The organism is Paenibacillus xylanilyticus (assembly GCF_047246825.1).
Classification (GTDB): domain Bacteria; phylum Bacillota; class Bacilli; order Paenibacillales; family Paenibacillaceae; genus Paenibacillus; species Paenibacillus xylanilyticus_B.
Genome location: NZ_JBFOLB010000001.1, coordinates 2,486,221 through 2,543,891 on the forward strand (window position 1 = coordinate 2,486,221; position 57,671 = coordinate 2,543,891).

At 48.7% G+C, this 57,671-nt stretch carries 56 protein-coding genes and 1 riboswitch (2 of these 57 only partly in view); of the genes, 14 read left to right on the plus strand and 42 right to left on the minus strand.

Annotation, left to right across the window (positions count from 1 at the left end; translation table 11 throughout):
• The 5 genes from AB3N00_RS11060 to AB3N00_RS11080 form a co-directional block, all read right to left on the minus strand.
• Positions 1-615 carry the 5' portion of a DUF1963 domain-containing protein gene (locus AB3N00_RS11060; RefSeq protein ID WP_413034571.1) on the minus strand. 327 nt of this gene lie to the left of the window's left edge, so only the first 615 of its 942 coding nucleotides appear in the window; it begins with the start codon at positions 613-615; its stop codon lies beyond the left edge, outside the window.
• A 148-nt stretch (positions 616-763) separates the two neighbouring features.
• A complete protein-coding gene (locus AB3N00_RS11065) occupies positions 764-2,053 on the minus strand; it encodes an ammonium transporter (protein WP_413034572.1) in 1,290 nt (429 codons plus the stop codon).
• Positions 2,050-2,469 carry a hypothetical protein gene (locus AB3N00_RS11070; RefSeq protein WP_413034573.1) on the minus strand — a complete coding sequence of 140 codons (420 nt, stop codon included), beginning with the start codon at positions 2,467-2,469 and terminating at the stop codon, positions 2,050-2,052. Before AB3N00_RS11070 ends, AB3N00_RS11065 begins: the two co-directional genes overlap by 4 nt.
• 494 nt (positions 2,470-2,963) lie before the next feature.
• Positions 2,964-3,470 carry an N-acetyltransferase family protein gene (locus AB3N00_RS11075; RefSeq protein ID WP_413034574.1) on the minus strand — a complete coding sequence of 169 codons (507 nt, stop codon included), beginning with the start codon at positions 3,468-3,470 and terminating at the stop codon, positions 2,964-2,966.
• Between the two features lie 111 nt (positions 3,471-3,581).
• On the minus strand, positions 3,582-3,995 hold the full coding sequence (locus AB3N00_RS11080) for a VOC family protein (protein WP_413034575.1): 414 nt from the start codon (positions 3,993-3,995) through the stop codon (positions 3,582-3,584).
• Positions 3,996-4,287: 292 nt separating this feature from the next.
• Here AB3N00_RS11080 and AB3N00_RS11085 point away from each other — a divergent pair, with 292 nt between their 5' ends.
• Positions 4,288-4,905, plus strand: coding sequence for a stalk domain-containing protein (locus AB3N00_RS11085; RefSeq protein ID WP_413034576.1), 618 nt, complete (start codon positions 4,288-4,290; stop codon positions 4,903-4,905).
• 196 nt (positions 4,906-5,101) lie between these two features.
• On the opposite strand, the gene AB3N00_RS11090 is transcribed toward AB3N00_RS11085, so the two are convergent.
• From AB3N00_RS11090 to AB3N00_RS11110, 5 genes are all read right to left on the minus strand, one after another.
• The gene (locus AB3N00_RS11090; protein WP_413034577.1) at positions 5,102-5,335 is read right to left on the minus strand and encodes an XRE family transcriptional regulator; all 234 of its coding nucleotides are present in this window, start codon (positions 5,333-5,335) and stop codon (positions 5,102-5,104) included.
• Positions 5,336-5,503: 168 nt separating this feature from the next.
• Positions 5,504-6,058 (minus strand): hypothetical protein, encoded by a 555-nt coding sequence (locus AB3N00_RS11095; RefSeq protein ID WP_413034578.1) that lies wholly within the window; start codon positions 6,056-6,058, stop codon positions 5,504-5,506.
• Between the two features lie 340 nt (positions 6,059-6,398).
• Positions 6,399-7,499, minus strand: coding sequence for a phosphotransferase enzyme family protein (locus AB3N00_RS11100; protein WP_413034579.1), 1,101 nt, complete (start codon positions 7,497-7,499; stop codon positions 6,399-6,401).
• A 65-nt stretch (positions 7,500-7,564) separates the two neighbouring features.
• Positions 7,565-8,398, minus strand: coding sequence for a helix-turn-helix domain-containing protein (locus AB3N00_RS11105; protein ID WP_413034580.1), 834 nt, complete (start codon positions 8,396-8,398; stop codon positions 7,565-7,567).
• Between the two features lie 456 nt (positions 8,399-8,854).
• The gene (locus AB3N00_RS11110; RefSeq protein WP_413034581.1) at positions 8,855-9,997 is read right to left on the minus strand and encodes a M23 family metallopeptidase; all 1,143 of its coding nucleotides are present in this window, start codon (positions 9,995-9,997) and stop codon (positions 8,855-8,857) included.
• A 211-nt stretch (positions 9,998-10,208) separates the two neighbouring features.
• On the opposite strand from AB3N00_RS11110, the gene AB3N00_RS11115 reads away from it, so the two are divergent.
• The 4 genes from AB3N00_RS11115 to thrS all read left to right on the plus strand — a co-directional run bounded on the left by AB3N00_RS11115 (position 10,209) and on the right by thrS (position 15,139).
• Positions 10,209-10,970 (plus strand): response regulator transcription factor, encoded by a 762-nt coding sequence (locus AB3N00_RS11115; protein WP_413034582.1) that lies wholly within the window; start codon positions 10,209-10,211, stop codon positions 10,968-10,970.
• Entirely contained in the window at positions 10,967-12,730 is a 1,764-nt protein-coding gene (locus tag AB3N00_RS11120; protein WP_413034583.1) for a sensor histidine kinase, read from the plus strand. The genes AB3N00_RS11115 and AB3N00_RS11120 overlap by 4 nt, the downstream gene beginning before the upstream one ends.
• Positions 12,731-12,857: 127 nt before the next feature.
• A complete protein-coding gene (locus AB3N00_RS11125; RefSeq protein ID WP_413034584.1) occupies positions 12,858-13,034 on the plus strand; it encodes a hypothetical protein in 177 nt (58 codons plus the stop codon).
• A 173-nt stretch (positions 13,035-13,207) separates the two neighbouring features.
• The gene (gene thrS, locus AB3N00_RS11130; RefSeq protein WP_413034585.1) at positions 13,208-15,139 is read left to right on the plus strand and encodes a threonine--tRNA ligase; all 1,932 of its coding nucleotides are present in this window, start codon (positions 13,208-13,210) and stop codon (positions 15,137-15,139) included.
• Between the two features lie 88 nt (positions 15,140-15,227).
• Here thrS and AB3N00_RS11135 read toward each other — a convergent pair whose 3' ends face one another.
• The gene (locus AB3N00_RS11135) at positions 15,228-16,091 is read right to left on the minus strand and encodes an SDR family oxidoreductase (protein WP_413034586.1); all 864 of its coding nucleotides are present in this window, start codon (positions 16,089-16,091) and stop codon (positions 15,228-15,230) included.
• 102 nt (positions 16,092-16,193) lie between these two features.
• On the opposite strand from AB3N00_RS11135, the gene AB3N00_RS11140 reads away from it, so the two are divergent.
• Positions 16,194-16,691 carry a hypothetical protein gene (locus AB3N00_RS11140; protein ID WP_413034587.1) on the plus strand — a complete coding sequence of 166 codons (498 nt, stop codon included), beginning with the start codon at positions 16,194-16,196 and terminating at the stop codon, positions 16,689-16,691.
• 37 nt (positions 16,692-16,728) lie between these two features.
• Positions 16,729-17,475, plus strand: a complete 747-nt coding sequence (locus AB3N00_RS11145) for an MBL fold metallo-hydrolase (protein ID WP_413034588.1) — start codon at positions 16,729-16,731, stop codon at positions 17,473-17,475.
• Positions 17,476-17,642: 167 nt separating this feature from the next.
• On the opposite strand, the gene AB3N00_RS11150 is transcribed toward AB3N00_RS11145, so the two are convergent.
• Positions 17,643-18,848 carry a PQQ-dependent sugar dehydrogenase gene (locus tag AB3N00_RS11150; protein ID WP_413034589.1) on the minus strand — a complete coding sequence of 402 codons (1,206 nt, stop codon included), beginning with the start codon at positions 18,846-18,848 and terminating at the stop codon, positions 17,643-17,645.
• Between the two features lie 311 nt (positions 18,849-19,159).
• On the opposite strand from AB3N00_RS11150, the gene AB3N00_RS11155 reads away from it, so the two are divergent.
• Positions 19,160-20,248, plus strand: coding sequence for a M24 family metallopeptidase (locus tag AB3N00_RS11155; RefSeq protein ID WP_413034590.1), 1,089 nt, complete (start codon positions 19,160-19,162; stop codon positions 20,246-20,248).
• 128 nt (positions 20,249-20,376) lie between these two features.
• Here the strand turns inward: AB3N00_RS11155 and AB3N00_RS11160 are convergent, their stop codons facing one another.
• On the minus strand, positions 20,377-21,060 hold the full coding sequence (locus tag AB3N00_RS11160; protein WP_413034591.1) for a queuosine precursor transporter: 684 nt from the start codon (positions 21,058-21,060) through the stop codon (positions 20,377-20,379).
• A 225-nt stretch (positions 21,061-21,285) separates the two neighbouring features.
• Complete coding sequence (locus AB3N00_RS11165) at positions 21,286-22,683, minus strand: L-cystine transporter (RefSeq protein WP_413034592.1); 1,398 nt, start codon at positions 22,681-22,683, stop codon at positions 21,286-21,288.
• 334 nt (positions 22,684-23,017) lie between these two features.
• On the opposite strand from AB3N00_RS11165, the gene AB3N00_RS11170 reads away from it, so the two are divergent.
• Positions 23,018-24,718, plus strand: a complete 1,701-nt coding sequence (locus tag AB3N00_RS11170) for a methyl-accepting chemotaxis protein (protein ID WP_413034593.1) — start codon at positions 23,018-23,020, stop codon at positions 24,716-24,718.
• 185 nt (positions 24,719-24,903) lie between these two features.
• Here AB3N00_RS11170 and AB3N00_RS11175 read toward each other — a convergent pair whose 3' ends face one another.
• From AB3N00_RS11175 to cobD, 11 genes are all read right to left on the minus strand, one after another.
• Positions 24,904-26,451 carry a cobyric acid synthase gene (locus tag AB3N00_RS11175; protein WP_413035247.1) on the minus strand — a complete coding sequence of 516 codons (1,548 nt, stop codon included), beginning with the start codon at positions 26,449-26,451 and terminating at the stop codon, positions 24,904-24,906.
• A 92-nt stretch (positions 26,452-26,543) separates the two neighbouring features.
• A complete protein-coding gene (gene cobS, locus AB3N00_RS11180) occupies positions 26,544-27,470 on the minus strand; it encodes an adenosylcobinamide-GDP ribazoletransferase (RefSeq protein ID WP_413035248.1) in 927 nt (308 codons plus the stop codon).
• 56 nt (positions 27,471-27,526) lie between these two features.
• Entirely contained in the window at positions 27,527-28,087 is a 561-nt protein-coding gene (gene cobU / locus AB3N00_RS11185) for a bifunctional adenosylcobinamide kinase/adenosylcobinamide-phosphate guanylyltransferase (RefSeq protein ID WP_413034594.1), read from the minus strand.
• Positions 28,084-29,211, minus strand: a complete 1,128-nt coding sequence (gene cobT, locus AB3N00_RS11190) for a nicotinate-nucleotide--dimethylbenzimidazole phosphoribosyltransferase (protein ID WP_413034595.1) — start codon at positions 29,209-29,211, stop codon at positions 28,084-28,086. The genes cobU and cobT overlap by 4 nt, the downstream gene beginning before the upstream one ends.
• A 46-nt stretch (positions 29,212-29,257) precedes the next feature.
• Positions 29,258-30,091: an ABC transporter ATP-binding protein gene (locus AB3N00_RS11195; RefSeq protein WP_413034596.1), complete on the minus strand. Its 834-nt coding sequence runs from the start codon at positions 30,089-30,091 to the stop codon at positions 29,258-29,260.
• Positions 30,088-31,134: a FecCD family ABC transporter permease gene (locus AB3N00_RS11200; protein ID WP_413034597.1), complete on the minus strand. Its 1,047-nt coding sequence runs from the start codon at positions 31,132-31,134 to the stop codon at positions 30,088-30,090. The genes AB3N00_RS11195 and AB3N00_RS11200 overlap by 4 nt, the downstream gene beginning before the upstream one ends.
• Positions 31,131-32,132 carry an ABC transporter substrate-binding protein gene (locus AB3N00_RS11205; RefSeq protein ID WP_413034598.1) on the minus strand — a complete coding sequence of 334 codons (1,002 nt, stop codon included), beginning with the start codon at positions 32,130-32,132 and terminating at the stop codon, positions 31,131-31,133. The genes AB3N00_RS11200 and AB3N00_RS11205 overlap by 4 nt, the downstream gene beginning before the upstream one ends.
• 433 nt (positions 32,133-32,565) lie before the next feature.
• Positions 32,566-32,715: riboswitch (cobalamin riboswitch) on the minus strand.
• Between the two features lie 150 nt (positions 32,716-32,865).
• Positions 32,866-33,513, minus strand: coding sequence for a histidine phosphatase family protein (locus AB3N00_RS11210; RefSeq protein ID WP_413034599.1), 648 nt, complete (start codon positions 33,511-33,513; stop codon positions 32,866-32,868).
• Positions 33,504-34,484: an adenosylcobinamide-phosphate synthase CbiB gene (gene cbiB / locus AB3N00_RS11215; RefSeq protein ID WP_413035249.1), complete on the minus strand. Its 981-nt coding sequence runs from the start codon at positions 34,482-34,484 to the stop codon at positions 33,504-33,506. The genes AB3N00_RS11210 and cbiB overlap by 10 nt, the downstream gene beginning before the upstream one ends.
• Positions 34,485-34,525: 41 nt before the next feature.
• Positions 34,526-35,320, minus strand: coding sequence for an adenosylcobinamide amidohydrolase (locus AB3N00_RS11220; protein ID WP_413034600.1), 795 nt, complete (start codon positions 35,318-35,320; stop codon positions 34,526-34,528).
• Complete coding sequence (gene cobD, locus AB3N00_RS11225; protein ID WP_413034601.1) at positions 35,320-36,447, minus strand: threonine-phosphate decarboxylase CobD; 1,128 nt, start codon at positions 36,445-36,447, stop codon at positions 35,320-35,322. Before cobD ends, AB3N00_RS11220 begins: the two co-directional genes overlap by 1 nt.
• 212 nt (positions 36,448-36,659) lie before the next feature.
• On the opposite strand from cobD, the gene AB3N00_RS11230 reads away from it, so the two are divergent.
• Both AB3N00_RS11230 and AB3N00_RS11235 read left to right on the plus strand, forming a co-directional pair.
• Positions 36,660-37,661: a lipoate--protein ligase gene (locus AB3N00_RS11230; RefSeq protein ID WP_110821339.1), complete on the plus strand. Its 1,002-nt coding sequence runs from the start codon at positions 36,660-36,662 to the stop codon at positions 37,659-37,661.
• Positions 37,662-37,900: 239 nt separating this feature from the next.
• Positions 37,901-38,704: a Cof-type HAD-IIB family hydrolase gene (locus AB3N00_RS11235; RefSeq protein ID WP_413034602.1), complete on the plus strand. Its 804-nt coding sequence runs from the start codon at positions 37,901-37,903 to the stop codon at positions 38,702-38,704.
• Between the two features lie 157 nt (positions 38,705-38,861).
• Here AB3N00_RS11235 and AB3N00_RS11240 read toward each other — a convergent pair whose 3' ends face one another.
• Positions 38,862-39,179 (minus strand): hypothetical protein, encoded by a 318-nt coding sequence (locus tag AB3N00_RS11240; RefSeq protein WP_413034603.1) that lies wholly within the window; start codon positions 39,177-39,179, stop codon positions 38,862-38,864.
• 37 nt (positions 39,180-39,216) lie between these two features.
• Positions 39,217-40,155, minus strand: coding sequence for a DMT family transporter (locus AB3N00_RS11245; RefSeq protein WP_413034604.1), 939 nt, complete (start codon positions 40,153-40,155; stop codon positions 39,217-39,219).
• 120 nt (positions 40,156-40,275) lie between these two features.
• Here AB3N00_RS11245 and AB3N00_RS11250 point away from each other — a divergent pair, with 120 nt between their 5' ends.
• Positions 40,276-41,700 (plus strand): PLP-dependent aminotransferase family protein, encoded by a 1,425-nt coding sequence (locus tag AB3N00_RS11250; protein WP_413034605.1) that lies wholly within the window; start codon positions 40,276-40,278, stop codon positions 41,698-41,700.
• Between the two features lie 131 nt (positions 41,701-41,831).
• Here AB3N00_RS11250 and clpP read toward each other — a convergent pair whose 3' ends face one another.
• From clpP to cysT, 8 genes are all read right to left on the minus strand, one after another.
• Complete coding sequence (gene clpP / locus AB3N00_RS11255; protein WP_413034606.1) at positions 41,832-42,416, minus strand: ATP-dependent Clp endopeptidase proteolytic subunit ClpP; 585 nt, start codon at positions 42,414-42,416, stop codon at positions 41,832-41,834.
• Between the two features lie 17 nt (positions 42,417-42,433).
• Positions 42,434-43,303 carry an RNA polymerase sigma factor gene (locus AB3N00_RS11260; RefSeq protein ID WP_413034607.1) on the minus strand — a complete coding sequence of 290 codons (870 nt, stop codon included), beginning with the start codon at positions 43,301-43,303 and terminating at the stop codon, positions 42,434-42,436.
• 160 nt (positions 43,304-43,463) lie between these two features.
• Positions 43,464-44,246: an MBL fold metallo-hydrolase gene (locus AB3N00_RS11265; RefSeq protein ID WP_413034608.1), complete on the minus strand. Its 783-nt coding sequence runs from the start codon at positions 44,244-44,246 to the stop codon at positions 43,464-43,466.
• 169 nt (positions 44,247-44,415) lie between these two features.
• The gene (locus AB3N00_RS11270) at positions 44,416-44,862 is read right to left on the minus strand and encodes a hypothetical protein (protein ID WP_413034609.1); all 447 of its coding nucleotides are present in this window, start codon (positions 44,860-44,862) and stop codon (positions 44,416-44,418) included.
• A gap of 145 nt (positions 44,863-45,007) precedes the next feature.
• A complete protein-coding gene (locus tag AB3N00_RS11275) occupies positions 45,008-46,069 on the minus strand; it encodes a sulfate ABC transporter substrate-binding protein (protein WP_413035250.1) in 1,062 nt (353 codons plus the stop codon).
• 25 nt (positions 46,070-46,094) lie between these two features.
• The gene (locus AB3N00_RS11280) at positions 46,095-47,159 is read right to left on the minus strand and encodes a sulfate/molybdate ABC transporter ATP-binding protein (protein WP_175398283.1); all 1,065 of its coding nucleotides are present in this window, start codon (positions 47,157-47,159) and stop codon (positions 46,095-46,097) included.
• Between the two features lies 1 nt (position 47,160).
• On the minus strand, positions 47,161-47,958 hold the full coding sequence (locus tag AB3N00_RS11285; protein WP_175398282.1) for a sulfate ABC transporter permease subunit: 798 nt from the start codon (positions 47,956-47,958) through the stop codon (positions 47,161-47,163).
• Complete coding sequence (cysT, locus tag AB3N00_RS11290; protein WP_413034610.1) at positions 47,955-48,770, minus strand: sulfate ABC transporter permease subunit CysT; 816 nt, start codon at positions 48,768-48,770, stop codon at positions 47,955-47,957. Before cysT ends, AB3N00_RS11285 begins: the two co-directional genes overlap by 4 nt.
• Before the next feature lie 403 nt (positions 48,771-49,173).
• On the opposite strand from cysT, the gene AB3N00_RS11295 reads away from it, so the two are divergent.
• A complete protein-coding gene (locus tag AB3N00_RS11295; RefSeq protein ID WP_413034611.1) occupies positions 49,174-49,575 on the plus strand; it encodes a secondary thiamine-phosphate synthase enzyme YjbQ in 402 nt (133 codons plus the stop codon).
• A 159-nt stretch (positions 49,576-49,734) separates the two neighbouring features.
• Here AB3N00_RS11295 and AB3N00_RS11300 read toward each other — a convergent pair whose 3' ends face one another.
• The 5 genes from AB3N00_RS11300 to tkt form a co-directional block, all read right to left on the minus strand.
• The gene (locus tag AB3N00_RS11300; protein ID WP_413034612.1) at positions 49,735-50,337 is read right to left on the minus strand and encodes a TetR/AcrR family transcriptional regulator; all 603 of its coding nucleotides are present in this window, start codon (positions 50,335-50,337) and stop codon (positions 49,735-49,737) included.
• A gap of 5 nt (positions 50,338-50,342) precedes the next feature.
• The gene (locus tag AB3N00_RS11305; protein WP_413035251.1) at positions 50,343-50,975 is read right to left on the minus strand and encodes a YigZ family protein; all 633 of its coding nucleotides are present in this window, start codon (positions 50,973-50,975) and stop codon (positions 50,343-50,345) included.
• 168 nt (positions 50,976-51,143) lie between these two features.
• Positions 51,144-52,499, minus strand: coding sequence for a glucose-6-phosphate isomerase (locus tag AB3N00_RS11310; RefSeq protein WP_175398278.1), 1,356 nt, complete (start codon positions 52,497-52,499; stop codon positions 51,144-51,146).
• A gap of 183 nt (positions 52,500-52,682) precedes the next feature.
• Positions 52,683-53,000: a pyrimidine/purine nucleoside phosphorylase gene (locus AB3N00_RS11315; RefSeq protein ID WP_095289203.1), complete on the minus strand. Its 318-nt coding sequence runs from the start codon at positions 52,998-53,000 to the stop codon at positions 52,683-52,685.
• Between the two features lie 145 nt (positions 53,001-53,145).
• The gene (gene tkt, locus AB3N00_RS11320; RefSeq protein WP_154892557.1) at positions 53,146-55,188 is read right to left on the minus strand and encodes a transketolase; all 2,043 of its coding nucleotides are present in this window, start codon (positions 55,186-55,188) and stop codon (positions 53,146-53,148) included.
• A gap of 423 nt (positions 55,189-55,611) precedes the next feature.
• Here tkt and AB3N00_RS11325 point away from each other — a divergent pair, with 423 nt between their 5' ends.
• Entirely contained in the window at positions 55,612-56,082 is a 471-nt protein-coding gene (locus AB3N00_RS11325) for a hypothetical protein (RefSeq protein ID WP_413034613.1), read from the plus strand.
• A 91-nt stretch (positions 56,083-56,173) separates the two neighbouring features.
• Here AB3N00_RS11325 and purU read toward each other — a convergent pair whose 3' ends face one another.
• Together purU and AB3N00_RS11335 are read right to left on the minus strand one after the other, a co-directional pair.
• Entirely contained in the window at positions 56,174-57,067 is an 894-nt protein-coding gene (gene purU / locus AB3N00_RS11330) for a formyltetrahydrofolate deformylase (protein ID WP_413034614.1), read from the minus strand.
• 23 nt (positions 57,068-57,090) lie between these two features.
• A protein-coding gene (locus AB3N00_RS11335; protein ID WP_413034615.1) for a deoxyribonuclease IV crosses the window boundary here: on the minus strand, positions 57,091-57,671 show its 3' portion. It continues 547 nt past the right edge of the window; 581 of the gene's 1,128 nt are visible here — the last part of the coding sequence; the start codon falls outside the window, past its right edge — the gene reads right to left on this strand; it ends in the stop codon at positions 57,091-57,093.

Below are 57,671 nucleotides of genomic sequence, written 5' to 3' on the forward strand. Positions count from 1 at the left end.
CGGATGATTCCAGTCCGATTCAAACTCAAGATATCGTTCATACAGCCCGCCTTCCGGGTCTGCCGTGTCGTTCTCGCCCGTCTGCTGTACAGATAGTGCATTCAGCGCCTGGGCATCTACGTAAGCGTATGTAGGAAACTCCAGATTAGGCAGTACCGTTACGGCATGTGCAACAAATTCTGTTTCCAGAGCGGTATCACCGTCAGGCTCACGTCTAGTCAGGTTATGAGAATCGGATTCATAGATCACATAGTGTTCAATATTATAAGCTGGCTCATCCACTCCGATGAAAAAGTACAGCATCCCCCGCTCAGGCAAGCTCACGCGTCCATCATTCGGGGTATAAGGAAGCAAGTCCACGAGATTCAGCTGGGCAAGAAAAGTCATCGGCACACCTTCCTGTGTCAGAGGCCATTGGATGTGCTCAGGCAGGTCCGGATTCCCTCCCACACGTGAATTTCCCGTTCGGCGGTATTCATCAAGTGTCGATACATCAAGCCGGATCCCCCAACGGCCTGAGGATACCAATAGATCAGCGGCAGTGCCCAATCCATACTCCTCAAGCGTCTTGCGGGCTTTTCTGGTCAGACGTTCACATTGTTCAGGTTTAATCATTCAGATCCTCTCCTTCAGCCAATACATCTATGGTGAGACATATTCACGTTCACACCTGTATATTCTTCCGCCCTGACATCTTTCCCTGCTTGAGGTTAAAAAAAGAGACCCACAGAAGCACCTGTCGGTCTCTTTACCTATAACTTTCTTAACGAATCCGATCAGACGGATCACGCTGGAATGCCCGAATGTGCTCTTCGCCATCAAGAAACTCATGAGCCTGATGTGCGGCCATCACACCATGGTAGCTAATATCCAGTCCCAGTTCTTCCTCTTCTTCCGTGGAACGAACCGGAACCATTTTGCCAATGAGCTTCAGACCGAGCCATGTCATGACAAAACCCCAGATGACAAGCGCGGCGAGCCCGAGTGCCTGAACACCGAGCAGCCTCCATCCGCCACCCATGAATAATCCACCGTCTGTGGCAAACAGCCCCACGGCAATCGTGCCCCACATCCCGGATGCAGCATGCACCGGGAAAGCCCCGACCGGATCATCAATCTGACGACGGTCAAGCCAGTTCGTTGCTGCCATCATGAGCAGTCCGGAAACCGCCCCGATAAATATCGCAGCAACATCGCCTACAAAAGCACAGCCTGCGGTAATGCCGACCAGACCAGCAAGGGACCCATTAATGACCGATGGCGCATCTGAACGCTTGAAGCGGAACAGCGTGTATAACAGCGTAACCGCTCCACCCGAGGCAGCCGATAACATGGTGACTAATGCAATATGGCCAATTCTTGCATCGGTGGCACTCAGCGTGCTCCCTGCATTAAAACCGAACCAGCCAAACCACAGCAAAAATGCACCTACAGAGGCAAGCGGCAGGTTGCTCGGAAGAGCAATCGCACTTACGCCATGTGGAGTGTATTTGCCTTTGCGCGGACCGATAATGATCGCTGCAGCCAAGGCCGAGAACCCGCCGAGCGCATGAATGACAGCCGATCCGGCAAAATCCTGCATGCCCAGCTCGCTGAGCCAGCCGCCGCCCCATGCCCAGTGACCGCCAATTGGATATATAATCGCAGTCATCAAGATGATGTACAAAAGATAAGCCCGGAAGTTGATCCGTTCAGCCACAGCACCTGACACGATGGAAATAACAGCGATCGTGAACGCAGCCTGGAACAGCCAAAACGTTTCAAGCGATACAGGCACATCGATATGAGACAAATCGCCATTCAGGAAAAATCCCGTAACCCCAGCAAAACCTCCGGCATCAGAACCGTACATCAGGCCGAATCCGACGGCATAAAACAGCAATGTGCCTATCGTAATGTCGGCAAAAACCTTCATAATAATGTTCACACTATTTTTATAGCGTACAAACCCGGCCTCCAGCAGGGCGAATCCACCCTCCATCAATAAAATCATGGCCGCGCTCAGTACAACCCAGACCGTATCGATCCCGGAGCTTAACGTCTCCAAAGTCATGCTTGTACATCCTCCGTTTCACTAAGCTGTCTGATCTCGCGGATCGTATCGGGCGAAAGCTCGATCTCGTCCCTTTCCTTGCTGTCAGGGTGCTCAATTCGTTCAACGATCCGATCCAACTCACGAATGCGGCGGCGGATCTGCTCCATCTTGCGAAAACGTTCCTTCACCTGAACCATATACTCCACCGCCTGGTGATGGGAGGCAGGACGTCCTGCGAACCACTTCCGCACCGTCGACATGGATTGATAGGCCACTTCTTCCGCACGCTTCTTTTGCTCAAATTGTTCAATTTTATGTTTGAGGGTTTCAAACTCATTTTCTTTTTTGACCTTCAGCCGTTCGATAAGGTACAATAAATCGGACGATGATATTTGCAATGCTGTATGGTGATACACCTCGTCGATTACTAACATATCATGTCAGGACTCCTTACATATCAAGTTACTTGTTACCGATTATAATTTGCCGTGGTCTACCCGTCAATCTTTTTTTGGAGATCGCTGCTTTTCTAAACAGGTCGTTCCTAGTGAACGACTTTATTTTTGTTTTAATAAAAGCGTGTAACAACGTTCATCTGCTCTCATTCGAAATTCCAACTCCAATCCTCTATGCTTAAGATCAAGCATCCGCTATTTCGGTACTGGACAAGCATAAGCTACCATCCAGAACCCATGTATAAGGAGAGGATGGCAGCCTGTTAACGCGTAATGACGATATTCGGCTCCAAATCTGGCAGACCGTAATCAAGGAGATCCAGCAGAAGCTTGAGTTTTAAGAACGATTCTCACCCAAAATAAAACATAAAAAACCTCCAATCCACGTCATCGTGAATTGGAGGTTTTCAGTTTGTAGAGTTCATTAGCATTTGAATTCCTGATACATAGCTCATTCCCTAGTTGCAGCAGATTTACGTTATTTTTTTGCCCAGAATCGTCAAATCCCGGTTTACGCCGTCCAATACAGCCACTTCCGGATAGTACCCCCATTGCTCGAAGCCATGCTTCCGCAGCAAACCTAGACTTGGTTCATTGTGTCCAAAGACAAATCCCAGAATCGTCGTAATTCCCAGCGCAGGACAGGCAGCAAAAATCGTGTTCAGCAAGCGTCCCCCAGCCCCGATTCCCCGGCATTGCTGATCAACGTACACACTCACTTCCACTGTACCGTTGTATGCAGGACGCCCGTAAAAAGAGCTCAAGCTGGCCCAGGCCACAACTTGTCCTTCATGCCTCATCACCCAGAGCGGGCGATGGTCCGGCGAATGCTCTTCAAACCACGGAATGCGCTGTTCTACCGTCACTGGCTCCAGATCCGCTGTCACCATCCGACTCTCAATCGTGGAGTTATAAATTTCTACAATCCTTGGCAAGTCCTCCCGAGATGCATATTCAATCTGTACACTATCCAGCTTCATGTCTACTCCCCCAATGTTCCAGATCAAACTCCAGTATGACGAATATTATAACGGAGAAGAGAAGCAGGCGTCATCCCCCAAACATTCCTATGCGAGCAGTCTTCTCTATTGCTAAGGCAGGTATTTCTCTTTGAAAATTGGACTTAGTTGACTCCATACATCAAATTTATTACCATCCAAATCAAAGAAAACAAAATTCCTTCCGGAATGGCCTCTGTTTTCAATTGCACCAACTCTAATCTGTTTCTCACTAAAATCTTTATGTATTGCTTCTAATGCCTGTATTCCATTCACCTCAAAAGTGATGGAAAAACGCTCAACTCCGTATACATCAATGAAATTGGAGCTATGACCTTCTTTAGATTGGACAAGGAAAATACTCTGGTTGGCGAAATTAAGAATGGCTTTGTCTTCATCTTTATAGTTTAACTCTGCCTCCAATTTGTCTACATACCATTGAGAAGAAAGTTCTACATTTGAAACCGGGATATACGTAGTTCCTACCCTTAACAATTTATTATTCATCCTATTCGCCTCCTCAAAAGACCTGAATAAATTCATTTCTAACACGCCGTTTTGTGTCACGCAAAGGAGCCTCCGTTAGAAAATGAATACTATCATTAGAACATACGTTCCAATTGATGTAAATAACATATGTACAAAATTAGAATAATGATACAATTTTCCGCCTTTATTCGACATTAACTAGTCCTGTTCGCGGTTTTTCTCAGTGGTAATTAGGGAAAAAGTCTCTTCTACTCCTATGACTGTTCCTCCAAAATATATGATATTACTACATATAACAAGGAGGATACATATGAAGAAACGATGGAAAGCGAGCTTGATCCTAGCAGCTGGACTGCTTATTCCTACTACTGTTTGGGCAGCGGGAAGTCAGATTACCGCCCAGTTGTCTCCGCAAATTATGATGCTCTTGGAGGGCCGAGTGATCGGGACGCCTTCAGAAGCTCCGATTTCTTATAATGGGAAAACCTATGTACCGCTTCGGCTGGTCGGTGAGTCACTTGGTTATGAAGTTAAGTGGGATGGAGCAAACAATACGATTTCAATTAAAAATCCGGAAGAAGATTACCCTCTTGTTAAGAATGATGCAGTTGAAATTCTGACCACAGAGGCAAACTATGATTATATTACTTCCATGGATAGCAAGTCCTTCCTCGGCGGCATCAATCTGGACTTTACCTATACGCTGACCAAAGACGTATCACGACCACCGGTCATCGTGATGGAAACGCTCACTAAAGACCATACGGTGCTAACAAGTGAAACGAAACTGCTTAATACCAAAGCTGGTACATATAAGGATTTCATTATCGGGGATAAAAACCGTCTTCCATATAGCGTTAAAGTGAAGCGTGAGGACGTTATCAAGCAAATGACCGAAGACTACTATTATCGTATTAAGATCAAATAATAAATTGATCCACAATACTTTGCAATAAATAGCAGCCGGATAACTATTGAACTGCACCCCATGGTTAGTTGTGTCTAACAAATGAGGTGCAGTTCAATACATTGAGCGGCTGCCTTTTTGTAATATTGACCTAGTTTTTCTCGCTAGCTTCATGGATCACATTTATAGCTTTACATGCTACCTGCCACTTATTCGATTAGACTCCCTGTACTTCATTATCGTTCGGAATCAATTCATACAAGTCACGAACATCACAACCAATGGAATCGGCGATGGATATAGCAATTTTGAGTGGCATCACTCTTTTGTTTTCAATAAAGTCGTAAACTCGTTCTGGTTTAAAAAGTAAGTCTTTTGCCAGCCATTCTGCTGACTTTCCGGATTCCATCAATCGTTCATTCAGTAAGCAACGTCCTAGTTCGAATTTCAAGAAATAATGACCTCCCGTGTAACACATATTTAACCTTAAGCGTTGTCCATTGTCAGCATGAATATACTTTATAAGGGAGCAAAAACAGTGATGTTCCCTATACGTATGCCCAATTGGTTGGGCGAGTTCCATGGACGAACTAGCGTTTCGCGTTAACTTGTTTTCTCCTTAACCTGGTGAGTCCGTTAAATCGTTATCCATAAAATCGAAATATCCCGATACTCCAATCGAGACGGTAGTAAAATAGAAATACCGCTTCTCAAGCTCCTGATTTTCTTCGCTCATCTCTAGAAAGAACGGGTCTTTAATGATCTCATCATTCATAATACCCTCTCGCCAGAAGTTCAGCTCAAGTTCTTGAATCGTAAAGGAAAATCCCGTCCTCGGATCATCATCCCCAACCATTGGGTACTCTTGCCTAAGCGAGTGGATTAAATCCTCTACCTTCGTCGTGAAGATGTCTACACCTTGATATAAACAAGGAATATAGAATTGCCCCGAGTAGCGGGGATTAATCAGTTCAATGAACTTCACCCGGTCATTGGAATCGTATTCGAAATGTTCCCACATAAACATCATCTCAATATAGCTCGGATTAACGGATATACTATCATCAGCTCTCCAATTGTTCAGACTTTTAAAAATTTGCTCCACCTCTTCCCTGCTCATCCCCAGCCGAAAAGGACCGATGCCGACAAGCGGGGTTATCATGATTGTATCCATCTGCAAACTCCTTTCAAAGACAATTCACTCGTTTGTATTCAGAATCCAGCCATCATAGGCATATTGCATCAACCTGCCCGTTAGTTGAACAAAAGCAGCCGATCGTGTTGATCAGCTGCTTTTGTTGTTTTATATCGCTATCGTTTCCCGTTAGCAGAATAACTGTTTTTATTTGAGATGCGCTTCAGCTTAAACGAATCTATCGATGAAAAATAAGAAGGAGTTTGCCACGCCGTGACGCTCCTAGGATCCAATTGATTAACGCAAACAATATTCCCTAACCGCTCGATGGCATTCAGATCTGGGTTATAGAGTGGAAGGGAAAACCGCAACAAAAAGACTAAATATTGCGTTTCTCATACTCAAACGGCACTTCACTAGAGTAGATCTCATGAAAAAAACCTAAATACGAGATATCTTCTTCCATACATTTTATAAGATACGACAGTTCCTCGTCACACTCAGGCTCTTCCCCATTGTTGTCCATATTTTCGAATCTGTCTAATATATTTTCCATAAGATTCCCTTGGATAAATAAGGGCAACTTATCCAGCATTGAATCATCGAGATTGGTCTCGGATCTGTACCCTGCAAGGACTGACTCAAAATAATTATCCATGAACTTTCTGCGTTTACCAGCGTCTGGTTCAAATTGGTTCCAGCCTACGCCGTTTCCCCAAATACTGGCCAAGTCAAACATATACCAACCGAAACATGAATTATCGAAATCATATACAGTTATTTGTCCGGTATCAAAATCTATCGAATAATTCCCATCGTTGAAATCAAAATGGATCATACCAAAAAACTCCTGTTCCCTATCCAATCCTTGTAAGGTATCAATGAGTTTTACCATCTTCTCCTTAAGTAAAGACAAGGAACACGGTATCCGTTTATCGATATATTCGGCATTGTATTTGTCAAAAAAGCTATACCGGCGATGGACAGGCATATACCCTTTCGATATTTGGTGCAGTCTCCCCAGGGTTTTGCCGCAATTATAATAATATTCGGTAATTGGAGCTCCTTCTCGGTACCGATAATTATTTTCTACAAGCATTTTCCCCTTAGCCTTTTCAAACAGGCAGACAAAAAAGATTTGGTTATTGTGGGCGATCTCCTCCAGCAAGTTACCCTTTCGGGAGTTGATTATATTTGAGACACTGCCTCCGTGCTCAAACAGATACCGAACAAATTCCACTTCACCTAGGAAATCTTCACGTCTTCTGTCTGGTAAGAAAGCTATTCTGAGTATTTTAGCGCCCTCGCCCTCTTTTTCACAGGTATAAACGACATTTCGCCCTCCATCATGTGCCGGAATCCGCTGGATTTCATAGCCTTCTAATCCGAACACTCCTGATACAACTGTAAGTAAATAGGTATCTCCGATTGCAACGACTTCGTTATAATTTATAACTATCTCTCCTTTTCGTTCAAACATCTATTTGTGATACTGTACAAAAAAGAGCATGCCACAGTATCGGCACGCTCAATGGACTTTTTTGATCATTTTAAGAAGGTTTTCACTCTGATGGGCGCAAACCATTCCATTTGACAATACTGCCCATCATAAGTATCCGTATCAATTTTTTCGAAGAAGAATTCGTTATCCAGAAGTTCGTATCTCCCATTGTGTTCTTTGGCAAGCCTATCGATGGCTGTATACAGCGCCTCTGCGCGTAGTTCGCTAATTTCCTCGTAATGATGGTTTCCAATATAGCGAAAGCCGACACACATTGAAGCAGGGACTGTATCACCTATAAAGTCGTCAGGAATTCCGTTCAGATCCTTTACACGCATGGATGGTAGATAGTGCGTCCAACTAAGCGATGGATCAGGTGTCCTCGTTAGACCGTAATAGATATTGGGTTCTACCGGATTAGGCACTTCATGCCGCTTGTCCCACCAAAACTGTTTGGCCGCTTCGGGTGCTTTGGTCAATGATTCAGCGATCTCAATTTGATACATTCGCCCGATGACATGAAAAGACGGGATCATGACCATATCCGGCCCATATACTAAATTTCCGCAAACATCATTTTTTGGAAACAGATGAATCGGAGCGGTTACTTGAATATTTTTGCCCGATTCCCTGCATTCGCCAGGCGTTATCCCATATTCGCGTTTAAACGCACGTATGTAGGTTTGTTCATGTTCGTAACCGCATTCGATGGCAATGTCAAGGACCCGCTTCTCGGTTTGCATCAATTTTTCCAAGCTGACGGCTAGCTTTCGAGAGCGGATATAGCTTTGTAGCGGCACGCCAAAAGCGAACTTGAATAGTCGACGCAAATGAACAGTGGAGATCGGGAGATCGTTCAGATATTCTGTCTCGCTCATACCTGAAACACTTTCTTCTATTTTGGACAGGAGCTCAGAAAGAATTTTGTATGGTTGTATAGCCTGTGTCACTCTCCTAGTATGTTTTTGTTCCTTAAAATTCATAATGAAATTTGTTCGCTACTATCGAAATCATACCACAGATGGAAATAATATTCATTTCTTGAAAATATGAAAAAGCCCTGAGTCAATTGAGTGGTTAAAATTTCTCATTTGATCTTACTGGCCTCTGGCCCTTTTACACTTATAGTTACCCGCCCTATTTATGGATACGGTTGTCCGTGAGTAAAATTAAACTAATCTGCCCGTTAGCTTAACGCAAAGACAGCCGACGAATTCGCCGACTGTCTAATTGAATTATCATTCTCGTTCTATCAGGACTCAAGATTAACTTATGCTTCCAATTTCAACTCTCGGCAAACCGCATCCATGAATCCAACCAATAATCATACTCGGCTATTCAGGAAGTCCCTGAAAAACATTTCCTCGCGTCAGCACCTGACTCTGATCTGCCCAGCGGATTTGGAGCGAACGGGAAGTGAATAGATCAAGTCCGTCCGAGACTTGAAAGTGCAGATGGGCTTCACTGGAGTTACCGGAATTGCCAAGCTCACCAATCAGCTCTCCCTGCTTGACTTTATCTCCTTTTTTGACTGCTACACTGCCTTCCTTGATATGTGCCGTGATGCTGTATTCCCCACTGCCATGATCAATGACCACAAAATTCCCGGCTGGTTCTTCGGCATTCATCACTCCAGGCGTGTTATCAGGAATGTCGTTTTTGATCTCGACGACCGTCCCATCAGCAGCGGCATAGAGCGGTTCACCAAAAGCATAATAGTTTTCGTTCGCCGTGGCCTCCCCTTGATAACTTGAATCTCCCTGCGTTCGAACGATGTCCAATGCGTAACGCTGTGTTTCATGCGCATAATGATAGTTGGACATCACATCGTTTCCTCCCCAGAACACAAACCATTCTCCCTTCACAGGAAACTGAAATTCGGTTTTGGTAAGCTTCTTGTCCGTCTCCTCATGCGTTTCAAGGGGCTGGATCAATAGGCCGGCAATCTGATGTTCTTCGGTAAAATAAGCTTGAATCCCCTTGGTTCCCGTCTCATCTTTCCAGGAATGCTCAGACAGGTTATTCAGGTTGACTTCCACAACCGGATCCCAAGAATTGACCCCTTCCAGGAAGCTGTCCACAGACGCTTTGAACTGTTCCAGTGTCACCGTGTCCTTGAGCTCCGGACTCATCTGATTGTATATGTCCTCCTTCGAACCATGCATTAAGGTATCAATAAAATTGTCAGGTGTAATCATAGCGCCCTCCTTGGCAGCCGTAGTTTCTTCCTGATTGGTGTCCGCTCCCGCTGGAGCTGCAGCCGTTGTTTGTTCTGCCGATGGTTGCTCCGCCTGGCTGGATGATTCCGAAATCCCGCAGGCAGATAGTATTACACACGATCCAATGGCTGCTACAAGCAGCTGCCAGCCTCTCCTGCTCCTTAATTTTTCATGCACAGCATGTCCTGATTTCATAGTGTACTTCCCCTGCATCAACGTCTTATCCTGCTGGTCACTCTTCTTATTGAATCTGTTCACTACATGCACCCCTTCTGTGGAACATTATCTTTCCAGTTAAGTGTACAGAATCAATCTTATCCTTTGCCTAACCTCACCTTACGTCTACCATAACTCTGAGGAAGTCTGCGCTTCATAATTAAGATTCTGTTAAGATAGCCGATACGCTACACTGCTCTTCTGAATGGTATGATAAACAAGTTAAACCAAAACAGGGAGGACATTTTACGTCATGGATGAAGTTTCAATTCTGCTTGTTGATGATGAACAGGCGATTTTACATATGTTAAAAACGGTACTGCTCAAAGAGCAATTCGTGGACATTGACACGGTCACCACGGGAGAAGATGCGATCAGTGCATGCGAAAACAAAACCTATCATTGCATCGTGCTGGACGTCATGCTTCCTGGCAGAAGCGGGCTGGAAATCTGTCCTTTTCTGCGTCAATTGACGGATGCCCCCATTCTTTTTTTAACCGCCAAAACAACCGATTATGACAAACTGACCGGCTTCGCGGTTGGCGGAGATGACTATGTCGTCAAACCTTTTAATCCATTGGAAGTGGTTGCCCGCATTAAATCACTGCTGAAACGTTATTTGCCTAAACAGACCGCAGCGAACAGATTGCACTCACTCCATGACGCAACTCCGTCATCCGCTGCACCGCAGGAAGGCGTCTATGATTACGGTCGTTTTCAAGTATTGGAGCAAGCCGGTGAACTCCGGGTAGAAGGTCAGGTGGTAAGCTGTCCGGCGCTGGTTTATCAGCTGCTGCTCTTTTTCTGCAAACATCCCAATCGAATCTTCACCAAATCCGAATTGTATGAGCGGGTCTGGGGCTCGGAATCCATTAGCGACGACAACACCGTCATGGTTCATATACACCGGATTCGTGAGCGCATTGAGGCCGATCCCTCGAAACCTGAGCTGCTGGTGAATGTCCGCGGTCTGGGATATAAACTCATTCAGTCCGATATGGAGTCCCGCGGATGAGTATACGGCGCAGATTGATGACACGGTTCATCGGCCTGCTAGCCGGAGCTGTGATCCTGATCTTGGTACTCGGCGGAAGTATCGCCTATTGGGTCATCCAGCAGCTGAATGAGGCCAGCCTTGTTGAAGATTTCGCTTCTGTAGGGCTCGAACAACTGATCAGTACGGCAGAGATTCTGCCGGATGGCACAGTTCGATATGATCCCGAGCTGCTTAAGCGTGTAGAGGAGAACAACGGCTGGCTTCAGGTTCTCGATGAACAAGGCCATGTGGTGGATGCTTTTCATACCCCTTCCGATGTCCCGAACCACTATAAACCCGGAGAACTTATATCCTATTGGGAAGGGAGAAAGCCCTTCCCCTACCAACTCTACATGCTGATCCGGGAAAGAAACGGAATCAACTTTACCCTGTTATATGGGGAGAGCAATCAGGCCGTAACGATTCTGGAGCAAACCTACAGCGGCGGTAGTTATGCAAATGACAAGCTTGTACTTCAATCAGAACAGCAGGAAGTTATTCGCTCGGCGGGCGCGTATCTGCTGATCTTGGATCATCAGGGACGTGTGCTTACTTCGTTCAATGAACCCGCCGTGGGCACGCCGGACAGCTACAGCATTCAAGACCTGATTCTGCGTACACGATACCCTACCAGGTATGGAATGACTACAGTGACCATCTATGATGAACAGGACCAGTCTACCTGGATGCTGAGTGTTCCGCTTGCCCGCAACCCGGCTGTGGTAAATGAGAACCCTTACCGTTTTATATTCGGCCCAGCGCTAATTGCACTTCTGATATCCATCATCACCCTGCTTGTGCTGCTTGCGCTCTGGTATGCCAACCGTTTTGGCTATCCCATGCTGCATATGCTCCAATGGCTGCAGCGGCTCGAACGCGGGCACTACGAGGAACCGACAGGTGCCCGAGGCAAGCCACGCAGCCAGAAGGGAAACGGAAAATGGCGTCAAAAATATCGGGTCTATTCGGAAGTATTGCGATCCATCCAGACGTTATCGAGTACACTCAAACGTGATGAAGAACTCCGCAAGCAGACCGAGTCCTTACGCGAGGAATGGATCGCCGGAATCACACATGACCTCAAGACGCCTCTGTCCTCCATTCAGGGATATGCGCACATGCTTGAAGCAGAGAAATACAGCTGGACATCTGATGAAGTGAGGGAATTCGCAGGCATTATGCTGGACAAGTCCATGTACATGGACCGGCTGGTGAACGATCTGGCCATGACATACCGGCTGCGCAGCGGTGGATACCAGCCGCCCGTGGAACAAACAGACGTAAATACGCTACTGCAGGATCTCGTTCAGCGCGCCGAACGCAACCCTGCTTATGGGGGAGGTCGCATCACGTTTCAACCTGCCCCAGTTCCGGTGAGCGGTCATGTGCATATTCCATCATTTGAACGAATCGTGGATAATCTCACCGCCAATGCCCTGCTGCATAATCCACCGAATACTACCCTCGTCGTAAGTGTACAATCAGGTGAGCAGACAGGTGATTTCTGTGTCCAATTTGCCGATGATGGACGAGGGATGGACCCGGAGACCGTATGGAAGCTGTTCGAACGATACTATCGCGGCACGGATACCGCTACATCCGATGTCGGATCAGGTCTCGGCATGGCGGTAACCAAAGGGCTGATTGAAGCCATGAAGGGCCGGATTGAGGTTCAATCCGCTTTGGGGAAGGGAACCGTCATTCGCCTAATATGGGACCGTCATTCTGACAAAGTCTAAAAAATATCCGCTTGACCTTTTCATTTTCAGTCTATATAATCGACACTCAATAACACCTGTTCCAATATATTGATATGGACCTTGAGTTCATTTTCAATCCAATTTGAATGACATCAACTTTGTATATATGGCGATGACCAGAGACATGATTTCGTTTGCGTGCTGCCCAGAGAGAGAAGGGATTGGTGAAACCTTCTTCAGCGAACGGACCGGAATTACCCCTCTGCAGCCGTGGCCTCGAACCGCAGCCGGTCAGACTTCCCATGGACGTCCAACTTGGTTGTCAGTAGAGCTCACCGTCTGATCCCCGATAACGGATCCCAATGAGGGTTATGATGTTTTCTGTTTTCGGCGGCTGGCCGGCAGGAGATATTCATAACCAAATTAGGGTGGAACCACGAGCTGAGCGCACTCGTCCCTTTTCCGGGACGGGTGTTTTTTTGCGCTTCAAACCTTAAACATTGGAGAGTGGTTCGCATGAGTAATCAACAAGGTAACCCCATTGAAATTCGCCTTCAAGGCGGAGCAGTTCGTTCGTACGAGGCAGGCATTACTATCAGAGAAGTCGCCTCTTCCATCAGCACTAGCTTGGGCAAACAGGCTATCGGAGGCATTGTGGACGGCTTAAACGTGGATCTAGATATGGCACTGGAACGGAACTGTGAACTTGTCATCGTTACACTGGACAGCGAAGAAGGCCTGAAGCGGTATCGCCACAGTACAGCGCATGTGCTTGCACAGGCATTGAAACGTATTTATGGTGCGGAACAAGTCAAACTGGGGATCGGCCCCGTTATCGAAGACGGCTTTTATTACGATGTGGATCTGGAGCATGCCTTGTCCATTAGTGACCTAGCTGCCATCGAGCGGGAAATGAACAAGATTGTGCAGGAAAATGTGAAGATTAGCCGCCGGGTGGTTAGCCGTGAGGAAGCCCTTCGCCTGTTCGAAGAGATTGAGGACCCATATAAACTTGAGCTGATTCGTGATTTGCCGCAGGATGCGGAACTGTCGATCTATGATCAAGGGGAGTTTTTCGATCTGTGCAGGGGTCCCCATCTTCCATCCACTGGACGGATTAAAGCCTTCAAGCTGCTAAATGTTGCAGGGGCCTACTGGCGGGGCAATTCGGATAATAAAATGCTGCAGCGAATCTATGGTACTGCCTTCCCGAGCAAAGCCCAGCTGGACGAACATCTGCATCTGCTCGAGGAAGCGAAGAAACGGGATCACCGCAAACTGGGCAAAGAACTGGATCTGTTCATGTTTTCGGAGGAAGCACCGGGCATGCCCTTCTATCTTCCCAAAGGGATGACTATCCGTACAGAGCTGGAGCAATTCTCACGCGAGCTGCAGCTGCAGGAAGGCTACCAGGAAGTTCGGACTCCCCTAATGATGAACAATCGCCTGTGGGAGCAATCCGGTCATTGGGAGCATTATAAGGACAATATGTATTTCTCAGAGGTAGACGACGCTACATTTGCGCTGAAGCCAATGAACTGCCCAGGTCATATGCTCATTTTCAAAAATACACTTCATTCCTATCGCGAGCTTCCCATTCGCATGATGGAATTCGGTCAAGTCCATCGCCATGAATTTTCGGGCGCCCTGAATGGCATGATGCGGGTACGGACATTTTGTCAGGACGATGCTCACCTCTATGTCATGCCAGAACAGATTGAGGATGAGATCAACCAGGCAATATCCCTGATTGGGCGCATGTACGATATCTTTGGATTCGAATACACAATTGAGCTGTCCACTCGTCCCGAAGACTCCATGGGATCAGAGGAACTGTGGGATCAGGCAGAACGTGCACTGCAAAATGTACTGGATCGGCGCGGTGTGAAATACCGCATCAATGAAGGAGACGGTGCCTTTTATGGACCGAAAATTGACTTCCATATTCTCGATGCGCTGAAACGCAGCTGGCAGTGCGGAACAATTCAGCTTGATTTTCAAATGCCGGAGAAATTCGATCTCACTTATGTTGGCGAGGACAGCCTGAAACACCGTCCCGTCGTGATCCATCGCGCCATCTATGGCTCAATCGATCGCTTCATTGGCATACTGACTGAACACTATGCGGGTGCATTTCCGCTCTGGCTTGCCCCGGTGCAGGTGAGGCTGCTCCCTGTTTCCGATCACTATATTGATTATGCCCTGCAGGTGCAGAGTCAGCTGCGAGCAGCCGGAATCCGGGTCGAAACAGATCTGCGCAGCGAGAAGCTCGGGTACAAAATCCGTGAAGCACAGATGGAGAAAGTGCCTTACTCGCTCGTACTTGGTGAAAATGAGAAAAATGCCTTATCCGCCTCTGTCCGCGCATACGGTCAGGGAGATCAAGGCATTCAGAGCATTGAAGCATTTATCCAGCAGATACAGCAGGCCGTGAAGGCAAAAGCCTGACGGTATCCGTCATTGCACTTGACGTGAATCGCCATTTTGGGTCATTTGCCGAAAGTGAAGCACAGTGCTGCACTTCAGCTATGGCCCATTACAATTTCTCATCAGGCTTCAGTCCAACCTGCTGTTCGCTCCATGTCCAGAAACGTTCAGCCGCAGCATCGTCCATCGCATGTGCTTTTAGCTTTTGTTCTTTCTTTTGATAAAAGTAACGTCCTGTCAATTCCGCTACCTCCGGACTCGTAGCCAGATAGATGGCCGTTTGTGCCCCGTCCTCGGGAGACAGGAAAAATGGAAGCTTGCCGACAAAAGCCATGATACGTGTGCCAAAGCCAGTATGGCGATCCACGCCAATGCTTGTGCCAACCGCACCTGGATGCAGGCAGTTCACCGTGACTCGGCTGCTTGCCACTCTACGGGCCAGGGCACGGGTGAACAGCACGTTGGCGAGCTTGGACTGTGCATAGCTTTTGATCGGATTATAGCCTTTGTGCAGATGTGGATCATCAAAATGAATCTTGCCTGCTTTGTACGCACCGGATGAAACGTTCACGATTCGTCCCTTCTCCGCAGCCTTCAAAGGCTCGATCAAGAGCAATGTGAGCAGAAAATGTCCGAGATGGTTAATGCCGATGCTCTGTTCAAAACCATCCGAGGTCTCCTGTCTCTTCACCATGACCACGCCGGCATTGTTAACCAGTACGTCAAGTGTATCGTAACGATCCCGGAAGGATTGCGCAAAATGACGGATACTTTCGAGTGAACCCAGATCACACAGCATCAGTTCAATCTCCGTCGATCCGGATTCGCGCAATGCTTCTTGCAGAGCCTGCTGTCCGCGCTTTTCACTGCGACAAGCCATAATCACTTTGTACCCTTGCCTTGCAAGTTGAATAGTGGTTGCGAGCCCCATGCCGGAGTTCGCTCCTGTTACAATCACTGTCTTCATGGACATCAGGTACTTCCCTTCTGAACCTGGGGTTCCAAAATTGATAATCATCTTCTATGCTAATATGAGATAATGAAATCACATATCGGTTTCCATGGGAGGACAAGTATGCTGACCAAAGAAGATTTCAAAAAGATCAAAAAAGAAGCCAAGCTTGAAATCGTACTACTGGAACAGGACTATCACGATATCCGGCAGAAACCCGATTCAGATCAGTTTGAAAAACGAAATAATCGAAGATACGCTTCGCTGATCATTGAATTATGCGCGATTGTTGAAGACATGCTAGATCAGCTATATCAACGTGTATACCAAAAAAAGTTTAATTCGACCCAGCTGATGAAAACTCCTGCCTACCGTGCACGTTCCAATATGGAGATTGTCCAGGCTGAATTAAATAAGCAGCAGATTGCCTTGGAATCCGGAATGGAGAATTTCGGTGAAGCTCTCAGTCTGGTGTTTCAGTCGAGGAACAAACTTATTCATGAGAACTTCTCATTTGCTTCCATCGTCAAGGAAGACATGAATGAAGAACAAACCTTTGAGGCCATGCTGAAGACGATCAAAAAGTACAGAAAACATTTGAAATTTCTTCGCCCAGAATAAATGCCAAATCATATGAACCAAAGGAGGTGCGCCGGACTTGATCCGGAAAACTATGAATAATCAGACAAACTCTTTTACCGTGCTACACCTCAACATTCCCACGCCTTCTGGTACTAATCCAATCTACCCTGTCATGCTTCGCGATGAAGACGGCATTACGCTTGTAGACACAGGCATGATTGGCCAATTCGCCAGTCTTCAGTCCGCTTTGGAGCAGGAAGGTGTCCAACTGGCCGATGTCAAACGCATCATTTTGACACATCAGGATATTGACCATATTGGTAATCTGGGTGCCCTTCTGGATGCGATACCCGGATTGGAAGTCTGGGCGCATGCCGATGAAGTTCCTTATATTAAAGGCGAGAAGCCATTGATTAAGTTCACAGTAGAACGCAGAGCCATGCTGCCCGCACCCGTGCTCGCGCAAGCCGATCAACTCCTCTCCCAGCTGCCTGAGATTGAGATTAGCAGAGTCTTGGAAGACGGGGACATGCTGCCTCTTCAAGGCGGAATCCAGGTGATACATACACCAGGACATACGCCGGGACATATCTGCCTGTATTTCCGGGAAGCGCAATTTTTGCTTGCTGCTGACGAATTGCGTGTCGTGGACGATGAGCTGGTTGGACCCGCGCCACCTGCAACACCGGATATGCCTGAAGCGCTGAGAAGTTTGAAAAGGCTGACCGGCCTGAAACTGAACAAAGTGCTCTGTTACCACGGCGGCGAATACACGAAGGAGCTTAGCGAGCGTATTGCCAAGCTTGCGGAAAGCGCCGATTAATTGGCAGTCACACGCTAACGAGCACTTCCCTATATAATGGAATTAAGGGGCTGTCCCAAAGTCATGAAAATGGCGGGACGCTCTTTTTTTTATGGTTTAGCGAACGGAGCACGTTCTATTAGACACGTTTTTACAGCTGTAAAGTTTGAACGAATCCTAGACACCGCTCAGCTTTCAGGTGTAAGCACAATTAATTGATCATCCCCATCCCGCGGCGTTCCACGTCCGTCCCGATTGTTTGTCAGAATATATAACTTCCCGTCTTCTCCGGCAGTCACATTGCGAATGCGTCCCCACTCCTCTTGAAAAACGGGCTCTACCTGATCCACTTGTGTACCGTCCTCTGACAGGGTAATATGCAGCAATTGCTCGCCTCTCAGATTAGCCGCAAGCAGTGAACCCGCCCATGGCCCTTCCTCAATAAAAGCTACACCCGATGGTGCCCATGTATCATCACCACTGTGAGCCAGCGGAGCCTGATATGCGCCATTGTCATCCTCATCTCCCTCGACTTCAGGCCAGCCATAGTTCTCGCCTGCTTCAATCCGGTTAATCTCATCATAATTCCGCTGGCCATGCTCGGTGGCGTAAAGGTACTTATTATCCGAATTCCAGGCCAGACCCTGCGCATTGCGATGTCCCATGCTGAACACAGGCGAATTCGGCCATGGGTTGTCTTCAGGGATCGATCCGTCGAGACCAATCCGCAATATTTTGCCACCCAAGCTATCCTGATCCTGTGCCAGTTCCGGTTCATATCGTTCACCTGTCGTAATGTAGAGCAAATGGTCAGGACCGATTTTGATCCGGCCTCCGTTATGATTCGTCCCGCCTGGAATGTTGCCCAGCAGCTCCTTGTCTATTACAGCTTGATCCTTATTTACCTTCAAACGTAACACCCGATTGGCGATTTCGCCCCCTTCAAGATAGGAGTGGTAGGTGTACAGATATCCGTTATTTTCAAAGTCCGGATCAGCAGCCAAGCCCAGCAATCCTCCTTCGCCCTCTTCATTGAACGGAGCCTCAAACGCAATGAGTGGTTCGGATTTCAATTCTCCGTCCTCAATGACGCGGATGGCTCCAGGGCGCTCCGTAACAAACATCCGTCCATCCGGCACACTCACCAGTTCCCACGGTGCATTCAGTCCAGTCACCAAAACCGAGGCCTGATATGGGATGACCGCATTCCCCTGCGTACCTTCCTCATCGGTATTCGTATTGTTATTGCCTCCACTCGCCGTCTGTCCCTGACCCGTCCCTTGTTTTTGTGACACCTGCTGAGATTCTGTAGATGGATCGCCTGATGTACAGGCAGTCAGCAGAGCCATGCTTAACAACGAAGCGTACAGCGGAACGCTTAATCGGTTATTCATCATTCCATCTCCTTTCGATTGAATTGAGACAATCTGTAGTAAAGCATTTTGCATAAATTCAATAAGTGAATATGAATCAGGCAAATGCTGAGTAATGTTCCTGGAAAAGCTGAGCTAATATGAGTAATCCGTATCGGTATCGGTTAGCCATCTTCAACGTCGTTTCGCCCTGTATTTACCCCTCCCTCCACTCGCCAAAACGGAAAATTGGCGGCATCCGATACGGGTCCCATGTCCTTCCCCTTTGGCATTTTTCAATATTCTTCTATAATAGAAGGATAGAACGAACTGAAAGGTGGACGTATACACTCATGAATCTAAGCCCTTTATCCCGTCTGGAAGCTGATCTGTCTACACAAGGATTGGACGCCATGCTGATTACAGATCCGAAACATATCTACTATTTAACTGGTTTTGCAAGCAACCCGCACGAACGCTTTCTCGGTCTGGTTCTTGCCCGTGGCGAGGAACCTTTGCTGATCGTGCCTGCCCTGGACGCTGAAGCTGCTGCAGCAGCCTCCTCGGTAACCAATATCGCGACTCATTCCGATACCGATAATCCCTATGCATTGTTCGAACGTTATCAGGGACGCTTAGGCCGGATGGGTCTTGAAAAAGAATACGTCACTGTCTCGCGTTATGAGCAGCTGACCGCTGCCCTTGGTGCTGTCAACTTCGAAGATGTCGGCCTTCTGCTCCGCACACTGCGCGTGAAGAAGACACCAGACGAAGTAGCCCGTATCCGTCATGCCATTCATCTCATTGAAGAGACCCTTCGCCAGGGATTGTCTCACGTGCGCACAGGCGTAACCGAGATTGAACTGGTGGCTGAGATGGAATACCAGATGAAGAAACTGGGTGCGGATGGTCCTTCCTTCGATACCATGGTACTTACCGGACCCAAAACAGGCCTGCCGCACGGTACACCGGGTGAACGCAAACTGCAGCATGGCGATTTGTTGATGTTCGATATGGGCGTATACGCTGCAGGGTATGCATCAGATATTACGCGTACATTTGCCTTTGGTGACATATCTCCCGAACTGAAAACCATCTACAACACCGTGCTTGCCGCAAACGAAGCTGCCATCCGTGCGGTGAAACCGGGTGTGGCGTGTGCCGATATAGACCGTGCAGCCCGTCAGGTGACGGAAGATGCCGGATACGGTGAGCGTTTCATGCACCGTGTGGGACACGGTCTGGGAATTGATGTGCATGAGTATCCTTCATTGCATGGACAGAATATGGATGTTCTTCAGGAAGGCACCGTATTCACGATTGAACCAGGGATCTATACGGGTGCAGGCGGAGTTCGAATTGAAGACGATGTTCTCGTAACAGATACTGGCGTCGAGGTGCTGACTTCCTATCCAAAAGAGCTGCAAATTTTGACGGATTAATCTTACATGTATGAAATTAAAAATGACCCGCTTAGCCATATACATGTGGCTGTGCGGGTCATTCTCGTTATCAGGCTTTTTTCATTTGCGGTGGACTGCTTACGATTACGAATGCAAACTAAACCTGATTAGGCTTCATCCTTAATTTTAAAATTGCGCGCTGCATACAGAAACGGCGTACCTACCGCGGTCAACACGAATTTGATAATGTACGTTGTGAGGAAGATCTCGAGCCAGACGTCCCATGGATAGATGAACGCAAATGCAATCGTGCAGAACACCAATGTATCCACAAAGGAACTGACGATCGAGCTGCCATTCGTGCGAATCCACAACTGATTGCGTCCAGGTGCCACCTTGCGCAGCATGCTGAACAGTCGCACATCCAGGAATTGGCTGATGAAATAAGCTGTCAGACTTCCGAGTGCCAGACGCGGCAGCAGACCAAACAAGGTTTTCATGGAATCCTGCGCAAAGTCCGTCGGTGCCGGTTGAAAGAATATGACCATCTGCATCAGTACTGTCGTCATGATCAGCGTGAAAAATCCGAACCATACGGCTTTACGCGCTTCACCCGATCCATACTTCTCATTGAGAAGGTCACTAGTCAGGTACATGCTGACATACATCGTATTGCCAAGCGTCAGTACAATCCCCATAATATCTATCGTTTTGGTCACCTGAATGTTGGCTATAACCGTAGCCACACCAATCCAGGCATACAGACCCTTTTTACCGAACAGGCGGTAACACAATAGGAAAAAACCATACGTTACGAGAACGAAAAGCGCTCCCCAACCCAAATTAAACATTAAACATACACTGCCTTCCTAGTTTTGATTACGCGGGATGGTTACGAACCGCGGTCTGGCCTGGGGCCAAAACATGAATACTCTATCACATTTCCCTTCCTTTGAACAGCACTAAATAACGGTATCCACGGATCTTATGCAAAAAGCCGCCCTACGGGTTAACCCGTAGGGCGGCTAATTCTCGCTTGTTACTGCACATAAGCCATTTGCTGATTTGGTTTCGGGTTACGCTTGAACCGCAGAATCCAGATCACGACTTTGATCATTGAATGTATCCTGATCATTCTCTTTCAGAATTTTACTGGATACGAGACCAGCAGTCATCGAATCGTTCACGTTCAGCGCCGTACGACCCATGTCGATCAGCGGCTCAACCGAGATCAGCAGGCCTACCAGTGCAACCGGCAGATTCATCGTGGACAACACGATCAGGGAAGCGAAGGTTGCCCCGCCGCCTACACCAGCTACACCGAAGGAACTGATCATGACAACCAGGATCAGGGTAATGATGAAGTCCCAGCTCATCGGATCGATTCCGACCGTAGGAGCAATCATCACCGCCAGCATGGCCGGATAGATCCCGGCGCAGCCGTTTTGACCAATGGTAGCCCCGAAGCTTGCCGACAGGTTCGCAATACCATCCGATACGCCAAGTTTCTTCGTCTGTGTCTCCACGTTAAGCGGGATTGTAGCCGCACTTGAACGGGAAGTGAAGGCAAATACCAGCGTTGGCAGAACCTTTTTCACATACGTCAGCGGATTGAAACCAAACAGTGCGATAATAATCAGGTGGATGATAAACATCACAATCAACGCAACGTAGGATGCAATGACGAACTTGATCAGCTTCAGGATCTCATCCGGATTCGTTGTCGCCGTTACTTTCGTAATCAGCGCCAAAATCCCGTATGGAGTCAGCCTGAGCACCAGGGTTACGATCCGCATGACTACTGCATACACCGCATTCACCATGCCTCGGAACGTTTCCGCCTGCTGTGGCTTTTTGCGATCCAGTCCAAGGACTGCCACACCGATAAATGCCGAGAAGATCACGACCGCAAGTGTTGACGAACGGCGTTCCCCGGTCATGTCTGCAAATGGATTCGAAGGAATAAATTCCAGCACCTGCTGAGGAATCGTCTGATCCTGTACATCAACGAGACGTTCCTCGACCTTCTGTACCTGTGCGAGCTCTTTGTCTCCACCTTCGATCTCAATCGAAGTCAGGTTGAAGCTCAGACTTGTTACGATACTTACACTTGCCGCAATGGCCGTCGTAATGAGCAAAATCGCAATGATGGAAAAGCTCATTTTGCCGAGGTTTTGCTTGCCCTTCAAATTCATGATGGCCGAAATAATGGAAACCATGATAAGTGGAATCACGACCATCTGTAACAATCGAACATATCCCGAACCGACAAGGTTAAACCAATCGACGGACTTGGTAACAATGTCAGAATTAGACGAGTAAATCAGTTGAAGAATGACGCCATACACAACCCCGATTCCCAGACCTGCGAATACTCGCTTAGTAAAGGAAATATGTTTCTTTTGCATCCAATACAGGACGCCAAGAAGAACGAGCATAATCACTACGTTCAGAATGACTAGAAAAGTATCCATTTCGTAAAATCCTCCTCAAAATGTGCATACCGATTGAACGGTTTTTCTATTCGCTTGAAGCGATATTGAACAATATATCATATATCAAACTATTCTGGTAGGTATTAATTGATATTATGTAATAAGCATGTAATAAATTCATGGATTTCTGAAAAAAATTCACCGTTTAATGAAAATTATTCTATTCAACCCCCGGTTAATTTTGTAATATAGGTATATCCGCTTATTCCCAAGATTTCTCAACGTGAAAATTAGGCCTTTCTTCGTTGGTATATAGTCTTACGGGACGAAAAAGCGACAAATGTTAATGAACATGACGTGAAAGGATGATCCTATGTTTCGTAATCGTACGGTGGCCGGCAAAATTAGAGGCACGCTGTTCCTCGTTCTGCTGGTGGCCTCCCTGTTGTTTAGTATCAGTTTTTATGCTGTGTCCATGAATATCATGCAGAGCTACGTGCTCCCGCAGTTCGACAAAGTCCTAAACACGTCTATTCAGGATATATACAAAAACATTTCAGCCTCCAAGATCTTGCAGGTGCAAAGTGGCGGGGCAGGTGCTGAAGGTGCCGCACTGACTGTCGAATCCTATTTGGCTGAAAAAGCAAAAGAACATAATCTCGATGCGTCTTACGTTGTATCCATCGAGGAAGGTAAAGCCACCGTTGTCATTGCAAATGCTGCCTCAGAAATGATAGCCGGAGATGAAATTAGTGTCCAGTCCGCGATGAATACGGCTGTCGAGACAAAAGAAATGGTCATCAGTGAAGTCTATTCCGATTCCTTCGGCGTACATAAAGCAGCCTTTATTCCGATCGCTGGCAGCAACATGATTATGGCCGTAAGTATGGATGCCCAGTTTATTCAGGATAAAAATGTCCAGATCTTCTGGTTATGCCTGGGGATCACAGCATTGGTCTTTGTGCTTGGCTGGCTCATCTCCACCAGCATGATCAAAAGAGTAACCAAACCAATCATCCAACTTGTACAACATAGTAAAAAGATTTCCCAAGGCGATCTGACTGCCGAACTTCAGATTAAGGGCAAGGACGAGATCGCACAACTCGCAGCAAGTTTCCAGAGCATGACCCACAATTTGAAAGAAATGATCAGCCGCGCATTGTCCACCTCCAATGAAGTGGTTGAAGGCTCCGATGATCTGTTAAAACGGGTTGAGTCGATGTCCGGTATGGTCAAAAACTCCAGCCGCTCTGCGGAAGACGCCGAGAAAGGCAGTATAACCATCGCGTCAAGCGCTGCCGAGAATGCACGCGCCATGGAAGAAATTACGCAGGGCATTATGCATATCGCTTCTTCCTCTGCCGAAGTATCGGAACAGATCGGTGAAGCCGCGAATGAAGCCGTCAACGGTAACCGTCTGGCGCAGGATGCTGTTCAACAGATGGAACGCGTTGGTCAGACCGCAAGCGAGTCACTGCGTTATGTTGAAACGATGAACGAACGTTCGATCGCAATAGGAACCATTGTTACATCCATTTTTGAGATCACAAAACAGATCAACATGCTTTCACTTAATGCTTCCATTGAAGCAGCACGTGCTGGGGAGCATGGCCGCGGGTTCGCTGTCGTAGCAGGTGAAGTACGCAAACTGGCGGAGCAATCCAAGACAGCTACGGAGGAAATTGCCGATTATCTCGGAACTATTCGTGAGGATGCTGAACGTTCGGTGAGTGCCATGAACCGGGTAACAGAGGAAATTGGATCAGGTACCCATGTGGTTCAGCAGGCAGGAACGGCTTTCCAGCAGCTTAACGAATTAATCCAGAACGTCAATCTGACCATCCAGACCGTATCAGCTTCGACAGAGGAAGTCTCTGCAGGTGCAGAAGAAGTCAGCGCATCCGTTGAAGAAACGGCACAGATTACCTCCAGATCGCGTGAGAGCATGCAGCAGATCGCTTCGACTGCCGAGCGTCAGCTGAGTGAGATGGATTCCCACTCTGATACCGTTCGCCATCTGCATGAACAAGCCATGGAGCTCCAATCTGCCATGAAGAAGTTTAAAATCAATTAAAATAAGCTAACCAGGTATAACATTAAACCATCATTCCCACATGTGAACCACAATTAAACCAAAGACATTCAAATACCCCCATGCATAACAGCAGCCCGGTTTCCGGTACTGTGATTATACATGGGGGTATTGTTTTTAGATTATGAAACTGCTGCAGGACGTACTCCTGGCTTATTGTTTATTCCTTATGATTGATGCGGGGCCTGGACACCCATAATTTCGTATACCCGCTTCATGTCCAGTGCAGAGCGCAGAGACTCCGCTACCCGGTCAAACTCCATTTCCTTCCGTTCATGAGCACTATAGGTCTCCTGAAGCGGAGCGAGTCCCTTCTTTTCCCGAAGGCCATTAAGCCATGAACGGCGAAACTGGTCACTTTCAAACAGACCATGCAAGTAGGTTCCCCATACTTTTCCATCTGCCCTCCCCCATCCTTCCTGGAAAGGCTGGCCACCGGAATGAGCGATCTCAAACAGTGCAGACACTTGCTTCGGATCATGGCACTCGGTTACGCCCATATGAATCTCATACCCATTCACAGGCATGGATTCAACTGAATCCTGCTCACCATGTAGACGAATGGGATGCTGTTGCTGTACACGCCCTGAGGCTCTTACTGTCTGCTTATGCTGCAGAAAAGTCGTAGATAGCGGCAGCCAACCCAGACCTCGGGCTTCCTGAACCTGATTGGCCTCCACTGCAAATGGGTCCTTCAGGTGCTGCCCAAGCATCTGGTATCCACCGCAAATGCCCACAAGCTGCACATGATCCCGTTCGGTCTGACTGGCAATGGCCTGTTCCAGAGCCGACGCTCTCAGGAATTCTAGATCACCAATCGTATCCTTCGTACCCGGCAGCAAAATGGCATCCGGCTGTCCCAGTTCCTCCGGCGAAGTCACATACCGCACATTGACATCCGGTTCGCGGGAAAGCGAGTCAAAATCCGTAAAATTGGAGATCCGCGGATAACGAATAACAGCAAGATCCAGCTCCTGTTTCCCTGATTTACCATGGCGCATGGAGTCCAGCACTACGGAATCTTCGGCTTCAATTTGAATATCTCTTATGTAAGGCAGTACACCCAATACGGGTATGCCTGTCCGCTCTTCCAGCCAATCCAGTCCAGGCTGCAGCAGGGACAGATCACCGCGGAATTTGTTAATGATAAATCCTTTTACACGCTGGACCTCATGCGGCTCCAACAGCTCGAGTGTACCTACAATGGAAGCAAACACACCTCCGCGATCAATATCCGAGATGAGAATGACTGGCGCATCCGCCCAGCCTGCCAGATTCATATTGACGATGTCCCGATCCTTCAGGTTGATCTCGGCCGGACTGCCTGCACCTTCCATCAGCACCATATCATACGTCTCACGCAGCCGGTTCAGCGCATCCATTACTGTCTTCTTGGCTTCCGGCAGGAAATGCTGACGATAGTCCGAAGCACTCATCTGGGCAAATGGCACACCGTGCACCACAATCTGCGAATGCATATCCCGCACAGGCTTGATCAAGATTGGATTCATATCCGTTGTTGCTTCAATGCCGCACGCTTCTGCCTGCGCTCCCTGAGCTCTGCCAATCTCCTTGCCATCTTCGGTTACGTAGGAGTTCAGTGCCATATTCTGTGATTTAAACGGGGCCGGTCTGAAGCCGTCCTGCTTGAATATCCGGCATAGCGCCGTTGTAATGACGCTCTTCCCCACATCCGATGCCGTGCCTTGCAGCATCAATACTGCCGCTTGCCCTACAGGCGTATCCTGCACGTTCCTTCACCTCAGCTCTCAGCGTTATGCTCCACATTATTCGTTCCGTTAATTCCCTATAGCAAAAACAATCCCTGCAGCAGACTTAACACCGTCAGCAGAGCGGCTTCCAGCAGCTCATTCATTGCACCGTATGTATCTCCTGTAAGCCCGCCCAGCCTTTCGCTGATGCGTCCGGCAACGAACCTGCCGATGAGATAGGCAGCCAGCGGTACAAAAATCACAGCCGCAATAGGATACAGCCACCAAGGCAATGTCCCCAGCCCGCTCTCTATAGCCAGCGCTCCAACCATGCTGGTGTTCGGCTCGAAGATCCATACCGCCGCGAGTGTAATGACACCTGCCAGGACCGTCAACCCAATCGCGGAGCTTCGTGCTCGCTGGACTTCCTTCCGTTCACCAAGGCCCTTGAACAGGACTGCAAGTCCATCGTCTCCCCGGGCATTCGGCCAAGCCGAAATGGCGTATACCATGAACCAGCGGCTCCAGATCATGGGCAGAATCAGCAGTGCTCCATACAGCCAGTTGCCACGTGCAATAAAATCAGCGATTAGTGCCGCTTTCATCATAAGCAGCAGCACGCAGGCGATCACACCCATGGCTCCGACACGGCTGTCTTTCATAATTTCCAGCATCCGCTCGCGGGTACGATAGCTGAGCAGACCATCCGCTGTATCCATCCAGCCATCCAGATGCAGCCCGCCAGTGAGCCAGACCCACAGGGTCAAGGTCAACACGGCCGCCGGAAACGATGGCAGCAGTGCACCTGTAAGCGCGCCACCGAGCCAGACACATAAGCCTATAGCCGCCCCGACCAGCGGATAATACACCACGCTCTCCCGCAGCAATGGCGGGACAAAGTCGATCTGCATTTTTACCGGGAAACGGGACAAAAATTGAAAAGCGGCCGCAGCCGCATGTTTTTGATCAAGACTACCTACATTACCTGCATCCTGAACTGGAGCCTGGTTCACCTGATTCATATTGTGCTCACCGTTCGTGTTCTCCCGGTCATGCTGGCTGTCGTTACCTCCATTACTCATAAGCGATACTCCTTGCTTTTCAGCTCAATGGCAATCCCTACAGTCACCAGAAACACCTCGCGGCAAATGGCTGCGATCCGCTGATTCAATATACCTGCCAGATCCCGATACCTCCTGCCTAATGCATACTCAGGTACGATACCGTCACCCACTTCATTCGTGACCAGTACAAGCAGTCCGGGATAGGACTCAATGGCAGATACCAGTGCATTCATATGTTCCAAAACAACCTGTTCAGGCTCATGCTCATGTGTAAGCAGTACATTCGTTAACCAAAGTGTCAGACAATCCACCAAAATGGTTGGAGCAGACGTTCCTGTGTGGGATTCTCCCATACGTGTGATAAGTTCAGGCAATGCCAGCGGTTCCTCCACCGTGTGCCACAGGTACCCTGCTTCATCCCGTTGGTTCTGATGCAAGCGGATGCGCTCGCGCATCTCATCATCATATGCCTGCGCGGTTGCCACATACCAGGCCTCGGAGGAACGCTGCATGCAGAGACGCTCGGCGAAGGAGCTTTTGCCGCTCCTCGCCCCGCCCGTTACAAGCACACTCATGGAGATACCTCTCCCCGAACCGCAGAAGCAGCAGCCGATGAGTCATCCGTACGTCCAGTCTCATTCGAGCCGTCCGATACGCCAGCACTTGCGAATGTGGCCATCTCATTCAATATACGGCAAGCTGCATCAATCAAATGAAGACTAAGCACGCCTCCGGTTCCTTCCCCCAGCCGCATATCCAGATCCAGCATTGGTCTGAGGCCGAGTTCACGCAGAAGTGCAGCATGCCCACTTTCATGCGATGTATGGGAAGCGATCATATAGGCCACGCTGACCGGTGCAAGCTGTCTCGCGATGAGCGCCGCTGCAGTGGAGATAAATCCGTCCACAACGACAGGGCAGCCATGAGCTGCTGCTGCCAGAATGACACCCGTCAATCCGGCAATCTCCAATCCACCCACTTTGCCAAGCACGTCCAGCGCATCGTCTGCGTCCGGTGCATTTACGCTCAGTGCCCGACTGACCACGGCAGCCTTGCGCTGCAGACCTGCATCGTCGATACCTGTTCCGCGGCCAACCGCTGAAGCAGGTGCTGTCCCGGTTAAGGCACACATGACCGCAGCACTCGCTGTGGTATTGCCGATTCCCATTTCCCCGGTTACGAACAACCGGGTTCCCTTGGCAACCTCAGCAGCCACGACCTCGGCCCCGGCAAGAATGGCCTGGATGGCTTCATCACGGCTCATGGCTGCACCTTGAGCCATGTTGGCAGTGCCTTTGCGTACTTTGCGGGAGACCAAATCCGGATGTTCCAGATCGGCATTCACACCAATGTCCACACAGATGACATCTGCGCCTGCATGACGAGCCAGAACATTGACTGCCGCTCCTCCAGCCAGAAAATTATGGACCATCTGCGGCGTTACCTCTGCCGGGAAAGCGCTGATGCCTTCCGCAACCACGCCATGATCGGCAGCCATAACGATAACGGCTCTGCGATCCAGGGACGGCCGGGCCTCGCCGGTTATCCCCGCAAGACGAATAACAAGCTGTTCCAGTTTGCCCAGACTGCCGGGCGGTTTTGTCAATGCATCCACATGCGCCGAGGCTTCTGCCGCAACTTCTTTATTGGGACCCACGATCCGACCAATTAACTGTTCCAACACCTGTTCATTATTCATACCGCCAGCACTTCCTTCATCAAAATATGGGGTTGTCCCTTTTCGTTCATTCTTGTTCCCGCCGCAGCAATAATTGCGGCAAGCCATGATCGGGATGATTCACCATGGCTGGGTTCACCCGGAAAATATCCCGAATGTTTTCTTCCGTCATCAACGACTGCGGTGTCCCACTGCTTACACACATACCCTCACGAAGAGCCAGAATGTGGTCGCAAAATTGCGCAGCCAGGTTCAGATCGTGCAGCACAGCCACAATCGTGATCTTGTTTTTTTGGCGCCAGGAAGATAATAACTCCATGAATTGCAATTGATATCGAATATCCAGAAAAGTCGTCGGTTCATCCAGCAATAACAGTTTGGGCTCCTGTGCCATCACTTTGGCGAGCGCCACCCGCTGCCTCTGTCCTCCACTAAGGGCATCCAGCGGTCTATCGGCCATCTCGGTTAGTCCCAGTTCCTCCAGTACACGGTCAACCACTGCCGCTCCGTCCGTAGACTCCTTGCCCAGCCAGTTTTGATAAGGGTAACGCCCCATCTCCACAACATCCCTGACGGGATAGGAAATGGCAGGCAGACCGTCCTGCTGCAATACCGCGATCATGCGGGACAGGTCTTTGCGACTATATGAGGTAATATCCCGGTCTGCAATCCGGATACGGCCTGCGTTTGGCTGTTCGGTTCCGGCTATTAGCTGGAGCAGCGTTGATTTTCCACTTCCGTTTGGACCAACGACACCCCACCATTCCCCTTCCGTGACACGCCAGTCCACATCATGCAGGGCTCGGTGGTCACCGTACATTTTATCTGCACCCGCGACCTCGATCAGCGGCTTTCCTGGGGTAACACTTGTATCCATGTTTGTACCCATGCTCGTATTCATGGCATCACCCCTTTTCGCAGCTTTTTGTTCCGATGCAGCAAATACGCGAAGAAAGGTGCACCGACAAAGGCCGTTACCACACCCAACGGAATTTCGGTCGGTGCCAGCAAGGAGCGGGCAATCGTATCAGCCCATACCATGAAGATGGCTCCACCAATGGCGGACAAGGGTACCAGCAATCGATAGTCAGGTCCAACGATCAGCCGAAGGATATGCGGAATGACGAGCCCTACGAATCCAATGACGCCCGACACCGATACCGCTCCAGCAGTTAGCAGCGTTCCTACGGCAAGCACGGACAGCTTCAAGCCATCCACCTGGACCCCGATATGTGCAGCCTGCCGTTCCCCCAGAGCAAGGACATTCAATGAACGTGCGCGGCTCCAGAGGAAGATCAGACCCAGCAGAAAATACGGGAAAAGGATGGCCGTATACGACCACCCACGCAGTGCCAGACTTCCCATCGTCCAGTATATAATTTCATTAATTGTCTGTTTCGACATGGTCGACAGGAAGGAGACCACCGCTCCCAGAAAACTTTGCATCACCACACCAGCCAGAATCAGGCTGTGCGTCGGTATTTTGCGCCCTTCACGAGCCAGGGCAAGTACAAACCACAAAGTGAGTACGCCCGTCAGAAACGCAACGAGTGGCAGTGTCCAGATTCCGATCAGTGCGTACTGCAATCCGAAGAAAATCAGAAAAGCTGCGCCCACCGATGCACCGGACGATACGCCCAGGGTAAACGGATCTGCCAACGGGTTACGAAGTACCCCCTGGAATCCCGCACCCGCAATCGCAAGAGATGCACCCACAAGCACGGCAAGCAGCACACGCGGGAAACGGACCTTCCATATAATCTGTTCGGCTGCCGTACTCCAGTCGGGCGTGATCCAGTCTCCGATCCATGGCATGTGATGAAGCAGAATGCCTGCAATGTCACGGATAGGCAGAGCTACCGAACCGATGCCCGTGCAGATCAGCACGGTCAGCACAAGCAGCAGAATTCCGGCTGTTCCGTACACTGCCAGCTTTTTACTCATTGGAACAGGTCAGGATAGATCGCTTTGGCTACAGCTTTCAAACCTTCCGTTACGCGTGGTCCCGGACGGCTCAGCAGGTTGGCATCCAAGCCAATGACTGCATCGTTCTTCACAGCTGTAATTTGATCCCAGCCGCTGCGCTCTTTGATGATTTGATCCAATGTTTTGGAGTTTTCATCAATGACGTCGTTCGCGTACAAAATCACATCCGGATTGGAAGCAATAATGTTCTCTTCGTTGATCTCTTTCCAGCCTTCCAGGTTGGAAGCAACGTTGATCCCACCGGCAACAGTGATCAGTTCATGCATGAACTCACCTTTACCTACCGTCCAACCTGGGGAGAATTCAACATATACTTTTTTCTGGTCTTCCGGCTTAACAGCCTTCACCGCTTCAGTCACGTCCGCCACATCCTGTTTCATCTTGGTGATGAGCTCCTGTGCCTGCTCCTGATGATCCGTGATTTTGCCAAACGTTTCGATGTTGTTCATCACATCGTCTATCGATTTCGGATCGGTTTTGAAAATGGTGATACCCAGTTCACGCAGCTTCTTCACCGCATCTTCGCTCATCGAGATCCCTGTAAATACGATGTCTGCTTCAGCGGCAATAATCGATTCTTCGTTTGGCTTCGAAACGCCGCCCATTTTCGCTTTGGTTGTTGCGGCTTCCGGATAATCATCATAGTCGGATACGCCTACAATCTGCTCGTCCAATCCGAGTGCGAACAACGTTTCGGTTTCTGCTGGAGATACGGATACGATTTTGGCTGGCGCTTGTTCAAATGTAAAGGATTCACCCGTCGCATCGGTTACCGTCAGTGGATATTGTGTTTTGAGATCCGTCTGCTCCTGGCCTTGGGATTGCTCCTGTGCCGGCTGCTGCGTAGACGTACCTGTTCCCTCGTTGCTTGTTGCATTTCCACATCCGGCCAAAGCCAGTGCGAGTGCCGCTGCACTCAGCAGTGACGCTACGCTTTTCCAATTCTTGATATTCATGTTGTTCATTCTCCCCTTCTCTATGTTCACTCTTAAGTAGTGCTCCTGACCATTTCCCCTGAATTTGTGTTCCAATATAAGGTTTGAACTGCAACATTTACACGTTAACGGAGAGTGCAGAACCAATCTGGAGAGCGTAGCGCTCGCTTAAAGCTTTCTGAAAGAAAGCTACTTCGGAAGCATATGCTATCACCGGATTTTCCCTTTTAATAAGGGGATCAAAGAAATCTGGGGATAACAGCGATCGGAAGATGGTGCTGCAATCGGAGTGACCTCGTGTAAAGTTGATTCATCCTACATGAACAAAAAAATCCCCGATCCTTACGCCAGGATCAGGGATGACGTCTCGCATATGGCGATCTGCACATCTTCAGCGTAACCACTGTACATGCGCATAGAACTGCCCGAAACGCTGTCCTTTCCTCGAAGGAACACCGGTTTGTACGTCCAGGGCAGGTAACCTGACTTACAGGACTGCTCGTCCTGATTTACAGTGGCGGGACCGTGCCGGATTCACACCGGCTTCCCTATTTCACCCGTTGTGCGTTCATCGCTCGTATAAACTCGATGACATTTGATACATGCACACGGGACCCGTGGTCGCTGATATTGTAACCATTCAAGTGAGCATATCGCATCCGTTAGCGCTTATGCGCATTCCAAAGATGTATCCATGCTGAAGTCACACTTCTGTTGTGATTATAGGTTATATTGCACATCCTTACAACCCGATTCACGGAAAAGACACCCTGTTTGAAACCCAGCTGTTTTTGCTTTTTTCCAGCCGAACCTTAATTGCCTGCCCGGGAATAACCAGTGTGTCCCAGAATCCCAGTTCCGGTATGAGACGTGATACCGCATAACGAATCACGCCGCCATGGGTAACCACAGCTATCGCCGGAACCATATTTTCTCCTGAATATGCCTCTCGCGAAGCGGACAACAGGCAATCCGTCAGAAAGGAGTCAATCCTCGCAGTAAAAGTCTGCCAAGGCTCGCCGCCCGGTGGCGTCACATCCTGCGGTGCATCAATCCAATCCCGGTAGTGCGGGTTGTCCTTGAGTTGACCGTAAGTCTGCCCTTCCCATTGCCCAAAATCAATCTCACGCAGACGAGGATCAAGCTGTGCTTGTCCTGCTTGCACAGGTGCGATTCGTTGCATGGTCTGCCGGCAGCGCAGCAGATCACTGCAATACAGCGCATCCCAAGTGATCGCGCTGATCGACTCGCGAAGCAAAGCCAGTTCCCGCTCTGCATCCGGCAGAAGACCGATATCGGTATGTCCGAGGTATCGCTTTTCTAGATTCCACGCCGTTGTACCATGACGGATAAATACAATCTCCCGCAGTTTAATTCCATGCTGCCCAGGGTTTAATTCCACAACAATGCACCTCCTGCTGTCCAGATTCCCAGCGTTGCCAGCCAGCATAACAGCACAAAAGCCCCCGCCGACCAGAACATCAAACGTGTGGTGCGCACGATATCCTCTGCTTCCATCAGCCTTGTCTGCTCGCCCATATAGGCTCGAAAAGAAGCCACGCCATGGTAAACGTTGTGCCCGCCAAGCCTGATGCCCAGAGCTCCCGCGACCGCCGACTCCGGAAATCCACTGTTCGGGCTGGGGTGCAATCTGGCATCACGGCGTACCATGCGTGCTGCGCCTTTTGCATTCAGCCTCATGAACCATGCTCCCGTTATCAGCAGCAAGGCTGTAATCCGTGCGGGAACCCAGTTCGCCCAGTCATCCAGACGCGCGGAGGCCCAGCCGAGATTCAAATATTTTTCATTTTTATAGCCGACCATGGAATCCAACGTATTCACGGCCCGATAAGCCATCGCCAGCGGAGCACCGCCAATCAGGGCATAGAATAGCGGGGAAACGATGGCATCCACGATATTTTCCGCTACCGTCTCCACCGTTCCCCGCACCACCTCCGGTTCATCCAGATGGGCTGTATCACGCCCCACGATCATGCCGAGTGAACGTCTCGCCGCAGGCCAATCCTTTTGACTCAGATGACGATATACTTCCATGCCTGCATCTTTCAGTCCTTTGGACGCAATGGTGGTGGCAATCAGTACCACTTCAACTGCAACTGCAACCAAGGGATGGATGAGTCCAAGTATGTACACCACTCCCCAAGTAAGCGCAAAAGAACCACCCGCAATGACTATAGGAAACAGTACCCCAGCCCGTTTAAGGCCCTGATCGCTGCTCACTCGTTTTCTGATCCCCCGCTCCAGTGCAGAAATCCCCTTTCCCATGCCGATCACCGGGTGGGGAATCCAGCGCGGGTCTCCAATGAAGCGATCCAGTATGTATGCCGCCAAAATAATCCAGGCTCCTGTCATTCCAGTCCAGATGGGCCAGCCCGCCAATTGACTCAGAGATATCATCGCTTGCTATTCCTCTCTTTCCACAACTGTCCGGCTCGCAAACTTTCAGTAATGGAGTCATAGACCAGCCGCCCAATCGCTGCCCCAATCATCGTAGCCGTTCCGGCATAAGAGATCAGTGGTTTCTCCTCCACCTGACTTGTGGCGAGCACGATCGCATCCGTTGTCGTTCCGGTTGCCGTTAGCCCGTTCTCGGCATCCATCACACCATAATCGGCGAGCGCTGCCGTTTTGGCTTCCACGGCTGTCTGAATGGCATTAACCATTGCTCCGGGCGTCATGTAGCCGTTCATCCATAACATGATATTAATCGTTCCGGGCGTGTAGGACAGGCCAGAAACTCCACCCGGTTTAGTTATGTTCCCCGCCGCATCAAACACCGTTCTTGCAGAGCCAGCACGCGCAGCATTCGAAACCCCGGCTGTGGTACAGCACAATATCCCTGCATCACCGCCCATATATTCCTGAACGGAAGTATGCGCAAGCTTAACCGCTGTCAGTAATCCGGCACATGCAGTTGTGCGCTCCTCCCATTCCATCAGGAGGTCTGTAATATCACGCGGTGGGTCATCACAACGATAATGCTTGTCCACATAGATGTTGAATATGCGATCCAGTTCAATCATTCCACCGCCGTACACCGCACTGGAAATGGCGTTTACCCGATTGGCGATGGATGCTCGAATATGACGCTCATGCGCACGGATGGTTAGCCCCGGCCATGCAGCAGATCGATATTCGTCTTGGTCTGCTTTTGCATGGGTATAGTACTGGAAAAATGGCAGCGTCATTACTCCGCCCCCCCTGCCGTCATTCCCGGAATCGTTTGTCCGAGGATACCTTTAATTTCGTTCACCAGACGAAGATTCGACGTCGCGTCCTTGACCGCCAAACGGATATGTCTTTCTTCAAGTCCCGGGTACATGGCACAACTGCGAATCAGAATACCGCGTTTCCCTAGAGCTGCCTGCATGGTTGCCGCTGTCCACGGCTGCGGCACACGGGCCAGTATGAAATTCGCGTCTCCGCGTGTCACGTCAAATCCACAAGTCTCCAGGCCGGACGCCAACTTCTCTCGTTCAAGCGAAACCTGTTCCAGTGTATCCCGTTCAAAGGCTTCCCCACTGCACAGACAAGCTTCTCCGGCGATCAGTGCCAGTCCATTGACACTCCAGGTCACCTGTTTCTCCGTCATCGCACGAATCAGATCCGGACGACCCATCGCGTAGCCCAGCCGAAGGCCAGGTATGGCATAAAACTTGGTCATCGAGCGGATGATGATGACCTGTGGATATTCCTGTAATCGGGAAGCCAGGGATTGCCGCCGTGTTTCAGGGATAAAATCCATAAATGCCTCATCGATTACCAGGACGGTATTCGTCTTCTCTGCATGACGCGCCAGCCGATGCAGTTCTTCTACGGGATACTGCACACCATTAGGGTTATTGGGCTGTCCAAGGAACAGCAGATCCACCTGTTCCATCAGTTTTTCGATATCCTCAGGTACCGCTCGCCATTCAAGTTCTTCCCGTCCCAGGACATGATGTACTTCTGCCCCGAATTGCCGGGACAAGGAACGATATTCCGAAAATCCGGGTTCCACTGTGCCCACCTTCCGGGGAGAAAGCCCCAGCAAGATCAGAGCCATGCTCTCTGCAGCACCATTGCCTACAGATATATACGACTCTGACAGGCCCAGACGCTCGCCGAGCAATAATTTGAAAGCCCGATGTGCGGGATCGGGGTAACGCAGTACTGTTTGTAATCCCTGCTCCAACGCCTTCAGTACTTCCTTGGGCGGACCCAGAGGATTAATATTTGCACTAAAATCGAGGAAATCCCCAGGATTCCCGCCAAACCTTGACGCAGCAGTCTCCACGTCACCGCCATGTCCGAAAACTTCAATGAAACCGCTCATTTTTGTCCGTCATCCTTTCTGCATGTCATTTTTATTATGGATGGCGTGACTGTCATGGGTCAATCCTGATTTGTCTGAACGATGCGCTCCCTGCTTCAATTCCTTTGTGTCCAATCGACAATTCGTTTACAATAGAAGAGGAATTTTGATTCGCAGGCGTAACACTACATAAGGGATAATCGTCCCTCACATACATTAATGGAGGAATGACCATGCTGTTTGTTGATAACCAGGGCATTACAGATCCTTCTGTAAACCTCGCGATTGAGGAATACATTCTGAAGCATCTGCCGATGGATGATAGCTATCTGCTGTTTTACATCAACCGCCCGTCCATTATTATCGGAAAACATCAGAATACCATTGAAGAGATTAATATCGAATATGTTCAGGATAACGGCGTGCAGGTTGTACGTCGCCTCTCAGGTGGCGGAGCCGTCTACCACGATCTGGGCAACCTCAATTTCAGTTTTATTACCAAGGATGATGGCCAATCCTTTCACAACTTCCGCAAATTCACTCAACCTGTTGTTGAAGCTTTGCAGGAGCTTGGTGTCAATGCCGAACTGACTGGACGTAACGATCTTCAGGTTGGAGAAAAGAAAATCTCGGGTAACGCCCAGTTCTCCACGCGCGGACGCATGTTCAGTCATGGGACATTGATGTTTGACCTGAATCTGGATCATGTTCAGGCATCCCTGAACGTAAATCCGGAGAAGTTCAAATCCAAGAGCACCAAATCCGTACGCAGCCGGGTTGCCAACATTCGGGATCTGATTGACAGCAACCTGACCATTGAGCAATTCCGGGACGAGCTGTTACGTCATATTTTCCGCATGGAGCCGCAGGATGTTCCCCAGTATGAACTCACGGAGAAAGATTGGGACAAGATCAAGGAAATCTCCGCCGAGCGTTACAGCAACTGGGATTGGAACTATGGTTTGTCACCGGAGAGCAATGTGAAGCATACCCGCAAATTCCCGGTCGGCATTATTGATCTGCGCATGAACATCAAGGACGGACGAATCGAGGATATCAAAATCTTCGGTGACTTCTTCGGCGTAGGTGATGTGGCGGATATCGAAGACATGCTGCGTGGCAAGCGTTATGAGGAATCCGAAGTGCGTACAGCACTTGAAGGCCTCGATGTGAAACACTATTTCGGCAATTTGGAGCTTGAGGACTTTATCGGCCTCGTTTTCCTCGAAGAATAGACTTAGATGTGAGCATAATTTTAGAACGTATTCCAGGATTACACTTTAACGGAAAAAGTAGAATCAATCTTAAGAAGCGAAGCGTTCGCCTTTATCCCCAGATTTCCCCATTGTATAAAGGATTCAAAGAAATCCGGGGATAACAGCGATCGAAAGATGATTCTGCATTTGGAGTGGTCTCGTGTAATTCATATCCATTCGTTCATATTATAGATACAGATAAAAGGAGAGAAACTCAGATGACCTACAAATTAATCGCAATCGACATTGATGATACCCTCATCAACGACAACAAGGAAGTAACCCCAGCAACACAAACAGCACTGGAACAAGCGGTTGCCCATGGTGTAGTCGTTACCCTAGCAACAGGACGTGCCTATGCTTCTGCACAAGCACTCGCTCGCCAAACGAAGCTGAACGTGCCAATCATTACGTATCAGGGTGCCTTGGTGAAAAACTTGCTGGATGAAAAAGTACTCTACGAGCGCTATGTTCCGCAAGAGGCTTCCCGGAAGTTGTTCGACTACTGCCTGGAGCATAATTTGCATCTGCAAACGTACATTGATGATAAGCTGTATGCTCGTGAAGAAAACGACAAGCTGCGTGACTATGCCAAACTGAATGGTACCCAGTACCACATCGAACCGGATTTCATCAAAGTCATTGAGCAAAAAACACCGAAATTGCTCATCATTGATGAGCCGGATTATCTCGACGAGGTGGCAGCTGATCTGCGTGAATTGCTCGGACCTGAAGTGCACATCACCAAGTCCAAACCATACTTCCTCGAGATCATGCATCGCGAAGGCACCAAAGGACATGCACTCACATTCTTGGCTGATCACTTTGGTCACCAACTGAGCGAGTGCATTGCGATCGGTGATTCCTGGAATGATCATGAGATGCTGGAAGTTGCCGGTCTTGGCGTGGCTATGGGTAATGCGATCCCTGCCCTCAAAGAGCTGGCAGATTACATTACGGCGAGCAACAACGAAGACGGCGTGAAGCAGGTCATTGAGAAATTTGTGCTGAACGCGGAGTAATACGAGAACGATAGGTAATATTGTAAGCAAAAAAACAGCCTTGGGCAGCGAATAAATCCGCTGAACCAGAGGCTGTTTTTTTGTTGATATCCTAGAATTCATCTCTATTGATATCGGGATGCCCCCATATGTGGAAGTCATTCAACATTGAATTAAGTTATGAATTTCGTATGTTGTTTCCGTACTGCTCATCAAACTCACGGTTTCGTTCCCTGATCTCTTGCATCATTGTCCCTTTGGGGAAATCAGCCATGAGAACAGTCAGCAGGAGTACGAGCCCCGTAACAAACAAAAGCAGAGCCATAACGAACCCAACCCAACCTCCTGTCTCGGACACAGCTTCCAAATAACGCCCCCATCTGGTGGACCAGACGGTTACTAACGGAACGTGTATAACAGCAGCAATATGAATAATGCCATAAAGGATAATTCCCGCGAACAGAAATATCGCACCGAGTCTCTGTCTGTTCAGCATAATTCCTCGCCTCATTCCTATGTGAAAATAGTAATGCCTATTTTACCACAGGTTTGGAAGTTTGCACCAATGGATTGGATCGTTTTCCTTTTTTCAGCCAGCTCATGACTTTCTCATTCATTGCCAGCAAGCCTGAAACAATAAGCACAACACCGATCCAGGTGATCCAGCTTACATGTTCATTATAAACCACTGCTCCAAGACCGACCGCAATCGGAGGGGAAATATACAGCCAGGTTGCCGGGAACAACGGGTTGGTGCGCGACATAATCCAGTAGAACAGGCTATGTCCAACCATTGAACCGATCACGGTCAAATAGATCAGGGACAAGACCGCCGGAGACCAATCAAGCGCAGCCGTGCTCCACGATTCCGTTACGGCCGAGAGTCCCGATAACAACAAGCCTCCGTACATCATCTGCACCGCGTTAATCGCCACAGGACTCGCCTCCTTGAACTGGTTTATCACCTTTTTGGAGTAGAGCGCACCTGCAGAATAACATACTTCTCCGATAAGAACGGCGATACAGCCCCATAACCACAGTGAGCTTCCACCAATGGTTACACCTGGTAAAACAACAAGAACCACTCCTCCGAAACCGATCAGACAGCCTGCAATCATGCGGGTAGATGTTTTTTGCCGTAACAAAGCGGTCTGCATCACCATAATCATCAGCGGCCCCGTGGCTGATAAAATGGCTCCAACTCCTGAGCTTACATATTGCTCAGCCCAGTATAAGGTCGCAAACGTGCCAAAGGTCAGTCCTGCTCCGGTCAGGAGCATTTCTTTTCGCCACAGCAGCGATAAGCTTACCTTTCCTTTCATCCACATCCATGCAAACATCAAGGCGCCTGCAATAATAAAGCGCAATCCGGCCGATAGAAAAGGCGGCATGCCTGCCTCCACTCCAATTTTAATCGCCAGAAACGTTGTTCCAAAAATAAGACACATTACCATAAATGCTGCTGCAACCATGCTAGCCCCTCCTTCATCTGTTCTCCATCATATAGCACTGTCTACAGAACAGAATGAATAAAACAGAACAGAACACTCTCATTTCCTGTTACAATAGAGTCCAAAAGGAGCGTGAGTCGGGTGGGCAAAGCCATGTTGATGACAGATAACAGCCTCAAACTATATGAGCAGGTGGTTCATTATCTCGTGGTACGTATCGAGGCGGGAGAGTGGGCTGAACATGAAAAACTTCCGTCTGTGCGAAGCCTGTCCGAACAGCTCGGTGTACATAGGCTTACGGTTTTCAAAGCGTATCAGGAGTTAAAGGAACGCGGGATTGTGTACGTCAAGGACAAGTCCGGTTACTATGTCAGCCCTGCCGACCCTTCGCCTGTAGCAGATCAGGCAGATGACCCTGCTGTTTCCGCCTGGCTGCATTGGGATTCACTCGCTCGCGTACAGTCTCTTGAAGCGGAATACCAGTTTTCCAAGTCACTGATCGACCCGGCCCTGCTGCCCAACCGATACTGGGGAGAACTCATGCGGGATTTGCTGGATCAGTATCCCCGCCTGCTCGGTACATACTCTACCATTCAAGGTGATTTGGAGCTCCGTAGTGCGCTGGCAAGCCATCTGACGCTGAAAGAACGATTTTACATCTCCGCAGAAGAAGTGCTTATTACCTCGGGCGCACAGCAGGCCATCGATCTGATCTCCCGTAGTTTGGTCAGACCGGGTGACCGTGTTCTGATGGAAAGACCAACCTACGGACCTGCCATGGAAATTTTCCGCAAACAGGGTGCACGCCTGATCTTTACGGATATTCATCCCGAGGGTTATGATCTGGAGCAGATCGAGCATCTGATGAAGACGGAGAAGCCGCGTCTTTTTTACATGACGCCGACCTTTCAGAATCCAACCGGCATTAATATTCCAACCGAACAGCGGAAACAACTTCCTGAACTGGCGGAACAATATGGATGTTTTCTCGTCGAGGACGACAGCACTTATGATATTTATTTTAAGGATAAACCTCCGGCACCGATCTTTACGTACGATACGACAGGACATACACTCTACATTCGCAGCTACAGCAAGTATGTTGTACCTGGTCTGCGAATTGCGGCAATTATGTGCCGCCCCCGGTTTATGCCTGGATTACAGGCGGTAAAAGCATTGGCGGATAACGGATCACCCCTTCTGAACCAGAAGCTTTTTCTCCGTTATTTTCAGTCCCCGCGCATGCATCAGCACTTGTCCAAGCTGCGCACCGCCATACAATTACGAATGGAAGTCATGGAACAGTGCCTGCAGGAAACGGACTGGGTCTGGACCCAACCTGAGGGTGGACTCAATATCTGGGTGGAGCTTCCGGAAGGCGTTGATACGGGCCGATTGCTTCACCAGTGCATGGAACAATCCGTCGCTTTTGTACCCGGAACGGTATTTGACCCTTCGGACGCTTCCGCCAGCCGCAAACTGCGTTTGTCCTTCTCCTATGCACACGAGCAGCAGATCCGTGAAGGGATGCACAGACTTGTGGAGCTGGCTAAAAGGAATGATTAGACCCCACCACGTTTCCACTGATTGCAGTAATAACAAAAAAAATTAAAGTGAATAAACGAAAGGAGCCCGGAAGATCAAACGACCTTCCAGGCTCCTTTATTTGTTCCTACCTTGTGAAATTGCGAAGCTGCTTAATCCGTTTTGGATATCACTTTATCCACCAATCCATACTCTACCGCTTCCTCTGCGGTCAAGAAATAGTCCCGATCAGAGTCTCTCTCTATCCGTTCCAGCGATTGTCCTGTATGGTCAGCTAGCAGCTTATTGAGCCGCTGACGGTGCTGAATGATCCGGTTTGCGTGAATCAGCATATCCGATGCCTGCCCGCGCGTACCCCCATGGGGTTGATGGATCATGATTTCACTATTTGGCAGAGCCAGTCGTTTGCCTTTGGTTCCACCGACCAGCAAAATCGTACCAAAGCTCGCGGCCATGCCTGTGCAGATCGTTGAAATGTCCGGCTTCACAAATTGCATCGTGTCATAAATCGAAAATCCGGCAGTTACGGATCCACCAGGACTGTTGATATACATCTGAATATCCTTTTCCGGGTCCTCTGCGGTCAGAAACAATAACTGTGCCACGATGGCATTCGCCATCTGGTCCTCAATCTCTCCAGACACCATAATGATCCGATCTTTTAACAATCGTGAATAAATATCATAGCTCCGCTCGCCGCGGGCTGTCTGTTCCACTACATAAGGTACATGGTTCATGTATTTTGCCTCCCGGTTTATGCAACCATGTTGACCGCGTACCCTCCTCCATATGACATCGAGTTCACACTGGAGTAGGAATACCCGTACATCATTGGCTGCATCGATTGAGACGGCAAAGACTGCTGCAGGATGGTTCCTGCCACTGCCATTGGATCATCGGTACGGCTCAGGCACAGATCAATCAGACGCGCGGTATCTCCACTACGGAAAGCCATCAAATAACTTCGCAGCTGTTCCGCGTTTTGTGAATCTTCACCTGCTCCACTCGCTTCTTCACTCCCCATTTCCTGGCGACTGCGTCTAACTCTATCCAGGGCAGATCGGGCGCGATTCAGTGCAGCTTTGACCGCGCCTTCCGATGTATCCAGCATCTCCGCAGTCTCTGCCGTCGTGTAACCCATTACATCACGTAATACAACTATCGCTCGCTGCCACGGTGGCAGCTCATGAACAAGGATTCGTATAGCAGACTCAATCTCCTCATATCGCTCTTCCTCTGCAAACTCTTGCATTAACGGTTTCATGCTATCCAGTTTGGAAGCCAATTTCTCCCGCTTCCGGATCACATCAATCCACGTGTTGCGTGCGATCCGGATCAGATAGGCTTCCCAGTTCATCTCCTGCTTCGTACCGAAGTTCTGCATTGCCGAAGAAGACAGTACTTTCACACAGGTATCCTGAACCAGATCCTCCGCTTCCCACACTGAACCTGTCAAAGACATACAATAGGCGTACAGAGAACCCAGCAGGCTCGGCAGCGCACTTTCAATATTTTGTTCCAGCGTGCATTCGGCTTGATTACCGGGCTGGATATATGGTTCAACCTGTTTACTGTTATCATGTGGTCTGTTGATTCTGCAATCCACGGACTTCACAAAGGCCATGTTTGGGGCCCCCCTTTGTTGGTTCCTGATTGATCTTGCTTCAATGACTTACTCTTCGACGACTTACTCTAATGGTCTTACACTATGTAAACGAAGAACCTCCTGCAAAGGATACGCTCTTCTTGAATTTATTTTTCAGTTGATCTATACGAATTTCAATTTAAAGTGTCCCAAGTGGTACCTTCATGCCTGTAAGCGCCAGCGTAATGCCTTGATCCAGATTATGATTTTGCTGTACATCCACGTCATGAGACATATGGGTAAAATAAGTGTGCTCTGGTTTCACTTCACGCAGCAGCTCCTGTGCCTCACGCATATCGTACACGGAACGTGTGGAAAATTCCGCAAGCTCATGGACAAAGCTCGTTCCAAGCACCAGCAGATCCAGCCCATGCAGCGGCTCCTTCTCCGCCTCTTTCAGATCAATCGCATCCGAACAATATGCCCAGCTATACCCTTCCCGTTCTAGACGATACGCATAGGAATAACCATTTTTACCGTGGCAGACCTTCCAGGAATGCACGTTCCATCCGCCAAGCTGGATGTCATCATCCGTTTCCCGAAAGTTCATGTGCCGGCTCAGCCAGGGAAATTGACTCTGGATGGTTGCGATCACTTCACGCGGTGCGTACAATTTACCCGTAACCCCCAGCCAGCGGCAGGCATCCGCCCATTCCGGCAAACCTCCTATATGGTCAAAATGTGCATGCGTCACGAGCAGCGTATCAACCATGCGCAATCCCTGCTCCTCCATCTGTGATCTCCAGTCTGGTCCGCAGTCAATCATAAACGATACCCCTTCGCGATCTGAATGGATCAGAACAGAAGAACGTTTACGCCGGTTGATCCCGGTAAGACGGGCTTCTGTGCAGACTGCACAATCACAGTAAACACGCGGGACGCCCATGGCATCCCCGGTTCCCAGAAATGTTAACTGACTCAATACGGTGATCCCCTCTCTATCTGAAGCTCTGTTTTCTAAATTGTAATCCTCACCCTCTGCTTTTGCAAAAAAAAGCCCTCCCCGTGCAGTTCAGTACTGCATCAGGGAAAGGCTGCTCTCTGACTCCATGTAGTCAGCGTATGTAACTTCCGTTCGGTCCGCTTGTCGTCTAGACCAATGCCCGCAATTTAAGTGTCAGTTCCTGACCCTCAGGCACATCCTTCGAATCCGTAATGACCCAATTCGAGGCAAGACGCTTCGCCAGCACTTCTGCCTGCTCCGGGTTCAACTTCAATCCGGTTACAATGCCCTCACCGACCGTAAAATCACGCTCCGGTTGTAAACCAAACGCCTTCTCCACCCAGATTCCGAGTCCGCCACGGGTGTTAAATGTAATCCGATAGCCTTCTTGAACTGCTGCTTCCAGGTTCTCGCCGTGCTCGTCCGCATACGAGAAAAACTCGTCATATTTGTAATCCTCTTCGGAAACTGCATCAAAAGCAGCCACGTCCTTGGCCTGTATGGCTTTCAGGATCGCAGCATCAGGCATGCCTTTGCCACGGGCTTGTTCCAGCCGAATCGCTGTACTTTGGGATAATTTGATCTCTGTACTCATCAACTCACACCTTCCTGCAAAAACCTGCTGATAAGGCAGTTTTCACACTACTCAATGATTTCCTATCGCAGCACAAAACCTTCATCTCTACTATATTCAGCGAAATGAAGGCTTGATGTCAATCCTTTGATAACACGCTACCTATTCACAATCCCGCCAGCACCTGATACCACACTCCGCGTTTGGAGTACAATGTACTGCGCACTTCGTCCCACCCGCCAAGGTAGTTGATATCAAACAGACCTTCAGGCGTTGGAAACGTGGATTCGGTCTCCGCAAACACTTCAGGATCTACCGAACGAAAACCATGTTTGGCAAAAATACGCTGAGCTTCCGGTGTTCGCAGATAATCCACAAAAGCTTCAGCCAATTCGCGATTCCCATGTTTATCCGTATATCTATCCACCACTACTGCGGGATTTTCAATCAAAATCGTATTTTTCGGTACAACGATATCATACTTTACACCCTGAGCTATGCGGGCAAGCAATTCATTCTCATAAGTGACGATAACATCGCCGACACCATATTCAAATGCTGCCATGGAAGATCGGCCGCTCTTGTCCAGTGACTCCACGTTCTTATGCACCTTCTCCAGGAAAGCTTTGGCAGCGGCAGGGTCCTTCTGGCCATTTGCTTCTGACAGCTTCAATCCTGCTCCATAGATCGCATTGATATCCCACTGGGCTCCGCCTGACGTTTTGGGATTGGGATACAGTACCTTGACTCCCGGCTTGGTCAAATCTTCAAAATCACGAATACCAAGCGGATTGCCATCTCTTGTTCCGAGAACAACGATGGAGCGGGTGATCATGCCGTCATTCGGAGCCTGTTTCCAATCGGAGGTCACCAGATCGGCCTTGACCAGTTTGTCGATATCACTTTCCATGGCGAGCAGTGCAACATCGGCCTCGAACCCACCAACAATAGCTCTTGCCTGGGTACCAGAGGCTTCATAGGATTCCTGGAAGTTAACCGTTTGTCCGGTTTTGGCTTTCCATTCCTCCTTGAACTTCGGCAGCAGCTCTCCCACAGCGTCTTTGGCTACACTGTATGCACCAATGACCAGCGTACTGGATTGTTCACCTGCAGAGGGTCCGTTCTGTTCGCCTTCCGCTTCCTGATTGCTGCATCCTACGGTCATGCAGACGAGCAGAAGCATAAGGACAGCATATAAGGGGATTCTTTTCTTCTTCATCGTCTGCATGGGCAGCCTCTCTTTCGGGCGCATTTTAGATCATGACCGGCATTGGATCTTCCTTCAGGCGATTCTCAACAACCCAGCTATCCGTGTCATTAAACAAGTAAGCCCGGTGCACAAGCACCCGAATTTGCTGACCGATCTCAAGTGTTGTTTTTTCAAGAGAACGGTATGTGATCAGTTTGTGACCTTGTACCTCGACTTCAACCATCCACTCACTACCACGGAAGTGAAGATGTTTTACAATGCCTTTCTCCGTAGCGGACAGCATCGAGAATTCGTTTTTCAGACCAATCTCAATATACTCCGGACGAATCAGCGCACGTGTATGCTCTCCCTCTACCGCATGTTCGAAACCTTTGAGCTGTGAGGCATCCTCCACAACGGTGGATTCTCCAATAAAGGTAGCCACAAATGGCGTCTGCGGATTTTTGTAGATATCCCACGGCGTTCCTTTTTGCTCGAGACGACCTTGACTGATAATCATAATCTCGTCGGCGACTTCGATCGCTTCATCCTGGTCATGGGTTACAAATATCGAAGTGATTCCGACCCGCTCGATCAACTCTCTCAACCATGAACGCAGCTCTTGGCGAATCTTGGCGTCAATGGCCGCAAAAGGTTCATCCAGCAGCAGCAGCTGCGGTTCTGGAGCCAAAGCCCGGGCAAAGGCTACACGCTGACGCTGTCCACCGGACAGTTGATGCGGATAGCGATGTTCAAAACCTTTCAGCCCGGTCAGTTCAACAAGTTCCATAACCCGTTCACGAATCTGGGCTTTGGGTGTCTTTTTGACCTTGAGTCCGAAAGCGATATTATCAAATACAGTCATATGTTTAAACAGCGCATAGTTCTGAAATACAAATCCGATTCCCCGCTCCTGCGGAGGCAGATGATTCACGACCTTACCGTGGAAGCGAATTTCCCCTGAGCCGGGGCTTTCCAGACCAGCCAGCATGCGCAGAATGGACGTTTTCCCGCCTCCGCTGGGTCCCAGCAAACCGATCAGATGGCCTTTGGCAATATCGAATGAGACATCTTTTACCGCATGAAATTGACCGAAATGTTTGTTCAGATCACGGACTTCCACATGCATCTCAATGCACTTCCTTTCGCTTCTTGGCCCATTCCATCATGAGCAGCAGCCCAACGGAGAAGGTAACCAGTACCAATGCCACACCATTTGCGGCAGAGACATTAAAATTCTCAACATCCTGATAAACAAGCGTTGTTGCCGTCTGTGTTTTGTTCATAATATTGCCGGATACCACCAGCACTGCACCGAACTCCCCAAGCGACCGCGCCACGGTAAGGACAAGTCCGTATACGACAGCCCAGCGGATGGAAGGCCAGGTAACGCTCCAGAACGTCCTCCATCCATAAGCGCCAAGTGTAGAAGCAGCCTCTTCCTGCTGTGAACCGAGTTCCTGCAGAACAGGCATAACCTCCCTGACCATCAGCGGAAAGGTGACAAACAGCGTTGCAATGACCATGCCAGGGAAGGCATAGACCACATTAAATCCTATTCCTTCAAAAAAAGCACCCATGATGCTGTTCGGCCCCAGCAGTAATACAATCATTAACCCGCCAATGACGGGAGACACCGCGTAAGGCAGGTCTACAATGCTGTTAAGCAATCCTTTGATCCGGTCACTAAGCCATCCAGCACGTACGAGGTAAATTGCCATCATTATGCCGAACAAAGTATTTAACAGCGTGACGACCAGCACAACAAGTCCAGTCATCATCAAGGCGTGCAGCGCCTCAGGGCGCATCAGCCCATCCAGGAAACCTCCTGCACCATCTTCAAATGCTCCGATAAAAATACGTCCCAGAGGAATAATCAGAAGTACAATAAATACCGCAAACGTCAGTCCGATCAATAACCGCCTCATCGTCTTCTCCCCCGCATCTGCACCAGATTAATCAGCCAGAGGATCAGGAAAGAGAGCGTCAGGAGCAGCACGGATACAGCAGCTGCACCCGTAGGGTTATCACTTTCAATTTCGCCGTAGATAAATACGGAAGCCGTCAGCGTTCTGCCCGGAATATTGCCCGCCACCAGTACAACTGCACCGAATTCTGCAAGGGCTCTGGAGAAAGCGAGCATACCGCCGCTGATCATGCCCGGAGCCATCGATGGCAGAATCACCTGCCTGAACGTACGAGCCCTCGATGCCCCCATGGTGTAGGAGGCCTCTTCCTCGGAAGGGTCGATCTCTTCAAGCAACGGCTGCACTGCACGAATCACAAATGGAAACGTAACAAAGGTCATCGCAATGACGATCGCAGGCTGATGAAACACGATTTCAAACCCCATGGTTTCAGCCAGCTTGCCCACAGCACTGACTGGTCCCAGCAGCAGCATAATCATTAACCCGCCAACTGCAGTCGGAAGTGCAAAGGGCAGATCTACGAGACTGTTGAGAAACGATCTTCCTAAGAAACGATAACGCGTAAGCACCCAGGCAATCATCGTGCCCAGAACCACGTTAATCAGTGTGGCGACAATAGCCAGCCGAACCGTCAGCAATACGGCTTTCCATGCAATCGGATCCATAATGCTCTCGGCAAAATTGCTCCATCCTTCGGAGAAGGAATTGACGTACACACCGATAATTGGAAGCACAATGAGTACGATAAAGTATAGCAATACAGTACTGCGGAATCCCCAAGTCCATCCCTTGTGACGAAGAACGGTATTCATTGCTGCATTCCCTCCCAGCCTCCGGTTCCATATCCGGTCGGCAGTCTCCCTGCTTTGGTACATTCATTTTCCTAAGTTGGATTATATCACTTTAATATTATTCCCATTAGTCTACTTGGTTTTTTGCTTATCTGATACTTTACCAGTTTGCAGTGCTAATCGTCAATGCTTTTATTGTATATCATTGGGGTTTATATAAGATGAATTTATACTGATCACACGATAAGAAACCAAACTAAGTTGAACGGTAAAATTTTATTCAAACCTGCACCGACCGCAGTACCGTTTTTCGATCGCTGTCATTGCGTAAATCTTATATTCACCTAGTACATGGTTTGTTTGCGATGTAGTGGTTAAGGTACAATCTAGAGGACAAAATACGCGTAGAAGGAGTGGTGCAAGAATGTTATATACGAAGAATTTATCGACTTCCAAACGGGATGAAATCAAGGATATTACGAGGGAAGTAGCGCAGGTTGTCCAGAGCAGCGGTGTGCAAAACGGAACTGTACTTGTCTATTGTCCCCATACAACTGCCGGGATCGCCATCAATGAAAATTTTGATCCGGATGTTAAGCATGATGTGCTGCTTCGTCTGGATGAAGTATACCCTTGGGAACATCCCCAATATCGACATGCCGAGGGGAATACGGCTTCTCACCTGAAGTCGATTACAACCGGACCATCACAAACGGTGATCATTCATGAAGGAAGATTATTGTTGGGCAGATGGCAGGGGATTTATTTTAGTGAATTCGACGGCCCTCGCGAGCGAGAGTATTATATCAAGATCATGGAAGGGTAGTTTAGACAAAACACAAACAGGCAGTCTACCCTGGTTTAGGGCTATGATCCGCCTGTCTTGGTCTTCCGCGCAATTAAACTTTCGCGAGACAACGTTATAAAGAATTAATGTTATGACAATTCACCGCCCTGAAGTATAGGAGTGCGACAAAAGCGCCTTTTATTGGACGCCAGGCTGGTGTTGTAGATTGCGGCATAGCACTTTGACATGAGATAACGCCGATGATTCAATCTCAGCAAACGTTACACGATCCTGAATATAATACGATATGAATCCATGCATGGATAAAAACAGCGTGCGTGGCACACATTGAATATCCTCATCCGTACAGCCTTCTTCATTCATGTACTGCCTAACAATTGAAGCGAACAATTCAAAGCATCTTCCCTGCTCCGTGCGACAATAGGACAACAGCTCCTCATCCCGAATCATGAACATAATCTCGTATTGATACGGATTCTCCAGACCGAAACGAATAAATTCCAGCATGATGTGCTCTACCTTGCTTATACCGCCCACGACTGGCCTGACCATGGCTTGCAGCAGCAAATGTCCCAAATGGTTAAAATCTTCTACCACGATGGCATAGAACAGTTCTGCCTTTTCTTTGAAATGATAATACAGCGACCCATGACTATAGCCCAGATGCTGGCCGATGCTTCGCATCGAAATGGCGCGGTATCCTTTGGTTATAAAAAGATGCCTCGCCGCCTCCAGGATCCGCTCCCTCGACAACTCTTGTTCGACTGCTCTTCTAGCCATATATTTTATTCCCCTTCAATAAAATAAAGCCGCTGTCCCTCCGTGATCCGGGATTGCCCTTGCGTCAAATCCGTGATCCAGGCGATAAATGCCTCGGTTTCACTATCCGGCGGAAGACAAGTCAACGTAACCTTATCGGTGAATCCAGTCTCACCCGTACGGACTTCCCGGCTTCTTAATTCATTTTCCACTTTTCCCAGCCACGTGTAATCCAGTTCCACAAACACTTCACGATGAAGCACTTTGGTGATCGCTTCTCCTGCTTCAATAGCAGCTACAGCTCCATCCGTATATGCGCGGATTAACCCGCCAGCTCCAAGCATGATTCCCCCAAAATAACGTGTAACTACAATAGCCACATTTTTCAGCTGCTGATTTTTGATAACTTCCAGAATGGGTTTCCCGGCAGTTCCGCTTGGCTCCCCATCATCGGATTGCTTCTGGATCTCATCTCTCTCCCCAATCATGTATGCGGAGCAATTATGAGTGGCATTCCAATGTTTTTTCTTGATCTCATCGATAAAAGCAACCGCTTCGTCTTCCGTTGTAACTGGCATAATATGACCGATAAATCGCGACTTCTTGATGACAATTTCCAGATTGCCCGGTCCTCGAACCGTGCGGTAACGTTCAAGCATTTCAATCCAACTTTCCGATTTAATCCATTTTACAAGAAAGCAGTTCCCCGCGCGGACGCGGATGAACTGCCTTGGTTTAAACATCCGGGTTACAATACATTCTACCTCACAAGGTAACCCGGGTGTCATTACACACGCATTATTTAACTATATGAGTCAAACCATGAATTATTCAGAAAGTCTCGCTTCAAGCGCTGCTTTCTCTTCTTCAAAGCCTGGTTTGCCCAGCAAGGCGAACATATTTTTCTTGTAAGCTTCTACCCCTGGTTGGTCAAACGGGTTAACCCCGAGCAGGTATCCGCTGATGCCGCATGCTTTTTCAAAGAAGTATACCAGATATCCGAAAGAATATGGAGACATATCCGGAATATTCACAATCAGGTTTGGTACTTGACCATCTGTATGTGCAAGCAGAGTGCCTTGGAACGCTTTTTTGTTTACAAAGTCCATCGTTTTGCCTTCAAGGAAGTTCAGACCATCCAGATCATCCGGGTCGGATTCGATCGAGATATGATCGGACACTTCAGCTACCTGAATGACCGTTTCAAAGATGTTCCGGCTGCCTTCCTGGATGAATTGACCCATGGAGTGCAAATCTGTTGAGAAGTCTACAGATGCAGGATAGATTCCTTTGAAATCTTTACCTTCGCTCTCTCCGTAAAGCTGTTTCCACCACTCGGATACAAAGTGCAGGGACGGCTCGTAGTTTACGAGAATCTCGGTACCTTTACCTTTGCGATACAATGCATTACGAACAGCTGCATATTGGTATGCTTCATTCTCAGCTACGTTCGGGTTGCTGTACTCCTTGGATGCGTCAGCCGCACCTTGCATCATTTCTTCGATGCTTATGCCAGCTGTAGCGATCGGCAGCAAACCTACTGCTGTCAGAACAGAGTAACGTCCACCTACATCATCCGGAATAACGAAAGACTCATATCCCTCTTCGTTTGCCAGTTTTTTCAGTGCGCCGCGCTCTTTGTCCGTCGTAGCATAGATACGTTTGCGTGCTTCTTCTTTACCGTATTTTTTCTCCAGTGCTGCACGGAAGATACGGAAAGCAATGGCCGGCTCGGTTGTAGTACCCGATTTGGAGATCACGTTTACGGAGAAGTCTTTGCCTTCTACCAGATCCAGCAAATGAGTTACATATGTGGAGCTGATATTGTTTCCTGCAAAATAGATTTCAGGCGTTTTGCGTTTCTCTTTTGGCAGGTTGTTATAGAAAGAGTGTGTCAGCATTTCAATTGCTGCACGTGCGCCCAGGTATGAACCACCGATACCGATAACGATCAGTACTTCGGAATCACTTTGGATTTTGGCAGCCGCTTTTTGAATGCGGGAGAATTCTTCTTTGTCATAAGCGGTTGGCAGGTCAATCCAGCCCAGATAATCCGATCCGGTTCCTGTTCCGTTGTGGAGCTGCTCGTGAGCCAGACGAATCGGTTCAGCGAAATAGTCCACTTCATGCTGGTTCACAAATTGCAAGGCAGTGCTGTAATCAAACTTCACTTTTTTTGCCATGATCTAAAAACCTCCTGATATCGGTAGCTTATTTTTCCGTTTTCCATATCAAACAACTTAGCATAAGAATACTTCAAATCCACGGGGCTGACAAGCTTGCAGCTTGAACTTTGTCACTTCAATTCAAGAAGCAAAAAGGGTAAACCAAATCCGCTGAATGCGGTTTTGGCTACCCTTCTTGTATTATTCCGCCGGGTACGAGCAGCAGTAGTCGGTAACGCTGCGTATCTCCAGTTTGAATTTGGATTCGGCAGGCACGTGGAACGTAGCTTGACCTTGAATCTCTTGCCAATCTTCTTCTCCGGGAAGCAATACTCTCAGATCGCCGGACAGAATCTCCATAATTTCACGGGAATCCGTTCCGAACTCATAGCTGCCTGGAAGCATGATGCCCAGAGTCACTTTGCTGCCATCCCCCAAAATAACCGTTCTGCTGGTTACCTGGCCATCATAATAAATGTTGGCCTCTTTCACTACACTGACTTGATCAAACTGTGACATGCGTACCCGCTCCCCCTGAAGTTAATGAAAACAAAAGGCAAAACAGATCAGGATGAATGCTCATCCTTTCTCTGCCGGAATTAACTTTACTGCCATGAACAGGACAGATCACGCCATCCCATCCATAGCAGCGTTTATCAAGCTATTACAGCAATGCTTTTACGCGGCTAACCACGTTATCAACTGTGAAGCCATACTCTTCGATAACACGATCACCAGGCGCTGATGCACCAAATGTGCTGATTCCGAGAATGTCGCCTTGATCGCCAACATATTTCTCCCAGCCCATTGGATAAGCCATTTCAATCGCCAGACGAGCTTTAACATCCGGAAGCAGGACGGATTCTTTATAAGCTTTGTCCTGTTTCTCGAACAGATCCCAGCTCGGCATGCTGATTACACGAACTTGGATACCTTGTTCAGCCAGTGCCGCTTGAGCTTTGACAGCCAGCTGCACTTCGGAACCTGTAGCGATGATTTGTGCTACAGCTTTGCCGTCTTTTGCATCGGAAACAACATAAGCACCGCGTTTTACGTTCTCACGGGAGCCTTCTACTGTTCCTTCCAGGATCGGCAGGTTTTGACGAGTGAGTACCAGTGCAACCGGGTTGCTCTTGTTCTCAAGCGCATAAGCCCATGCAGCAGATGTTTCATTACCGTCAGCCGGACGAATAACCGTCAGGTTAGGAATGATACGCAGGGAAGCCAATTGCTCAATTGGTTCGTGCGTAGGACCATCTTCACCAACAGCGATACTGTCGTGAGTCAGTACGTATGTCACAGGCAGACCCATCAGGGCAGCCAGACGAACAGCCGGACGCAGGTAGTCGGTAAATACGAAGAATGTACCGCCGAATACTTTCACACCGCTGTGCAGTGCCATACCGTTCATTGCACCCGCCATACCGAATTCACGGATACCGAAGTAGATGTTGCGGCCAGAATAATCTTCTGGAGCAAAGTTAGCAATGTTGTTGAGATGTGTCATTGTGGAGCTTTCCAAGTCAGCAGATCCACCAGTCAGATGAGGCACATTGTGCGCCAGACCGTTCAGTGCGTTACCGGAAGCAACACGAGTGGAAAGTGCTTTGTCTGTTGCAGCATATTTAGGCAGATCGCGGTCCCAGCCTTCTGGAAGGTCACCGTTGATTGCTGTTTCAAACTGAGCTGCCAGCTCAGGGAATGCCTTTTTGTACTCGGCGAATTTCTCGTCCCAAGCTTTGTTTGCGGAGATACCACGATCTTTGACTTGAGCAAAGTGATCGCGAACTTCAGCCGGTACGTGGAAATCTTCCTCGTAAACCCATTTGTAAAATTCTTTGGTCAGTTTGGCTTCGTCTGCACCCAGTGGGGATCCGTGAGTACCGCCATGGCCGCCTTTACCTTGTTTGTTCGGGCTACCATAACCGATAACTGTTTTCACTTCGATCAGTGTAGGACGGAGTGTATCTGCTTGTCCTTCCTGAATTGCTTTTTCAATTGCAGGCAGATCGTTACCATCTTCTACGCGCAGCACTTGCCAGCCATAAGCTTCGAAGCGTTTTGCGATGCTTTCGGAAGAAGACAGGTTCAACTCGCCATCAAGAGTGATGTCATTGGAGTCGAACAACATGATCAGTTTACCCAGGTGCAGGCGTCCAGCAAGCGAAGCTGCTTCGTGGGATACGCCTTCCATCAGGTCACCGTCACCACAGATTGCGTAAGTATAGTGGTCGATTACGTTGAATTTATCCTTGTTGTATGTCGCGCCGAGTTGAGCTTCAGCCATCGCCATACCTACAGCCATTGCAATCCCTTGGCCCAGTGGGCCAGTTGTTGCGTCAACGCCTGCAGTATGTCCGAATTCCGGGTGACCCGGAGTTTTGCTTCCCCATTGGCGGAATTGTTTCAATTCTTCCATAGGAAGATCGTAGCCGCTCAGGTGCAGCAAGCTGTACAGCAACATGGAACCATGTCCTGCAGACAGCACAAAACGGTCCCGGTTAACCCAAGTTGGGTGGTCCGGGTTATGTGTCATCGTTTTTGCAAAAAGTTGGTACCCCATTGGAGCGGAGCCCATAGGCATTCCCGGGTGTCCAGATTTTGCTTTCTCGATTGCATCAATTGCCAGAGTACGTACAGTGGTGATCGACAGGTTGTCGATTGTGTTGTTCTCGTCCTTTTGAATCGCTTCGTTCTTGTCAGTCATGGTTTGTCCTCCTCATGTCTTTAGATAAGTCGGGTGCGCAAGCGAATCCCTCTCATCATACAAGCAAACCGTATATAACAATAAGTGAATCCGCTTGAATGTTTCATTTTGACTTATTCACTTTTGTATTGTATCACTTGGCGTGAAGCTTTTCCATAACCTTCTTTTAGAAGTTCCGGAAAATTCGGTTGTTTGTGGGTGAGGCGGGCTTATTCCAGTGCTGAATAATGTTGTTCTGCAGAGCATTTCGGCCCATGTTCCGACTTGGCAAGCCTCGCAAATCCATCGGAAGAAGTATAACCTTTAACCGGAAAACCATACACTTTCTAGAGCTCGAAGTTTTTTTCTGAAATATAATAGTCCTTCATTTTGATTCGAAATCTCTATGTCTGTGTTACTTCAGGATAGAAGGAGGCTTGTCTCGTGCAGGAGCATTATTCGCTGCAACAAAAGTCGTTAAACCATCCATTACCCTGGATATCCGGGACATTAACAGGTATTATTTCCGGCCTTTTCCTCGGATTTTTCCTTAAAGTGCTTCAGGCTTACACGGGTGAAAATGTTTATACCCTGCTGCTGAATATCGATTTTGTCCCCTGGCTTCCGCCAACATTACCTGAATGGATTGAATTTACCCTTCATCTTGGTGTTTCCATAATTATGGGCATCTTCTATTTTTGGTGGATTCAGCGTTCAGGACATCCGTTGTTTAGAGGTATTCTAATCGGTGCCGTTTCTTCTCTGCTGTATATCCCGCTCTCCCAACTATCGGCCCGCGTTCCCGGTCTATTAGACTTCAGAGCGATATTACTTTGGGTAATCGGGCATCTCTTGTTTGGTATTCTCCTTGGTGTGTGCGGACGAATATGGAAACGGCAAAAAGGCGACCCCTAATCGGCTAACGAGTAGGTAATCGCCTTTTCTCTTATCCCATAGCAGATTCGTGTAGTCCCGAATCAACCTTGCACAGTATTAAAGCGTATGATTAAAATACAACGGTTTTATTCTCATGAACCAGAATGCGGTCTTCGACATGCCATTTCACCGCACGTGCAAGTACGACACGTTCAATGGTACGCCCGATCCGTTTCAATTCAGTTACATCATCTCCATGACTTACACGCTGAACGTCCTGCTCGATAATCGGTCCGCCGTCCAGTTCCTCAGTCACATAGTGAGCAGTTGCTCCGATAATTTTAACACCACGGTTGTACGCCTGGGCATACGGTTTGCCACCGACAAATGCTGGCAGGAACGAATGATGGATGTTAATAATCCGGTTGCGGTAATGCTCAATAAACATCGGGGAAATAATCTGCATATAACGTGCAAGAATAATCACATCAATATCATTACCAATGACGTCCAGCTGACGCTGCTCCGCTTCCTTCTTCGTATCGGCAGTAACCGGAATATGATGATACGGAATACCGAATGATTCCACGTAGTCCTTCATATCCAAATGATTGCTCACCACGAGAGCGATGTCAGCATCTAGGTCCCCTGCCTGCCATTGCCACAGCAATTCAACCAGACAATGATCTTCCTTGGATACAAAGATAGCGAGTTTCTTCTTGCGGCTGACAGCAGAGAGAGACCACTCCATCTTGAATCGTTCTGCCACTTCCGTAAAATCAGCTTCCAACTTGGCTAGACTTGCTGTCAATTGTGGCAAATCGAACTCAATGCGCATGAAAAACATGCCCCCAGCCGGGTCCATGGTGTACTGGTCCGACTGGACGATGTTTGCACCATGCTGGTGCAAGAAATGGGATACTGCAGCAACAATTCCTGGACCGTCTGGACAGGAAATAAGCATCCGCGCCCGATCGGCGCGGTTTTTGGAATCAGGACGTACTTGTTTAGCGTGAATCTCCATCGGGCTATTCTTCCTCCTTCAAATTAAGCCGTGACCAGCAGTTCTTTTCCTGCAAGCCAGGCGATCAAGCGTTGATTCAGTTGCTCTTCGTTCAAATGCGGGAACAACGCGGCTTCCGCCACCAGATCATACAACCGCTCCAGCGGTTCACGCGGATCAGCTTTTTTGGCTTTGGCATCATTCTTGAGCAGTGTCCAAATATCGAGAATATAGGAACGGGAGTCAATCTCTTTTCCTTGGAAAAAGTGCTGCAGCTGTTCCACTTCCGTCAGGAATTCCGGACCAAATCGACCAGTCACATCTCCACGAAGCAATGCAATCTCTACTTCATACATTGGACGTTGTGTCTTGGCTTCCTTGCCAATCCAAGGTGTTTCCAGAATAAACGGACGTCCCTGAAGCGCCTCGTGGTGAACGATACGATTAATGGCTTCAAAGCCAATCCAACCCGAACCAATGGGTGTATGACGGTCCTTACGAGCACCTACAGGGTTCTTACTATCATTAATATGCATTACTGTGATGCGGTCAAGCCCTACCGTGCGATCAAATTGTTCAAGCACACCGTCCAGATCATTCACAATATCATAGCCTGCATCATGAA

Bases quoted from the DNA above. Each gene is read 5' to 3' on its own strand.
- AB3N00_RS11065 (WP_413034572.1), bottom strand. From the start codon at position 2,053: ATGACTTTGGAGACGTTAAGCTCCGGGATCGATACGGTCTGGGTTGTA.
- AB3N00_RS11070 (WP_413034573.1), bottom strand. From the start codon at position 2,469: ATGTTAGTAATCGACGAGGTGTATCACCATACAGCATTGCAAATATCA.
- AB3N00_RS11075 (WP_413034574.1), bottom strand. From the start codon at position 3,470: ATGAAGCTGGATAGTGTACAGATTGAATATGCATCTCGGGAGGACTTG.
- AB3N00_RS11080 (WP_413034575.1), bottom strand. From the start codon at position 3,995: ATGAATAATAAATTGTTAAGGGTAGGAACTACGTATATCCCGGTTTCA.
- AB3N00_RS11085 (WP_413034576.1), top strand. From the start codon at position 4,288: ATGAAGAAACGATGGAAAGCGAGCTTGATCCTAGCAGCTGGACTGCTT.
- AB3N00_RS11095 (WP_413034578.1), bottom strand. From the start codon at position 6,058: ATGGATACAATCATGATAACCCCGCTTGTCGGCATCGGTCCTTTTCGG.
- AB3N00_RS11100 (WP_413034579.1), bottom strand. From the start codon at position 7,499: ATGTTTGAACGAAAAGGAGAGATAGTTATAAATTATAACGAAGTCGTT.
- AB3N00_RS11105 (WP_413034580.1), bottom strand. From the start codon at position 8,398: ATGAGCGAGACAGAATATCTGAACGATCTCCCGATCTCCACTGTTCAT.
- AB3N00_RS11115 (WP_413034582.1), top strand. From the start codon at position 10,209: ATGGATGAAGTTTCAATTCTGCTTGTTGATGATGAACAGGCGATTTTA.
- AB3N00_RS11120 (WP_413034583.1), top strand. From the start codon at position 10,967: ATGAGTATACGGCGCAGATTGATGACACGGTTCATCGGCCTGCTAGCC.
- AB3N00_RS11125 (WP_413034584.1), top strand. From the start codon at position 12,858: ATGGCGATGACCAGAGACATGATTTCGTTTGCGTGCTGCCCAGAGAGA.
- thrS (WP_413034585.1), top strand. From the start codon at position 13,208: ATGAGTAATCAACAAGGTAACCCCATTGAAATTCGCCTTCAAGGCGGA.
- AB3N00_RS11135 (WP_413034586.1), bottom strand. From the start codon at position 16,091: ATGTCCATGAAGACAGTGATTGTAACAGGAGCGAACTCCGGCATGGGG.
- AB3N00_RS11140 (WP_413034587.1), top strand. From the start codon at position 16,194: ATGCTGACCAAAGAAGATTTCAAAAAGATCAAAAAAGAAGCCAAGCTT.
- AB3N00_RS11150 (WP_413034589.1), bottom strand. From the start codon at position 18,848: ATGAATAACCGATTAAGCGTTCCGCTGTACGCTTCGTTGTTAAGCATG.
- AB3N00_RS11155 (WP_413034590.1), top strand. From the start codon at position 19,160: ATGAATCTAAGCCCTTTATCCCGTCTGGAAGCTGATCTGTCTACACAA.
- AB3N00_RS11160 (WP_413034591.1), bottom strand. From the start codon at position 21,060: ATGTTTAATTTGGGTTGGGGAGCGCTTTTCGTTCTCGTAACGTATGGT.
- AB3N00_RS11165 (WP_413034592.1), bottom strand. From the start codon at position 22,683: ATGGATACTTTTCTAGTCATTCTGAACGTAGTGATTATGCTCGTTCTT.
- AB3N00_RS11170 (WP_413034593.1), top strand. From the start codon at position 23,018: ATGTTTCGTAATCGTACGGTGGCCGGCAAAATTAGAGGCACGCTGTTC.
- AB3N00_RS11175 (WP_413035247.1), bottom strand. From the start codon at position 26,451: ATGCTGCAAGGCACGGCATCGGATGTGGGGAAGAGCGTCATTACAACG.
- cobS (WP_413035248.1), bottom strand. From the start codon at position 27,470: ATGAATCAGGTGAACCAGGCTCCAGTTCAGGATGCAGGTAATGTAGGT.
- cobU (WP_413034594.1), bottom strand. From the start codon at position 28,087: ATGAGTGTGCTTGTAACGGGCGGGGCGAGGAGCGGCAAAAGCTCCTTC.
- cobT (WP_413034595.1), bottom strand. From the start codon at position 29,211: ATGAATAATGAACAGGTGTTGGAACAGTTAATTGGTCGGATCGTGGGT.
- AB3N00_RS11195 (WP_413034596.1), bottom strand. From the start codon at position 30,091: ATGAATACGAGCATGGGTACAAACATGGATACAAGTGTTACCCCAGGA.
- AB3N00_RS11200 (WP_413034597.1), bottom strand. From the start codon at position 31,134: ATGAGTAAAAAGCTGGCAGTGTACGGAACAGCCGGAATTCTGCTGCTT.
- AB3N00_RS11205 (WP_413034598.1), bottom strand. From the start codon at position 32,132: ATGAATATCAAGAATTGGAAAAGCGTAGCGTCACTGCTGAGTGCAGCG.
- cbiB (WP_413035249.1), bottom strand. From the start codon at position 34,484: ATGACAGGAGCCTGGATTATTTTGGCGGCATACATACTGGATCGCTTC.
- AB3N00_RS11220 (WP_413034600.1), bottom strand. From the start codon at position 35,320: ATGACGCTGCCATTTTTCCAGTACTATACCCATGCAAAAGCAGACCAA.
- cobD (WP_413034601.1), bottom strand. From the start codon at position 36,447: ATGAGCGGTTTCATTGAAGTTTTCGGACATGGCGGTGACGTGGAGACT.
- AB3N00_RS11230 (WP_110821339.1), top strand. From the start codon at position 36,660: ATGCTGTTTGTTGATAACCAGGGCATTACAGATCCTTCTGTAAACCTC.
- AB3N00_RS11235 (WP_413034602.1), top strand. From the start codon at position 37,901: ATGACCTACAAATTAATCGCAATCGACATTGATGATACCCTCATCAAC.
- AB3N00_RS11240 (WP_413034603.1), bottom strand. From the start codon at position 39,179: ATGCTGAACAGACAGAGACTCGGTGCGATATTTCTGTTCGCGGGAATT.
- AB3N00_RS11245 (WP_413034604.1), bottom strand. From the start codon at position 40,155: ATGGTTGCAGCAGCATTTATGGTAATGTGTCTTATTTTTGGAACAACG.
- clpP (WP_413034606.1), bottom strand. From the start codon at position 42,416: ATGAACCATGTACCTTATGTAGTGGAACAGACAGCCCGCGGCGAGCGG.
- AB3N00_RS11260 (WP_413034607.1), bottom strand. From the start codon at position 43,303: ATGGCCTTTGTGAAGTCCGTGGATTGCAGAATCAACAGACCACATGAT.
- AB3N00_RS11270 (WP_413034609.1), bottom strand. From the start codon at position 44,862: ATGAGTACAGAGATCAAATTATCCCAAAGTACAGCGATTCGGCTGGAA.
- AB3N00_RS11275 (WP_413035250.1), bottom strand. From the start codon at position 46,069: ATGCAGACGATGAAGAAGAAAAGAATCCCCTTATATGCTGTCCTTATG.
- AB3N00_RS11280 (WP_175398283.1), bottom strand. From the start codon at position 47,159: ATGCATGTGGAAGTCCGTGATCTGAACAAACATTTCGGTCAATTTCAT.
- AB3N00_RS11285 (WP_175398282.1), bottom strand. From the start codon at position 47,958: ATGAGGCGGTTATTGATCGGACTGACGTTTGCGGTATTTATTGTACTT.
- cysT (WP_413034610.1), bottom strand. From the start codon at position 48,770: ATGAATACCGTTCTTCGTCACAAGGGATGGACTTGGGGATTCCGCAGT.
- AB3N00_RS11295 (WP_413034611.1), top strand. From the start codon at position 49,174: ATGTTATATACGAAGAATTTATCGACTTCCAAACGGGATGAAATCAAG.
- AB3N00_RS11300 (WP_413034612.1), bottom strand. From the start codon at position 50,337: ATGGCTAGAAGAGCAGTCGAACAAGAGTTGTCGAGGGAGCGGATCCTG.
- AB3N00_RS11305 (WP_413035251.1), bottom strand. From the start codon at position 50,975: ATGCTTGAACGTTACCGCACGGTTCGAGGACCGGGCAATCTGGAAATT.
- AB3N00_RS11310 (WP_175398278.1), bottom strand. From the start codon at position 52,499: ATGGCAAAAAAAGTGAAGTTTGATTACAGCACTGCCTTGCAATTTGTG.
- AB3N00_RS11315 (WP_095289203.1), bottom strand. From the start codon at position 53,000: ATGTCACAGTTTGATCAAGTCAGTGTAGTGAAAGAGGCCAACATTTAT.
- tkt (WP_154892557.1), bottom strand. From the start codon at position 55,188: ATGACTGACAAGAACGAAGCGATTCAAAAGGACGAGAACAACACAATC.
- purU (WP_413034614.1), bottom strand. From the start codon at position 57,067: ATGGAGATTCACGCTAAACAAGTACGTCCTGATTCCAAAAACCGCGCC.